The following is a 57671-nucleotide window of genomic DNA, read 5'->3' as shown; positions in this document are numbered from 1 at the left end:
ACGTTTTATTGATTGTACCCATAAGTGCTTTGATCCATCCTATTGCCTATAATTCATCGTTTAATTTTGAGATGTATCTCCTGGCTGGCGCTACTTTATTCTTATTTATCGCTATGTTTAGCGGGAAAGCTAAACGCCTGGATCGGTGGGAAGCTTTGATTTTACTGGTGGGTTTTGTGGTGTATACAGGTTATATGGTCACTAAATAGCAAGGAGAGAGCAAATTTCAGGTTTGAAAGAATAACTAGGTTTGCTTAACTTGTTGGCCAAAATAAAAATTTATGAAATGGACTCTACTCTTTTTACTGCCTTTGTTGTTTTGGAGTTGTAAGGATTCTCCAGCACGTAAAGGAGGCAGTAAATCGCCTTTTGAAAATAAAGTTTTTCCTGAATTTGGTGCTGAAGAAGCGAAAGAATTAGCTGAACTTCCCCTGAAATGTATTACCCAGGAGTTTCCAAACAAATTAGGTCAGGTGTTGGGATCTGAAGACGATTTAGCCAGACCTAAAGCCTTACGCCCGGCTTTTTACGGCTGCTTCGACTGGCATTCAGCCGTTCACAGTCAGTGGTCCTTGGTGAAATTATTAAAAGATTTTCCAGAACTGAAACAGGCAGACAGTATAAGAAGTGCCTTGTCTGAAAGGCTTACTGAAGACAACATTCAAACCGAAATCGAGTTTTTCGAAAATGAACACAATCAAAATTTTGAGCGCACTTATGGCTGGGCCTGGTTGTTTACGCTGGCTAAAGAATTAAAAACCTGGGATGATCCCGACGCTCAAAAATGGCTTACTAACTTAATGCCGTTGGTGGAGGTGTTGGAGGATAAAATGATAGAGTTTTTACCAAAACTGGTCTACCCGATTCGAGTTGGAGAACATCCCAATACAGCTTTTGGGTTGTCGTTAACTTTAGATTACGCTGAAGAATTTAAGAAGGATGAATTAAAATCTCTTATCATTAAAAGATCTAAAGAATTTTACCTTGAGGATAAAAATTGTCCCTTAGAGTGGGAGCCAAGCGGATATGACTTCTTATCGCCGTGTTTGGAAGAGGCAGCTCTGATGGCCAAAATTTTGCCTGAAAATGAATTTCAAACCTGGGCCAAAGACTTTATGCCGGGTTTATTTTCAAAATATTTCTCTCTGGATGTCGCAGAAGTGAGTGATCGGAGCGATGGCAAGTTGGTACATCTCGATGGACTTAATTTTAGCAGAGCCTGGAATCTCTACGAACTGGCCGATACTTATGAAGCTTTTTATCATTTGAAAACCATTGGCGATCAGCATTTTAGTAAAGCCTATCCCAATTTATTTGGGGATACCTATGAAGGCTCGCACTGGCTTGGAACCTTTGCCATTTATGCTTTAGAAAAGCGCCCTGAATGATCAAAAAACTCACCTCTTATTTTGGGCCAGGAACTTTTGTGGCAGCGGCCTTCATTGGACCTGGTACCATTACCATCTGTTCTATTGCCGGCGTCAGGTTTGGAACCGATTTGATTTGGGCCCTGGTCTTATCGATTATCGCCACTATTGTTTTGCAAAACATGTCGGCTAAAGTGGGTCTGGTCACTCAAAAAGACTTAGGAACCGCTATGCGGGACATCGTGAATCAGCCCTTCTTGAAAGCTTTATTGATGTTCCTGGTGGTGGTTGCTATTGTGTTTGGTAATGCAGCCTATGAAGCCGGAAACATCAGTGGAGCGGTGATGGGATTTTCGGTGATTTATGCAAAAACGCAAATTAGTTTAGGTGATTTTCAGTTGGATTATTTGCCACTTATTATTGGGGTGATTTGCTTCTTTATTCTGAATTTGAACAGTTATAAAAAAATAGAAAAGGTGTTGATCGTTTTAGTGGTATTGATGAGTTTGTCGTTTCTGACCACAGCCTTAATCACTCAACCCGATTATTTAGCTTTATTAAAAGGTGTATTCCTTTTTAAAATGCCTTCAGACTCTCTCACGACGGTTTTAGCGATTGTAGGAACCACGATTGTGCCTTATAATTTATTCCTGCATTCCTCCATTGTTCAGGAAAAATGGCAGGGTTTGAAAGGCTTGAAATTAGCTAAATTAGATTCCGCCATAGCTATTGGACTTGGTGGGTTGGTGTCCATTGCTGTTGTGGTTTCTGCGTCCAGACTGCCAAAGGAGGAACTGCTTTCCATATTGGACATGGCTGAAACGCTGGAGCCTTTGTATGGCGTGTATGCTAAGTATTTGCTGGGCTTTGGTTTTTTTGCCGCAGGAATCACCTCGACTTTGACCGCTGCTCTGGCAGCAGCTTATGTCCTGAAAGGTTGTTTGGGCTGGAAGATAGTTAAGTCGCATCCCAAATTCAAATGGACCTGGCGATTGATTTTAGCGCTAGGCGTAGTATTTTCTTCTTTAGGAATTAACCCAATCGAACTGATTCAAATTGCTCAAGTCAGTAATGCGATTTTACTTCCCTTTATAGCCATTATTTTGCTGATTATTGTTTCAAACCAAAATTTGATGGGAAAACATAAGAACACATGGGTCCAAAATGTGATGGGACTTTTGATTGTTTTATTCTGCTTGTTTTTGAGTGTAAAGAGTTTCTTTTTAATGTACGAATAAAGCGATTTTTAAAGAACTATTTAAAAGAAACGGTATCCAGCAATAACTCCAATTGAAGAATAGTTGGCTTTCAAGTTTGAATTGCGACCACTGAACAACCCTCTGAAAGTTTGATATCTAATTTCTAAAGAGAAATCCTTCCTGAACCTATATCCAATTCCAATATAAGGATTAAAAGACTTGTCAAAATTTATGGTTTGACTTCTTTCATCAACTACATGCTCATCACCTATTGCATAATCAAGAACAATTCCCCCATTCCCAAAAAGTTGATGGTTTTCGTTTAGAAATGCATAATATCTTGCACCAATTGGAAATTCAATGGATGAATAATTAACTTCTCTTGTTCTTTCTAAAAAGCGCTGAATCAAATCCACTTTCGTTGTTGAATAATTTTGATAGGTTGGCTCTACAATAACCGACCATTTATTATTGTTAAAAGGTAAGATATACTCAAATTCTAAACCTATTCTAAAGCTTACTTCATCATCAAAATCAATTTTTTCATTTGTTACTGTGTTGTCAATCTTTATTGAAGCCATCTGAACTCCAGGACGAATTGAAATAAAGAAAGACTGTTTTCTTTTTTGCTCATGAAAACTATAAGTTTCATGATCAAAGCAGGCGTTGTATTTAGAAATTATTTTTCTTAAGTCCTTTTCAGTATATTTTAAACTTGCAAACTGAGATTTAGACAATTCATCACATTTCAAATTATTAAGAAGCTGTTGTCTGAAATTATTGTTTTCATCAATTTTATTGTCGTTATTTAAATACTTCTTATATATCAGCATTTTTAGATTACTACCGTTTTTTTCGTAATAATATCGTGTATTATATGTGCTTGAATGTTTGTAAAGACTCGCTTTACCTTCTACAATAACTTTTAAAAACAGATGTTTTTTATCAAAAATGGGTAGCCTCGAATTATTTAACCTAGACATATCGTCTCTTGATATATCCGTATCTATAAAGCTTGAAGTATATTTAACTTTATTATAAATCTCAAAACCAGCGATGTCTTCTGGTCTAAAGTTCTTTTCAGAATTAGATGTTTTACTTTTGAAGGTGACTTTTTCTGGATTATCATTCCAGTCGTAATCTTTAATCAAGCCTTTAATTGTATCTCCTTTAGTTGTGATATAGTGTCCTTCTTTGAATTGAACTTGAGCAAAAGATTGGATGCAAAAAAGAATGATACTAAGCCGAAGGACGAGAGCTTTCATAGGATAAAGATAAGAATGATTTGCTAACAAATATAATAGTTTTGGCATGTTAAAGTGACGAATTCCTATTTTTATGAGTAAATTCTCAAACATTTAATTATTATCAATTAAAAATGTAAATAGGATATAAGTTGAAAGAAAAAACCATAGTCAATTGGAGTGGAGGTAAGGACTCTGCCTTAGCTTTATACAAGCTATTACAGGCGCAAGAACACGAAATTATGTGCTTGCTGACAAATATCAATAAGCATTTTCAACGTATTTCTATGCATGGCGTGAGAGTGGATTTGCTGGAGGCTCAGGCAAAAAGTCTTGACTTGCCTTTGGTGAAACTTCAACTGCCAGAAATGCCAAGTATGGAAGTTTATGACCAAATGATGGCAACAACTCTAAATGATTTAAAAGTTAAGGGAGCAACCGCTTCAGTTTACGGCGATATTTTTTTGGAAGATTTACGAAAATATAAAGAAAGTCAGCTCAATGCTTTTAATCTGAAAGCCATGTTCCCCCTTTGGAAGATTCCTACACACCACATCATCAGAGAATTTCTGGATTTGGGATTCAAGACGATAACGACCTGTGTGAATGAGAAGTACCTCGAAAAGAGTTTTGTGGGCAGAGTCATCGACGATGATTTTTTAAAGGAGTTACCTGCAACTGTAGATCCTTGTGGAGAAAACGGAGAGTTCCATACGTTTGTTTTTGATGGGCCTATTTTTAGACACCCGATTGAATTTGAAGTGGGAGAAATCGTTTATAAGACGTATACACCTGCAAATTCTAAAGGTAAAGCTAAAGACATTGATGATAAAGCCGCGTATGATCCCTATGACACTGGATTTTGGTTTTGTGATTTGATCCCGAAACCGGTAACAGGTTCGTAGCTATTTAAATTTAAAATTGATTAGTTTTAGGCATGTAATATGACAATTCAACAAAAATATAAATATGATATCATCATTTAGACTTTCAGTATTTTCATTTATCACATGCCTGATTACTACAATGCCTCTTTTGGCTCAACCCGACAGAGAAGCTAACGGACTCAATTTCGCCTCCAGATCTGAGGTGATTGGACAACATGGTATGGTGGCCACTAGTCATCCTTTGGCGACTCAGATAGGATTGGATATTTTAAAGCAAGGTGGTAATGCCATTGATGCCGCTATTGCCGCCAATGCGGCAACTGGACTTATGGAACCCACTGGAAATGGAATAGGGGGAGACTTATTTGCAATCATCTTGCATGAGAAAAGTCAGAAGTTATATGCCATTAATGCCAGTGGACGCTCACCGTTAGGTCTATCTTATGATGATTTATTAAATGAACTAGATCAAATTGATAAAAAAAGCATACCGCCTTATCATTTATTATCTGTTTCTGTTCCAGGAGCAGTAGATGGCTGGTTTGAGCTTCATAAAAAATTTGGTTCTTTATCCATGAAAGAGATTCTGAAGTCTCCAATTGATTATGCTGAAAATGGATTTCCAGTGACTGAAGCAATTTCTATGCGATGGAGAAGTAGTGTGCCGTTTTTGAAAGACCAGCCTGGAGCCTTTGAGAGTACGTTTACTTTTGATGGCAGAGGCCCTCAAAAGGGAGAGATTTTTAAAAACCCTGATCTTGGAAATACATTGAGGATATTAGCCAAAAAAGGGAGAGATGCTTTTTATAAAGGTGAGATCGCTAAAAATATTGATAAATGGATGAAAGAAAATGATGGCTATTTACGCTATGAAGATTTAGAGAATCATACGTCGGAGTGGATTGAACCAGTTACGACCAATTACAGAGGTTACGATGTCTATCAGGTAGGAGGTAATGTGCAGGGAACAGCAGTTTTGCAAATGCTGAATATCCTGGAAGGCTACGACTTGTCTTCGATGGGCTACGGAACCGCAGAAACCTTACATGCCTTTATAGAAGCTAAAAAATTGGTCTACGAAGACAGAGCTAAACATTACGCCGATCCAGATTTTCAGAACGTGCCTTATGATATTTTGCTGTCTAAAGATTATGCTGCTGAACGCAGACAACTCATCGGTGAAACCGCCATGAAAGATGCGAGTACTGGTGTAGACGTTATTGAAGACGGCGATACTGTCTACTTAACAACGGCAGATAGTGAAGGTAATATGGTGTCTTTGATACAAAGTAACTTTAGAGGTATGGGTACAGGCTTCGTCGTGCCGGGACTTGGCTTTAGCTTTCAAAATAGAGGAGAATTATTTTCCACCGATCCCAAGCATCCTAATGTTTACGCTCCTGGTAAACGCCCATTTCATACCATCATTCCAGGTTTTGTAATGAAGGACGGTAAACCCTTCTTTAGTTATGGCAATATGGGTGGTGCTTATCAGCCTATTGGTCATGTGAGTATTCTGACCAATATTATTGATTTTGGTATGAATATTCAGGAAGCAGGAGATGCCGCGCGGTGGGATCATTCTGGTTCTTCAACACCTACGGGTAAGGTTACAGACCAATTGGAAACAACTGGTCAGGTGAATTTAGAATCTGGAATTCCTTATGAAGTCGTTCGTCAACTTCGAGCCAAAGGTCATAAGGTGGAAGTAGGGAACAGTTTCTTTGGAAGGTATCAGGGCATTATGAGAGATCACGATAAGGGAATTTACTATGGTGCATCCGAGTCAAGAGTGGACGGGCAGGCGGCTGGTTACTAACATGTATAACTTTTCTATTTCAGGTGAACTAAACTCTTTTAAATAGAATTCATAATTTTCAGTGAACGATAAGACCAAGACGAAACATTAATTTGAATCAAGGTTTGAAGCTAGTGATATCGAAAGATTTTAAAGTTTACTTTTCACAAAATCAAAAGAAAAAATTCACTTTGACTTTAAAATACCTTGTAACCTATCATGAACGCTAGTGTCGTGAGTCTTGCTTTTTGGTTGGAGGTGTTATAAACCTCTCTGTAAAGTAAATCTCTTGGGAAGGTAAATCTTATTTCTGCACTGAATTTTTGTTTGAATTTGTAGCCTAAGCCTATGAACGGACTCAAAAGATGGTTAAGCTTTGTTATAGAAGGGACAAAATCTGCTTTCAATTCGTTATCTCCAACATTAAACCCAAAATTGACACCAGAATTAAGGAAAATTTGATGGTTTTGATTTATATATGAATAGTACCTCAGTCCGATAGGAAGATCGATAGAGGTATAAGTTACCTCACCACTTCGCCGTAAAAAGTCTTGTACAAGAAATTCTTTTTGAGAAGAAAAAGATTGATAGGTGGGTTCCAGGATGAGACGCCATCTATTCTTATCAAAAGGTAAGATGTATTCTAGTTCAATACCAAAAGTAAAACTTGATTCTTGCTCAAAGTCGAATTCTCGACCGGCATTGTTTGCAACCGTAAAATTCCCCAACTGGAAACCTGGCCGAAGTGAGATATTGAAATTCTTTTTTCTTTTCTTCTCCTGTTGACTGAATTCTAATTTTCCGCTGCAGGTATTGTATTTAAAAATCAGGCGTCTGAGGTCTTTTTCCTTATAATTTAAGTTTTTGAAGCTTGATGTCGACAGTTCGTCACAGGCACTCAGATTATTGAGTAATTGTTGTCTAAAGTTATTATTTTCTCTAACTTTTGAGTTTTGATCTAAGTATTTTTTGAAAATCAACATCTCAATGTCTCTGGAATCAGTTTCAAAGTAAAATCGAGTATTGGTTTCTGTTCTGTACTCAAACAGACTGGCTTTTCCCTTTTCTAAAACCTTAAGAAATACACGTTCAACTTTATAATCTGGTAATCGTGTCACACTTAATTTATTGATATCGTCTTCAGATTGATCCAGCTGTACTTCTCTGGAAGAATACATCACCTTGTCTTTAATCCCAAAGCCTAGTATGTCTTTAGGTTTTAGTTTTCGTTCCAAACCCGTTTCATTCTTTTTGAATAGGATTTCTGCTGGATTTTGGTTCCAGTCATAGTCTTTCATTAGCCCTGCGATAGTATCATTGGAGTTGTTAACGTAATAGCCCTCCTTGAAAGAGACCTGAGCTGAGGTACTAAAACAAATGAATAGGGGTAATATAAAAAAAATTAACTTCATAAACATAAAATTATTATATGAATTATAAAAAGTTGTAACCAAATACAAACGCAAAATTAGATTGAAATTTTGAGTTATATCCAAACAACTCATCTAGAAAATCCTGAGAAGTATCTGTTCTAATTTCTATACTAAGTCTCTCTTTAAATCTATAACCTATACCAGCTCCTAAATAACTATGAGGTGAATTTATTTTAACTCTCATTAAATTTACATTTCTAATGTCATTTTCACCAATTGGAGTGTTTGTTGCTAAAAAAGCATTTACAAAAAACTTGTGATTTGAACTGCTAGTATTTATATAATACCTTATTCCAAATGGAACTTGTAAAGTATTTAACGTTATTTCTCTTGGGTCTCCATTATTTACCATGGCAGATGATTGATATGTTGAAAAAGAAGGATCTATGTATATAGACCAACGTTTAAATTTTAAAGATTGTATTGAAAATTCTAATTCAAATCCAAACCTATAGTTTAAACTGCTTCCAAAGTCTGAACTAAACTCATCTCTAACTGTATTAGTTATTTCAAATTTTTGGTTTAAAATACCAAGTCGTAAACCAAGATTAAACGAAAAATATTTTGGTTTTTCGTAAATAAATTGATTTGCATTTTTACAGGTATTGTATTTTTGAACAAGTTTTGATAGTCCTTTCTGGTTGTAATTTGTAAGATTAAAGTCTTTATCTGAAAGAGATTCACAACTGACTCTAAACATTAAGTCTTGTTTGTATTGATTATTTTCGGCTATTTGATTATTTTTAATATAGTAGCGTTTATAAATAAGAGGTATAATACTATCTTCATCAACTTGTAAGAAAAATTTGATTTTATCTTGATCGTTATTCATATATAGATTTGCTTTACCCTCAACGAGTACTTTTAAAAAAACATTTTCTGTTTTTAAATCTGGATTTCTATAGTTAGTCAGTTCATTTGTTTTGTTGGATGACTGCTGTAGACTAACATTTTTTTTTATGAACTTAATTTTCTTATCAATCTCAAAAGCTTTAATTTTTTTAGTTGAGATTTTTTCAACAACGCTTTTTTCATTTTTCTTAAATTCAATATAATCTGGAAGCTTTATGAAATTTTCGTTTAAAATGTACCCTTTTATTTTTTCATTTCGATTATCGATGTAGTAACCTTCAAAAAAATTGTTTTGAGCAAATAAATTAATGAATGAAAAAAATAAAAGTGTAGTGATGAGAAATTTCATGATTTGTATTTTAATTTATATAATAAAAATTTTAGCATTATAAATCCTATGATTATCTATTGTTGATTTATGAGTTTCAAACTGTTTGTTTTAAACACAGTTACAAAACTCTAAATCCTACAACAATGGCTGTGTTGGAATAGTTCACAAAATTTCCTAAGATTCCACGTCTTGAGTATACTCTTGCTTCAAGACTTAGTCTATCAAAAACTCGTGTCCCTACCCCAAAGAAAAGATTGGTCGGGATTTCTGTATTTTTAATTTCACTAAGTAATGAACCGTCTTTTCTTGTAAATGTTACGATATTATCTCTGCTAAAATCAAAAACAAAAGCAGCATTTAAGAAAAGTTGAACTTTCGAGGTTAAGAATATAGTATGCCTAACACCTATGGGTAATTCTATAGATTGATATGTTATCTCAGCATTGAGAGTCTCCCCAATTACATTAGGCTCAAACCTACTGGCAGAGTTAGTGTATGAATGAAAGGTAGGTTCTAAAAAAACACTCCATTTATTATTTTTAAAAGGCAGAAGAAGTTCAGCTTCAAATCCAAACCTAAAATCTGAACCGCTCCCAAAGTCTATATTTCTATCTCCATTAACTGTGTTTGTAACCTTTACATTATTAAAGTTTATACCTGTTTTTAGGATGAGATGTATGCTTTTTTTCTTTTCATTTATTTCCTGGTAACTCAAATTATGATCATTACAGTTATTATAGACAACGAAATAGTCCTTTAAATCTTTTGAAGAATATTGCAGCCTTTCAGCGTCTTTTATGGTCTGATTTTCACAATTCAAAGTATTATAAAGAGTTTGCTTATAAGCGTGATTTTCTGCAATTTTCAATTTTGATTTGTTATTATTTGGCGGACTATCGCTTACACTTACTTTATACTTCTTATAAATCAAGGGTTTTATTTCAGATTCCTCTTTCTGATAAAAAAATCTGGTAAGAGAATTTGTTGAGTAGACATATAAGCTGGCTTTACCAGTTACCAGTATCCTCAGGAAGACTAGTTCTTTTTTGAATTTTGGTTCTTTATTATAATCCAGTCGGTTTGTGACTTCGGTTGACGTGTCAATGTTTACAGTTGCACTTTTAAACTTAAGTTTATTATTTATTCCAAATTCATTAGTATTGTAAACACCTCTCATTAAAACTTCATTATCCTCAGTTAACTTGTATTGAAATTCACGGGGAGAATTTTTCCAGTCTTCATCTTTAATAAGGCATTCAGTTTTCTTTCCATTCGAGATGAAATAACCAGGTTTAAACGAAGTCTGTGCCTTGGTCAATAAAAACGAGAAGAGCAGCAGAGATAAAAGTCTAAATTTCATAATAGAAAACATCTTGTAGATTAGTTAAAAAAATTAACTTTTAAGCAATAATAGTAAAATAAATCATAAAGCTTTTGAATACTTGAATCTTAATATCAATTGCATTTAAAAAAGGAAAGGTAAAAGTTGATTTTATACTTACATTATTTAGGAAATAATTTATTGCCAATTTGTAGATTAAAATATTTTAAACCCTAAAACTGCAGATGCGTTTGAGTAGTATACAAAATTACCAAGTATACCTCTCCTTGTATAAATTCTTGTTTCTAAGCTCAAGCGATTAAATGCTAAAACTCCTGCGCCTAAGAAAAAGTTTACAGGAATATCTATATTTTTGATTTCTCCAGCAGCACTTCCGTCTCGTCTTGTAAAACTTACATTGTTACTTTTACTAAAATCCATAACTATGGCAGTATTAAAAAATAGACGAGTCTGCTTCGATAAATAAATATATCGTCTAACACCAAGAGGGACTTGGAGAGATTTATATTGAATCTCAGCATTTAAGGTTTCACCAACTTGAATACTACTAAAACGTGATGCTTCATTACTATAAGAGTGGTATGTGGGCTCTACAAAAACACTCCATGAATCGTTTTTGAATGGAAGAATGAATTCCGCTTCAACACCATATCTAAAATTGAAACTTTTGCCAAAATCAATATCCCTTCCACCATTGACAGTATTTGTTACCCTAACATCATTGCGATCTAGAGCGCCTTTTAAATAAAAACTAAAAGATTTTCGCTTTTCTTTAGTTTCAAAATACTGTATTTGATTACCATTACAAGAATTAAAGGTTTTGAAATAAATTATAAGATCTTTAGCTTTATATTGAAGCTTTTCAACATCATCAATCTCTAGATCATCACAAAAGACATTATTAAATAACTCTTGTTTATAAGTATTATTTTCAGCCATTTTGACTTTTGTATACCCATCGTTTGTAGCATTAGGCTTAGTCGTTACCCGGTATTTTTTATATACCAGGGGTTGAATCTTTTTGGTATTGACCTGATAAAAAAACCTAGTAAGCGAATTATCTGAATACTTGAAGAGTGTTGCATTTCCCTCAACCAGAATTCTTAGAAAAACTTTTTTCTTTTCAAATTCTGGCTCTTTATTATAATTGACTCTAAAATCAATGTCAGTGGATTGATCAATTTCAACTGTTTCCTTGATAAACTTATTTTTTTTATAAATACCAAAGCTTGAAGTATTATAGAGCTTCCTCACTTCAACTTTACTTGTATCCATCAATTTATATTCAAACTGAACAGGATTTATTCTCCAGTCTTCATCTTTAATAAGGCACTCAGTTTTCTTCCCATTCGAGATGAAATAACCAGGTTTAAACGAAGTTTGTGCTTTTGTAAATAAAAACGAGAAAAGTAATAGTGATAAAAGTCTAAATTTCATAATAGAAGATATGTAAGATGTGATTAGTTAAAAAAATTAACCTTCAAACAATAATAGTAAAATAAATCATAAAGCTTTTGAATACTTGAATCTTAATTAATTTTATTCTTACAAAAATCGATTGTAGCTATGAACAGATAAGTACAGGTTTCTCATTAACTTTTTATATGAATTTATAGTGACCAAAATTTGAATTGAGTTGTAGCTAGAGCAAGAGCAAGAGCAAGAGGTAAGAGTTTACATCCAAGAAAATTAAAAGCTTGGCATAGTAATTGGAAAATATCATTGAATTTAAAAACTAACAAATCATGAGAAAACTATTTACACTTCTGTTATTAACTTTTACAACTCTACTATCAGCTCAGGAGAACGAAGATCTTTTTAAAATTGAAAAAGGGACCTGGGTTGTTGAAGGTAGCTTTTCTTTATTTACAGAAAATATAGAGAGTACAAGTGAAAGTAATTCTACAAACGATAATGTCAATTTTAGTATATCGCCAAGAATTGGATATACTTTGTCGGATAATCTAGTTTTAGGATTGGGTCTAGGTTACAGCTATTTAAAATTCGAAACCTCAAGAGAAGGGAATTTAATCAATTCGGTTCGTGAGACCAATTCTATCAGTTTTACCCCTTACCTTAAAAAATTCTTCCCTCTGAGTGAAAATTTTGCTTTGAATCTACAAGCAGAGACAAGTTACACTAGAGGCAATAGTGAAACTACGAACAGCTCATTCCAAAATGAGTCTGATATAGATTCTTTTTTTATAGGTTTGAGGCCAGGAGTTAACTATAGCATTTCAGATAGCTTCCTGTTGCAGGCTAGTTTTGGTTCTCTGGGCTACACAAATTCAAGAACAGAGACAAATGATGTCAATGTGCAAAAGTCAAATGCTTTCAGGTTTAATCTTGGGACTTCCAGTTTATTCTTTGGAGTTTTGATTTTACTTTAATAAAAAAATAAAAAACGATAGAATCCAGTCACTCATCTGAAAAGGTGAGTGATTTTTTTATCATGGAGTTAAATGTAATTTTATCAATTTATATAGTGACTCAAAAGTCTAAAAAACTAATGAATGAATTTCAAATTTCAGAATTGAAGTTTAGATATTCAGCCAGTAAGTCAGCTTTAAATTGATAGACCTGAACCTTGGCTCCCAGGAATTGGCGAAGTAATTATCATTATAGACTATAAATAAGTCAGATAAGGGAGCAAATCGCCATTGAAGTCTGGAGTTGATTCCAAAATTATCCCTTTGGCTGGCGTATTGAAATACAGTCGACCAAAAGATAGATTTAGTAAATGTGAATCCGATTCGTGGAGCAATTATCCATAAGTCCCCAGTCTCGTAGGGCTCTGGCAATGAGATTCTATCGTAATTTACATTCAAACTTAATCTTGCTATAGGTTGTAGTCTCAAAACAGCTTCACCTCCTATAGAAAAGCGCTCACCGTTAAAAAAATCTCCGTAACTCACTGAGGTTCTATAAGAAAACATATCAGCATCATTGCTTCTGTAGTTGAGTCCTACTTCATTGAAGGTATACCCTTGATTGGCAGGAAGCTCTTCTGCGCCTTCTGTCCCTGTAGGATCAAAAGGGCGATCCAGAAAAATATAATTGTTGGTAGCATTCACCCCAAAACTTGTAAAATCTTTCATGCTTACGTCGTAACCTAGCCTATATTCATGATCTGTTTTTTGGTAATCGAGTTTAGGTCTCCATATCACAGTTGGATTAAATCTAATCCTATGGTTATTTACTTTTCCTTCTTTAGGCCAAAACTGTCTGGTTATATCAGAACTTGACCTAATAATGTCTTTCCTTAAAATAAACCCTAAATCGGACCGGAAGTCATCTTCTATAAAAGCAAGGTCTGAAGATACACTCCATTTTTTACTATTCCTGCCTAATAAAACTCCGGCAGAGTGGCCGTCTCTTTCTTCTGGCTGAAAGGACTTATGAGCATAAAATTTACCAAACCAGACATTATCGCTAGTTGCTAAATTATAATCTATTCCTACCACTCTGTTGTATTCGTCGTTTGGACTGATGAAATCATCAGAATCAAAAGTTTGCCGATTGATCATAAAGATTCCAATATTAGATCTGCTAAATAACTTTTGTTGCAAGGAAAACATCATGTTATTATTGGAAGCTACTTCTTGCTCAGAGCTTTTTGCTGTCTGTAAATTCAGAAAGCCAAGTCTTAAATCTTTACTGATTTTACCACTCAGTCGAACACCGCCAATGATATCGTTTTCTACTCTATTCCCAAATCGGTCTGTGGCAATACCAATGCGGCGAGAGAAAAACGGATTTGCAAGACCTGAATTACCAAAATTGCCAAACAAATCATTATTATCTATAAAGAACTGCCTGCGTTCAGGGAGATTGACTTCAAAGCGCGTTAGGTTGGTAAAGATATCATCCACTTCTACATTGGAAAAGTCAGGGTTTAAGGTGATATCAAGATTCATGCTGTTACCCAGGGAGACTTTAGCATCGGCGCCAAAGGTGATGTTTGAATTTGAGGTATTGTTTTCCTGATCATTTTCAGAAATACCATTAATAAAAGGAATAAAAGCAAACGGGGTTCTGGACCGACCTAAAGGTTTTTCGAAATACATATCACCCATAAAAGCAAGGTTAATAATGCTTTGGTTTTGGGGTACATCGAACCAAACACTGCGTTCATCGGCTTGCATGTCGTACCTATAACTTTGAAAACGCCACTTGGTTTCTCCCTCTCTAAACTTGAAGGAAGTAAGCGGTATGGCCATTTCTGCAGTGTAGTAACCGTCATAAATCTTGCTTTCTCCAATCCATTTCACATCCCAGGATGTCGTAAACGCTCCAGAACTTTGACCTCCTCCAGAGATAAAGACTTCTCGTCTCACTCCGTAAGGATTTATACCAAATAGGAATGCATTATTTCCATCATTAAACGTATCAAACAGCACACTTATATTGTCTGCACCTCCAGATCTCCAGTCGCGTTCCAGTGAAGCAACAGTGTAGTCGTTGCCAGGCGTATAAACTTTTATGCCTACATAAAGTATTTCATCAGATACTAATATTTTGATGTCGGTTTGAAATTTAGCTAAAATACCGTCATCAGGGAAATACTCCTGAAATGGACCTACGCTTTCTGCATATTCCCAAGCTTCTTCCTCTAAAACACCATCAATTACAAATTCCTCTTGGGTGTATTTTACGGTGAAGCTTTTATCTAAATCTTGAGAAAAAGAGTTGAAGTATGTAAAACAAAACACCATTAAAATAGCAGAGAGGTAGGGATGATACATTGACTTTTTAGTTATCTAACTTAATATTTTTTTATTTCAAGTAATAAGACTTTGCTCTCTTTAAGAAGTAAAATCTGTAAACTAAAAAACCCACTTCTATAAAAATAAAAGTGGGTTATTATCGTGGAGTCGGGGAGAACGACCAAAATTTCGATTATCCAGTGTTTACAGGCTATAAGAAAGGCTTAAAATTATTGGTAACCGAATTGGTCTCGCTTTAACATTTATTAACGTTTAATTCAAATTAAATAGATGATTTTGAATCATTTTTATAACTCAATTATGCTTTATAAATCATTAATGAGAATTTTCTATTTGAGTTTAAATTTTGTATTTATAAAATCTTAGAGAATGGTAAATATAAACTTAACTACATTTGGATTATAAAATAAATTTTAATGAATTGTTTGCTTACAGGAAGTACAGGAATTTTGGGAAGTCATATTCTTTTTGAATGGATACAAAAAGCATTAGTTGAAGGCTCTGTAGATCATCTATATGTTGTCATTAGAAGCGACCATAGAACGGCTTACCAGCGTTTACTGGCCGTATTGCAAGATGAGTCAAGACCAGAATTTTTGAATGAATTTAGCCTGGAAGCTTGTCTAACTAAGATAACAGTCATCGATTCAGATTTAATTTCATTACAAGCTAGCAACTTACAGAAGTTCCAATTTGATACCGTGATACACTCTGCTGCTTCCACAAGTTTGGCGCAAACCACCACATCCAAAGACAAAGTTCAAAAACAAAACCTTAGTGTTACCAAATACCTTTTGAAACAATTACCAGCTTGTGTTAAGCGGTTCATCTACATTAGTACGGCCTATTCTTATGGTATACAGCAAGACAAGGTAAAAGAAAACATCGCCGACTATCCAGTCACAAACTTCAGAAACGCCTACGAAAAATCTAAATTTGAAAGTGAATCCTTCGTTAAGCAATTTTGTCTAAAACACAACCTCAAGGTGCAGATTCTCAGACCAAGTATCATCTGTGGCCGATTGATTGATAAGCCTTTTTATGAAACACCAAAATTTGACGTTTTTTATTCCTGGGCTATATTTTTGAATAAATATGCCAAGGACTCTAAAGCTAATTTCAGAATCTGGATCGACAAAGACAGTGGTCTCAATATTGTGCCAGTTGATTTTGTATCCAAGGCAGTTCTGCATGCCTACCTCACTCCTTCTATTGAAGAGCTCAATATTGTCAATCCTAAGCCTATTTTGCATAAAAATTACATAGGTCACGTTTTGAATTATTTCAATATCCGCTCGTTTGAGTTATCAACTCACATGCCCATAAATTTGAATCCGCTGGAATCCCTGTACTACAAAAGTCTGGGTTCTGTATTTGAAAAATACGTTTCAATTCCAGACTTGAAATTCAACTCGGATTCTATTTTGAAATTCATCAACCAACTTCAGCTGGACAGCACTCTGGGAGTTCATGAAAACTTTATCAATTTGATCGATTTTTCAGTCGAAAAAAAATTCAGAAGAAGTTATTAGATTACCACACTGTAAAATGCGTCAGTCCTTAAAAATAAGTTGGACAGAAGTTCCTTTTTCTTGAAGGCTTTGGATTTGAATTCTACCTCCGTGAAGCGTCATGATTTGCTTGGAAAGACTCAGGCCAATTCCACTTCCGTGTTTTTTGGTAGTAAAAAACGGAATAAAGACACGGTCTTTTATTTCTTCTGGAATCCCAGGGCCGTTGTCTATTACGGATATGAGTACCTGGCTATTAAATTTTTTCTCAGCAATAACTTTTACTTTTGGAGAGGTGGTTTGTTGGCAAGCTTCAAAAGCATTGAGTACCAAATTGATTAAAATTTGTTCAAGTAAATAAGCGTCGGCTTCTACTTTAAAATTATCATTGCCCAATTCAAAATCTAATTCCAAATGCACTGCTTTGCTGGGTTTCAAAAGAATTTCCAAATTTTTGAATAAATTGCCCAGATGAACCTGTTCTTTATCAATATCAGTCACTTTACTAAGACTTCGGTAAGTTTTAGCAAACTTTAAAAGGCCTTCACTTCTTTTTTCAATACTTGATAAGCCTGTGTATAAATCGTCAATATCTAAGTTAAGAGGATTTCTATGTTCAGCATAAGTTTCTATTTGTGATTTTAAGGTACCAGCCAAAGAGGTGATGGGAGCAATAGAATTCATAATTTCATGAGTCATCACGCTCAATAATTTCTTCCAGGCTTCAGATTCTGTTTTGTTCAGAGTGTCTTCGATATTATGAAGAACGATCAATTTAAAGGACTCGTCTCCAACTTGAAAGAGTGCGTTTGACACTAATGCTTTAATGCTTTCTTTTTTAACTGGTATTTCCAGAGTCTTGGCTTTCGAATAATAGTTATTAAATAAAAGGTCAAATAGTTTAGAATTACGCTTTTCTACAAAGCTGATGGTTTTGAAATAAGGAAAATCTAGTGAATTTAAAATGGATTCATTCGCCCATAGCACTTTGCCGTTTTTAGTGTTATAAGCAAGGATACCGATGTCTATCAATTCTAGTATTTTTTGGAGATAAAGGTATTGGGTTTCCTTTTCAGTATTGATTTTTCTGATCACAGAATTCACAGTATTGAAGCCCTCATAGAGAGACTGAATGTCTTTAGATTTGTTTTTCTCAAGATAATGTCTTGAAAAATCCCTGTATTTGACGGATTCGAAGAAATCTTCAAGGATTAGAAATCTTTTGCTTAAAAATCTAAAGAACTCATAGGTTAAAAAAAGGAGTATCAAAAAAGCTCCAGCGGCTATATAATAGGAGTCTTTCAAAAAATAATAAGTTGAAAACCCTATTGAAATGATCAACAGTAAAATCCGAATAAAAACTCCCGTATGATAACTTTTAAAGGTCATATTTCTCTAATCTTCTGTACAATGCTGCACGCGTTATCCCTAATTCTTTCGCAGACCTGGAGATGTTTCCTTTATTCTTGTCTATGACCTTTAAGATGGTATTTTTTTCAACCGTTTCCAGTCGAGTGTCTTCCAGGTTTGTCTTTTCTAGTTTTGTTTCTAAAGAAGAGAAAGAAAGGTCTTTTGCAGTAAGTAGCTTGCCTTCAGCCATGATCACTGCGCGTTCAATGACAAATTGAAGTTCTCTTACATTACCAGGAAATGGATGACTTTTTAGTTTTCCAATAAATTCAGGGTCTAGCTTAAACGGCCCTTTCGTATATTTTTCTGAATAAATTTCCAGAAAGTGCTTAGCGAGTAAAGTAATATCGGTTGGCCTGTCTCTAAGTGGAGGCATGACCAAGTCCACCGTATTGATTCTATAAATTAAATCTTTCCTGAATTTAGCTTCATTCGATAATTCTGAAATCTCCAAATTTGTAGCGCAAATCAATCTGATATCTACAGGAATAACTTCGTTTGAGCCTAAAGGGGTGATGTGTCTGTTTTGAAGTACAGTCAGTAATCTTGCTTGTTGAGCTAAACTAATGTTACCGATTTCATCTAAAAATAAAGTTCCGCCTTGAGCGGCTTCAAAACGTCCTTTTCGGTTTTCTCTTGCATCTGTAAAAGCTCCTTTTTTATACCCAAATAATTCACTTTCAAATAGAGAAGAGGTCAAAGCTCCCACGTCCACTTTGACAAAAGGCTTATTCTTTCGATTAGAATTTTCATGAATGGCTTTTGCAGCCAGGTCTTTTCCAGTTCCATTTTCACCAAGTATAAGAATGTTCGCATCTGTTGGTGCTACCTTATGGATTTTATGGAAAACTTCTTTTATATCGTCACTCTCTCCAATGAGTTTTGAGCCATCAACTGAGGCTTTTATCTCTTTTCCTTTGCTTTTTCGATTGAGAATCAGATCCTTTACGGAGTCTATTACCTTTTGATTTTGCCAAGGCTTAACGATAAAGTCTGAAGCTCCTTCTTTAAGAGACCGTATTGCTAGATTAATATCTCCGTAGGCTGTGATCAAGATAACATCAGTAGTAGGGGTGATGTCCTTTATTTTTTTAAGCCAGAAAATACCTTCATTTCCTGTATTGATGAGCCCATTAAAATTCATGTCCAAAATCACTAGATCAAAGTCATTTCTGGATAGTAAGGAAACCAAATTGCTCGGTTGTTTTTCAACAACAATCTCAGCAACAACTGGTTTTAGCAACAAGCGTAATGCCGTGAGTACATCTTGGTCGTCATCAATAATTAAAATGTTGGCCTGTTTAAGTTGCATAGTCACAATATTACAATTAATTCAAACTTCTTCAGAATTATATAGGTATAAAAACGGGTGTTCCTGAAACTGTATCGGAGGCGGACATAAAGTGTTCATTTTCGAACACCTTATTTTTGAACAATTTATTTAATATACTGGAATACAGTGTTTTAAAATTGTGGCACTGAATTATCTATTAGATCTAAAAAAAAGATTAAACCTTATGGATATACCATTAAAAAAGAAACGATTTACTCTCAAGAAAATAGCAATGGCTGTAGGTGTGGTTTTGTTGACTTCTCTTGTACTTTTTGTGATTTATTCCTCAAGTGGCAATTCAAAATTGAACGTTGAAACCGAACGCATCAGCATCAATGAGGTAAAGCGAGGAGGTTTTCAGGAAAATATTCCTGTCAATGGAGCAGTTCTTCCCATTAAAACTATTTATCTGGATGCTATAGAAGGTGGTCGAGTAGAAGAAAAGTTTGTGGAAGATGGAGCCATGATGAAAGAAGGTGAGCCTATCTTGAGGTTATCCAATACTGATCTTGAATTAAGTCTCGTGAATCAAGAAACTTCGGTTTTTGAATTACTCACGCAAATGCAAATCTCTCAAACTGCAGCCCGCCAAAATACCATCAATAGATTAAATCAATTAACCGATGTGGAGAACAGCCTTATTGAAGCTAAACGCGTTTATAATTTAAACAAACGCTTATTGGATAAAGGAGCAATTGGAAGACAGGAATTTATAGAATCTGAAAACAATTTCAACTATCAAAAAAATCGAATGAAGCTGGCGCAAGAAGTGATGCAACAGGATTCTATTGCTACAAAGCAAGAAGCAGCTCAAAGCAAAACTTCTTATCAGCGCACTCAAAAAGCTTTAGAACTCATGCAAAAAAAAGTAGAAGATCTAGTAGTAAGAGCTCCAATTGATGGACAGCTAACGTCTCTGGATGTAGAAATAGGAGAATCCAAAACGAAAGGAGAGCGTTTAGGACAACTAGATGTACTTACTGGATTCAAAATAAGAGCTGAAATTGATGAACATTATATTTCTAGAGTTGTTGCTGGACAAGAGGGAACATTTAAGTATAGAAATAAAGAATTTGGCTTAGAAATCAAGAAAGTATACACCCAAGTCACCAACGGAAGATTTCTGGTAGATATGGAGTTTGGGAGTGATGTCCCAGAAAATTTAAGACGAGGCCAAACTTTTCAAATCAGGTTAGCACTGAGTCAAGAGAAGGAAGCTATTTTAATTCCGAAAGGAGGATTCTTCCAACAGACGGGTGGCAATTGGATTTTTAAAATTGCCGAAGATGGAGAGACAGCTTATAAAACACCAATACAGCTTGGAAGTCAAAATTCAGAATATTATGAAGTTCTAGAGGGTATACTACCTGGAGACAAGGTTATTACCTCGAGTTATTCGAATTTTGGAGACGTTCAGGAACTTGTATTAAATTAAAACTCAATAAAAAGACAAAACTGATTAAAATGATAAAAATCACCAACCTAGAAAAATATTACGAAACCGAAGAGGTACAAACCATAGCGCTCAACAAACTTTCATTTGAAGTCAAAGAAGGCGAGTTTGCAGCCATTATGGGACCTTCTGGCTGTGGAAAATCCACCTTATTAAACATCCTCGGCCTCTTAGACGATCCAGATGGAGGTAGTTATTTATTCAACGGGATAGAAGTTGCTGGCTACAATGAAAGCAAACGTGCACAGTTAAGAAAACACAACATTGGCTTTGTGTTTCAGAGTTTTAACCTCATTGATGAACTGACGGTTTTTGAAAACGTAGAACTACCTCTCATCTACACAGGCGTAAAACCTGCTGAACGAAAAGAGCGAGTCCATGAAGTCCTGGAGAAGATGCAAATCATGCACCGTAGAAAACACTTTCCGCAGCAATTATCTGGGGGTCAACAACAGCGTGTCGCCGTAGCTAGAGCAGTTGTAAATAAACCCAAACTTATTCTGGCAGATGAACCCACAGGAAATCTGGATAGTACCAATGGAAATGAAGTCATGGACTTGCTTACAGAACTCAATGAAGCGGGAACTACGATCATCATGGTTACACATAGCGAACATGACGCCAAGTTTAGCCACAGAATCATTAGGATGCTCGATGGACAAAAGGTCACCGAAAACATATTAGTATAAACGAGTCATTCACTTTTCACTAAGAAATCATGATCAAGAATTATTTTAAAATAGCCTGGAGGAATGTACTCCGAAACAAAGGATACAGCTTACTAAACATATTTGGTCTGGCTATAGGAATAACTTGTGCGAGTCTTATTCTACTATGGGTGGAAGACGAAACGAGTTATGACGAGAGTATTAAAGATAAAAATTTGGTTTTTAAGATTCCAACCAATCAGAAATATGATGGTGAATGGAGGACTTTTTTCATGGCTACACCTGGTCCTTTAGCAGGAGTGTTAAAGGAAGAAATTCCTGAAATCTTAAAAACTACTCGATTGAGGGATCAAGACTTCCTTTTCAGTGTAAACGATAAAAATGTCAAAAGTTTTGGCGCTTATGCCGATCAAGATATCATTGATATTTTCAATCTTGACTTTATCGAAGGCAACGCAAAAGAAGCTTTTAATAGTAAGCATGGTATTGTCATAACACAAAAAGTCGCTTCCATACTTTTTGAAAAAAACAAAAAGGTTATTGGTGAAACGATTGAAGTTGATAGAAAACATAGTTTTAAAGTAACAGGAGTTATAAAGGATTTACCTGATAATTCTACTCATCATTTCTCATGGTTAGTTCCCTTCGAAAATTTCACAGATGGTAAGGAATGGTCAAAAGACTACGGATCAAATTTTACTGACACCTTCGTCAAAATAGCCTCGGGAGTAAATGTGGATGAGGTAGATGAAAAAGTTCGAGCTATTCTTCCTGCTAAGACTGGAGATGAAGAGACTAAAGCGATATTATTTTCTGCAAATGATTGGCATTTACGCGACAATTTTAAAGATGGAAAAATAATCGGGGGTAGAATTGAATATGTTCAATTATTCAGTTTAATAGCACTAATTATTTTAGCTATTGCTTGTGTTAATTTCATGAATTTGGCAACTGCCAGAAGTCAAAAGCGTGCAACAGAAGTGGGCATGCGTAAAGCTTTAGGCTCTGGAAGAAAACAATTAATTTTTCAATTTATAACAGAGTCCCTACTGACTGCAGGATTAGCATCTATTATTAGTGTTATTGGTCTATTACTTCTTCTTCCTGAGTTTAATCTTTTAGTCGATAAAAATTTAAGCTTGGATTATACGTCTCCGTTGCATGTATTCTCACTATTAGCTATTACCTTAATTTCTGGACTTTTGGCAGGCTTGTACCCAGCATTTTATCTTTCAGGATTCAAGCCTATTGATGTTCTAAAAGGGAATCCTAAAAACTCTTGGAATGCCTCTTTGATAAGAAAATGCTTAGTTGTGGGTCAATTTGCAACTTCTATAGTATTGATAATAGGCACTATTATAGTTTATCAACAAGTAGATCATATTAAGAACCGTAATCTTGGATTAGATAAAGACAATTTGATAGAAATACCTGCTGCAGGAGGAGAAATTATTAAAAATTTTAAACTGATAGAGCAAGAGTTAACTTCAACTGGACTTGTTCAGAGTACTGGACTCATGAATTCTCATATATTATCTGAGGGTAATAATACATCAAGTATTCGCTGGGCAGGAAAACCAGAAAACTCAGATATTTTGATTTCATTCAGAACTGTCACTCCTAACTTTTTTGATGCTGCTGGAATGTCAATTAAGGAAGGCAGAGGATTTGGTAAATCTAAAGCTATTGATAGCAGTAGTGTTTTGATTACTGAAACCTTTGCAAAACTTATTAATACCGATGATGTATTGGGGAGTAAGATTTACTGGGGTGATGATGAATTAATTGTTACTGGAGTGGTTGAAGATTATTTGTATGGAGATATGTATGGCAATAGCGATCCAGTTGTATTTTTTCATGAAGATGAAGGTGCAGATTATATGTATATCAAGCCTACTGAAGGGGTGAAAACATCACTAGTTCTAGACAAAATTGAAGAAATATTCAATATTTACAATCCAGGCTTTCCATTCGAGTACAATTTTGTAGATGATAGCTTTAACTCTAAGTTCAAGAGTGAACAAATGATAGGAGATTTATCTAAAATCTTCGCCATCATAGCAATACTCATTTCTTGTATTGGACTTTTTGGACTCTCTGCCTACATGGCCGAACAACGAAAAAAAGAAATAGGAGTAAGAAAAGTCTTAGGATCTAGTGTATTGAAAATAGTCAAGTTGTTATCTAAAGATTTTCTGATTCTCATATTTGTAGCCCTTCTGTTTGCCATTCCTTTAGCTTGGTTCATTATGCATAATTGGCTTCAAGATTATGCTTACAGAATAAATATCTCCTGGTGGATTTTCGCCCTCGCTGGGTTCATGGTAATCTCCATAGCCATGCTTACCGTCAGTTTTCAAGCCATAAAAGCGGCTACAGCCAACCCTATTAAAAGTCTAAGAACCGAATAATTCACTTTTGATAACCATAAATAAATCAGCATTATGCTTAAAAATCATTTTAAAATATCAATTAGGAATCTTTGGAAAAATAAAACACTTTCCCTGCTAAACCTTATTGGTCTTAGTATTGGTATTTCAAGCGTATTAACTTTATTATTTTCTGTGTATGCTTATTACACTGCTGATGAATATATCCCTGAAAAAGATAAAATTGTTTACCTAAAGACCATTTTAAAAGATGGTAACAATTACCGAGAAGTTCCCTACCCTTTATTAGATCAATTGGTTGAAAATTCAACCGAGGTGGTTGCTGGGACACACATGCATGGTTGGGGTAATATTTGGTTAGAATTTGAAGGTAGAGATTTTCAAAAAGAAACTAGTTATGCTAATCCTGAATTTTTTGAGGTATTTGAGCTTCCTTTAAAATATGGTGACGCCAAAACAGCATTGAAAGAAAAGTATTCCGTAGTGCTTACCAACAAAGTCAGTCAACAAATTTTTGGTGATATAAACCCTGTTGGCAAGACCCTTATTGGTGCAGATACCTTGAATTTAAAAGTAACAGGAGTTATTGAACCCATTAGCCCATATTCCTCGTTCCGATTGGGAGTTTTATTGCCTAACACCATTCTTGAAGACAACCCAATTTTTAAAGCACAGACGAATTGGAGCAATAGTTTTTCGCCAATTTTTTTGAAGTTACGAGCTAATGCAGACATTACAAAACTTGAAAACCAAGTGGATCAATTGTTAAAAGCAAATTATGATGATATAGCAACAATTGCAGACATAAAGGTTATGTCTTTTGAAGCGATGAGAACAAATGCCATTCCTGTTGTTGATATCATTATCACGAGTTCTATAGCAGCTGCTTTTTTTATTTTATTTATCATTTTAGTCAATCTTCTCAATCTCAACACCTCAACCATGTTTAGTCGCACCAAGACCATTGCGGTGAGAAAAGTGTTAGGAAGTACTAAAAGAAGCCTTATTATCCAGTATTGTATAGAGAATGGTATCTTGGTTTTTACATCAATACTCCTATCGGGATTTTTATTTCTAAGCATAAATCTACCAAGATTAAATGATACATTTGGCCCCGAGTTTGGTCAAATTTCATTTGATTTTCTGGAGGATTACCCAGTAGTTATTGGTATTATATTGATAGGAATTTTGTCAACCTTATTGGTCTCTGTTTTTCCAAGTCTTCGGTTTGTGAAAATTCCTGTAACCATGGGAATTAAAGGGAAACTGCAACATATAAAGCATAATTTTATATGGCGAAATTCATTTATTATTCTACAATTTAGTATAGCGATTCTTTGCATAAGTATCGCTATAATTTTGAATACACAGATCGGGTATATGAAAAATGCCGACCTTGGTTTTCAACGTGAAAATATCTTGGTAGGTCATATAGATTTGGACTATAAAAATATAGATGTCGCTCAATCAAAATTTAATGCACTTTTGAATACCTTAGAATCTAGTCCTTATGTAAAAAGTGTTTCTACAAGTCAGTCTATACCTTCAGATTATTATTTTAATTATAGCACCTATAGTGATCCTGTTCAAAACACAGACGTTAGGATGCGACGTTCTTATGCGGATGATTCGTATCTAAAAACCTTGGAAGTTCCAATTATAAAAGGCCGTCATTTTGACAGAAATCTTGATAAGGCTGATGATCATCCAGCTATTATTAATGAAGCTGCGCTAAAAGCCTTTGGGTGGGAATCCATTGAGGGAAAAAGAATGAAATTTAAAGGTAATGAAGAATCAGGATATCCAATAGTTGGTGTTGTAAAAGACTTTCATTACCAAGACTTGCAAAATGCAGTAGAACCATTGGTTCACATTTTTAGAGACCGTAAAAGACTAGAAGCACATCGATTTTTAACAGTTCGTGTTCAAGAAGGGCATGAAGCTGCGATCGAGAATATATTAACCTCAACATTTAATAGCATAGATTCTCGAAAAACGTATGTACAATCGAGACTAGCAGATAAAGTTAGTGGGCAATATTTACTCATTGAGGGTATTCTTCAAACCGTTAGTATTACTGCTATTCTGGCAATTTTCATTTCTAGTTTAGGTCTTTTTGGTTTAATTTCTTTTTCGGCAAAACGAAAAGTAAAAGAAATTGGAGTCAGAAAAGTTTTAGGTTCTAGTGTGTCCAATATTGTGATTCTTTTATCTAAAGATTACATCATATTAGTGGGCATTGCAACACTTATAGCCTTTCCTATAGCTTGGTACACCATGAATTTATGGTTAGATAGTTTTGCTTATAGTATTACCATTAAGTGGTGGATGTTTGGATTAGCTGCTTTTATAGCGTTGGCTATTACCTCATTAACATTAGGTCTGCGAGCCATTAGGTCTGCTATGGCAAATCCGGTAGATAGTTTAAAAGCAGAATAAACATTATTTCTACAACAAGTACTGAATAGAGCATAAAAAAATCATTATGATAAGGAACTATTTTAAAATCGCATTCAGAAATATTCTAAAGAATAAAGGAATATACAGCATAAATATTATAGGCTTAAGTTTTGGCTTGGCTACATGTTTACTTATTCTTCTTTTTATACTTGATGAGTCAAGCTACGATAAATTCAATCAAAAGGCTGATGATATTGTTCGGGTGGTTTTTAAGGCAAATGTTGGTGGTGAACAAATAAGTGAAGCTGTAGTCATGCCACCTGTTGCACAAACCTTAGAAAGTGAGTTTCCAGAGGTAATTGATGCTGTTCGACTTCGGAAAATGAACGACCCCAAATTCACTTATAATAATAAACATTTCCGTGATTTTGAGTTTGCTTATATAGATTCAGGATTTCTTGAAGTATTTGATTTTGATATTATAAAAGGGGATAGTGCCAATCCTCTAGAAAATCCAAATTCAATAATTATAAGTCAAGATCAAGCTAATCTCTATTTTGGAACTGAAGATCCAATAGGTAAAAACTTAAGCTTTGAAGAAGGGGATAAGCAATTTACAGTAACAGCCGTATTTCAAGAGATTTCTAAAAAATCCCATTTTGAATTTGATGTATTTGCCTCTATGAATGGGTATGAATATGCAAATAGTACCTCTTGGGTTAATTCTGACTTTCACACCTACTTACTATTGAAAGATGGTAGCAAGTATAAAGAGTTAGAAGCAAAATTACCAACAATAATCAATAAGTATATGGGCCCCCAAATCCGGGAAGCACTAGGGGTATCTTATTCTAAATTTAAAGATGAAAATGAAGTGGGTCTTTTTTTACAACCGTTAACAGCTATTCATCTGAATCCTGGATTTGTGAGCAGCGGTGACTTGAAACCTGGGATGGATGTCAAATATTTATACATCTTCGGGGCAGTAGCGTTATTTATGCTTCTAATTGCTTGTATAAATTTTATGAATTTAGCCACTGCTGCTGCTTCAAAAAGAGCAAAAGAAGTGGGAATTAGAAAAGCCCTTGGTTCCAAACAAAATCAGTTAATAAAACAGTTTTTAATTGAATCATTCATCGCAACTATTATTGCGGTAGTGTTAGCTGGATTATTAGTGTTTCTTTTTCTTCCAACCTTCAATCAACTTGCAGGTAAAGCATTTGAAATAAAAGATTTGCTTCAATTTTCGATTGTTATATTAACTTTAATCTTGATTTTTATCGTAACTGTACTGGCTGGTGGTTACCCAGCATTTTACCTTTCATCCATTCAACCTATTTTAGTTTTAAAAAGCAAGTTTACAACTTCTGGTAAAAGCAATTTAAGAAATGGGCTTGTAATCTTTCAATTTGTCATATCAGCGGGGCTTATTCTGGCTATAATTATCGTATACCAACAATTGGCGTTTATTCAGAATAAAGATCTTGGGTACAACAAAGATCACATTCTAGTAATTAGAGATGCCCAATTAATTGGTGAGCAACGCCAATCATTTATAAATCAAGTTTTAGAAGATCCAAAAGTAAAATCCATTACTAACTCATCTTTTTTACCCGCTGGTGAAACCGATGTGAGTATGTCTGGGGTCTTACTAGGAGATGAATATCAACGTAGGATGTTTATTTATAATGTAGATGAATATTACATTCCTACACTCAAACTTAAACTTTTAGAAGGAAGAAATTTTTCAAAAGAATTTGGCGCTGAACAGGATAAAGTAATTATTAATGAAACTGCATCAAAATCGCTAGGTTTTTATGAAGATCCTATAGGTAAAACGTTTACTCAAGATACAAATGAAGGTGGTCAATTACTCACGGTAATAGGGGTTGTCAAAGACTTCCATTTCAAGTCGCTTCATCGTAAAATTGAACCATTAATCCTAAAACATAATCCTTACGGTGGGGTGATAATAAGAACTAATACAGCAGATGTTTCTTCACTTCTTACGAGTATTGAAAGTAAATGGCAAAAAATTAATATTAAGCAGCCATTTAGTTACACTTTTTTAAATGAATCGTTTGACAACACTTATCTCAAGGAGAAAAAGATGAGAGATATACTCAGTGTTTTTACGGGGTTAACCATTTTGGTTGCTTGCATGGGTTTATTTGGTCTGGTGACTTTTGCAGCAGAAAGAAGAGTGAGAGAAATTGGAATAAGAAAGGTTTTAGGATCTAGTGTTCCAGAGATCATAGGTTTGCTTTCCAAAGATTTTATAAAGCTCATATTGGTATCATTTGTTATAGCATTTCCGCTTGGTTATTTCTTGATGGAACAATGGCTTCAAGATTTTGCATATAGAATAGAAATTAACTGGTGGGTGTTTTTATTTGCAGCATTCATCACCACACTCATTGCATTTGGAACCATTGTTTTAAAAAGCTTTAAAGCAGCTATAGCAAACCCTGTAAAAAGTTTAAGAACCGAATAATTAAACAGACTAAAACTCAAAACTATGATAAGGAACTATTTTAAAATGGGACTAAGAGGTTTAAAAAATCAGCCTTTTTTCACCCTCATCAATACCTTAGGTCTTGCTATAGGAATGGCAGGTGGTTTATTGATCGCACTTTATATTTATGAAGAACTCAATCATGATAAAATGTTTGCCGATTCTGACCGCATTCATAGAATTGATATGGAAATCAAATTTGGCGGTGCAGAGATTAAAGCTGCTGAAACTGCTCCGCCACTTGCAGGTGCTGTAAAACGGGACTTTGCAGAAGTTGAGCAAACAACTCGTTTTAGAATTCAGGGGAGTAATTTGTTCAGAGATGTTCAAAAAACCGATAACATCAAAGAGCTTCATACCACGTATGCTGACTCTACATTTTTTGAGATGTTCGGTTTGGAACTCATTCATGGGAATAAAAAGACTGCACTGGAAAAGCCAAATACCCTAGTCATGACAAGAACGGCTGCTGAAAATCATTTTGGTAGCGTGGATGTTGTAGGTGAAAATCTCTTGCTGAATAACAAAGAAACCTTTCAAGTCACTGGTGTTATAGAAGATTTGCCCGACAATTCTTTTCTTAAAGGTTACACGATATTCATGGCCATGGCCGGAAATGTAGCCTCTCGCGAAGATATCTGGGGTGGTAATAATTACTTTACATTCATCAAGCTATCACCAGAAACCAACATGGATAATTTCCAATTGCAACTGGACGGTTTATTAGAAAAATATGTGCTCCCCTGGGCAACTAGAACCTTTCCAGGGATGACTGCGGATTCTTTCTTGGCTTCGGGAAATTACATACGATATCACAGCATTCCACTAACGGACATTCATCTACATTCAGATAATAAGGTTGAAATGTCTCAGGTAGGAGATATGCAGAATGTTTACATCCTCTCATTCATCGGCCTTTTCTTGATTTTTCTGGCCAGCGTGAATTTTATGAATCTCTCGACAGCTCATTCGCTTAAAAGAGCCAAAGAGGTAGGAATACGCAAAACACTTGGTTCTAACCGGGGACAATTAATCATTCAATTTTTGACAGAGTCCGGGATTGTTGTTTTTGTATCTATGTTACTTGCTGTGCTTGTTTCTTACATAGCACTGCCATTTTTTAATGACTTGGCTGGTCGAGCTATTTCTATTCCTTTCGAAAACCCTATGTTTTATGTGTGGTTGATATTGATCACGATTATTCTTGGATTGATTTCGGGCAGTTATCCAGCATTTGTTATTTCAAAATTTGCTCCCATAGATACCTTAAAAGGCAATAGGTTTCAAAAAAGCAGCAAATGGAATATGCGTAGTTTTTTAGTTGTATTTCAGTTTGGTGTAGCCGTGTTCTTAATAGTAGGAACCTTAGTCGTTTCTCAACAGTTAAAATTTATACAGAATAAAGATCTAGGTTTTGATAAGGAACAGGTGCTTATTATCAACGATACCTATGCAGCAGGGGAACAAATCAATGCACTGCGACAGGAGGTATTGAGTTTAAGTGCGGTTCAAAACGCTACCGTGAGTAGCTTTATGCCAGTGTCCTCTTCACGTTCAAGCACTTCTTTTTTTCAGGAGGGGAAAATGGATCAACAATACGCTATACAGTCCCAAGTATGGAAAGTAGATGAGCATTATTTGAATACACTTGATTTAAAATTGATAAGCGGACGAAACTTCAATGGGCAGTTTGTCTCAGACTCAACATCAGTCATCATTAATGAATCTACACTTAAATTACTAGGTTTAAACGCAGAAGAGGCTTTGGGGGTTAGAATTACCCAGGAAGTTGAATTGGGCGAACCTTTATACTTTAAAATTTTAGGGGTGGTTCAAGATTTCCATTATGAATCGCTTAGAGACGACATAGGCGCATTAGCCCTGTTTATGGATAGTTCTACAGGTTACATGGCGATCAAATTGAAGACTGCAGACCTTACAGGTGTCCTTTCTAGTATAGAGAATATGTGGGCGTCAAAAGCACCAGGACAGCCTTTTGACTATCGTTTTATGGATGATGCTTTTGATAAATCTTACAAAGAAGAAAGTCGTCTTGGTAACATTTTTATGGTGTTTACTTGTCTCTCCATTTTTATTGCCTGTTTAGGTCTTTTTGCTCTGGCAACATATAACGCTCAGACAAGAATCAAAGAAATAGGAGTACGCAAAGTACTGGGCGCCAGTGTGAGCCAGATCACATTAAGATTGACCATCGACTTTTTAAAGCTGGTAGCTATTTCAACCCTTATCGCTCTTCCCTTAGGCTGGTATTTTATGAACATCTGGCTTCAAGACTTTTCATACCGTATTCAAATAGGCTGGAGTATCCTTGTGTTTGCTGCACTGCTGGTTATTTTTATTGCCATCGTAACCGTCAGTTTTCAAGCCATCAAAGCAGCTTTAGCCAATCCTGTTAAAAGTTTAAGAACTGAGTAAAAGTAAGACCTAACAGGTTTTTAAAACCTGTTAGGTCTTTAAAAATAAAACCTTATGATACGTAACTATTTTAAAATTGCTTGGAGGAATATCTGGAAAAACAAATTGTTTTCGGCGATCAATATCGTGAGTTTAGCCATTGGGCTTAGCGCTTCTTTTGTGATTGGTTTGATGATTTATCATGATTTTTCTTTTGATAATTTTCACCCCAATAAAGAGCGCGTCTTTAGATTGATTTCCAACTATGAATCGCCAGAAGGTAAAGATAGTTTTGGTGCTGTAAATTCACCATTGAAAAAGAAAGTAAAAGAAGGACTACCTGGAATTGAAACTGCGTCTTCCCTTTTCACATTCACACCCTACAGACTCGGAGTTAATAATTCTACATATAAAGACCCAGAAGGTTTAGTGTTTACAGACGAACTCTATTTTAAAATTTTTCAGTATGACTGGTTGGTCGGAAATGAGAATGTACTTGAGGAACCCAATAAAGTAGTTTTGACAAAGAAAAAGGCTCAGAAGTATTTCCCAGAACTTTCATTGGATCAAATAGTAGGAAAGACTATCATATATGATGATTCAACCCAAGCTATTATTTCTGGAATTGTAACTGAATTTAAACAAAAAACAGATTTAATTTTCGATGAGTTCATATCGCTTCCTACAGCCGTCCAAAGCGACATGAAAGAAACAGTAACTCAAGAAAACTGGAACAGTACAAATTCTAATTCACAAATGTTTGTTCTTGTAAATGAGCAATCTAAGCTAGATGACATACAAAGCCGACTTGACGAATTAGCCATAGAACACGAAGATATAGAGTCTGTGAAAGATGGTCGTATCACTAGATATGGTCTGCAGCCTTTAGAGGAGTTACATTTTAGTGAATTCGGAATTTTTGACTACGGGAATTTATCTGCAGATAAATCGGTGTTGATTTACTTGTCATTGATTGCTATATTTTTATTACTGCTAGGGTGTGTAAATTTTATTAACCTAAGTACAGCTCAAGCGACACAGAGAGCGAAGGAAATCGGAATTAGAAAAACCTTGGGTAGCTCCAAATCCCAACTCATTTATCAGTTTTTGGGTGAAACGTTTCTTCTCACCTTAATTTCAGGATTTCTGTCTATCTTTTTAGGTTTTGCTTTATTTGAAATTTTTAAAAATTACTTAGCCCCGAGTTTTGATTATGGCCTAATTACCAGACCAGAATCGATCATTGGAATTTTGTTCTTGCTTCTTTCTGTCAGTCTTCTTTCAGGTATCTACCCTGCTTTAATTTTATCTAGATTCAAGCCAGTTTCAGTTTTAAAAAGCCGGATCTTCTTCAATACAGATCAATCTAAATTCAGAAAATTCTTAACTTTTTTCCAATTTGGAATCGCTCAGGTTTTCATTATCGCTACTCTGTTAGTGGGCAAACAAATCAATTATATGATGAATAAAGATTTGGGCTTTAAATCTGATGAGGTAGTTTATTTAAATTTTCCTTATGAAGATGATAGTGTAGATAAGCGATATCTTATGAAAAATGAATTGAAGAATAACCCAAACATAAAAGGTGTAAGTTTAGGCAGTGCTCCACCTGCATCTTTCAGAATGTTTGGCAGCAAACTTACGTTTCCTAAAGAAGAAGGAGAACTCAACATTTATTTTGAGCAGCTGTTTGGAGATACTAACTACTTGGATTTTTATGATATTGCACTGCTTGCAGGAAGAAAACCTTTAAATGATTCAATAAGAGAATATGTGATTAATCAATCTCTTTTGTCTGAACTAGGTTTTAATGATCCTGAAGAAGCTATCGATAAACAGATAAGGGTAAATAATAAATTATATCCTATTGTTGGAGTGATGCGAAACTTCAATCAAAGATCGCTTAAATCTGAAATTGAGCCTATGGCATTCGTGCCAGATATTTATAGACGAAGTTTTTCACAATTCACAACTCTAGGAATGAGCATTAACCCAAATAATAATTTAAAAGCAACCATAGCAGAAATAGAAAAACAATGGAACACTATTTATCCAGAATCTGATTTTAATTTTAAATTCTTAGATGAAACCGTTGCTTCATTTTATGATCAAGAACAAAAAATTTCAAAATTACTGAAATGGGCGACAGGCTTGAGTATTTTAATCAGTGTGTTAGGCTTGTTGGGTTTGGTCATTTATACCACAGAGAGAAAAACTAAGGAAATCGGAATTAGAAAAATTCTCGGAGCTTCTGTTTTGAGAATTAACTTACAACTCTGCAAAGAATTTATGGTACCTATATGTTTTGCAGTTATTATTGCTATTCCGATTGCCTGGTACGGGCTGAACCAATGGTTGCAAGACTTTGCGTATAAAACTAATATTGATTGGTGGGTATTTGTAGTGAGTGCATTGCTTATTATACTCATTGCTGTTTTGGTTATGAGTTTTAAAACCATACAAGCAGCCTCAAGGAACCCTGCCAAAAGTTTAAGAACCGAATAATTATAAAAAAAATCTACTATGCTTTTAGAACTCAATCATATTTACAAATGGGTTAAATCGGGAGGAAGAAGAGTATTTCTCCTCAACGATCTCAGCTTAAAAATTGATGAAGGTGAATTCCTCTCATTGATGGGACCATCGGGCTCTGGGAAATCTACGCTACTCAATGTTATTTCTATGCTAGATGCTTTTGAAGAAGGAGAGTACTATTTTGACAGTGAGGCCGTACATGATCTGTCTTCTAAAAGAAAGACTGGCATTTTCAATGAGAACATTGGATTCATCTTTCAGGCGTATCATCTTTTAGACGATTTGACGGTTTACGAAAATATAGAAACACCTCTGCTGTATAAAAAAATAAAAAGCTCAGAGCGTAAAGCTCTGGTAGCAGACATGCTGGACAGGTTCAATATAGTTGGAAAAAAAGATTTATTTCCACATCAGCTAAGTGGAGGCCAACAGCAACTGGTGGGAATAGCTAGAGCTTTAATTATTAAGCCCAAACTCATTTTGGCAGATGAACCAACAGGCAACCTGAACTCTGCTCAAAGCGATGATATTATGGGGCTTTTTAAAAAATTGAATCAAGAAGGAGTGACGATCATTCAAGCTACACATTCTGAAAGCAATGCAGGGTATGGGACAAGAATTGTGAATCTACTTGATGGAAGTATAAATAAAAACTAGAACTATGTTGAAATACCTTTTTGGCTTTATTTTGCTATTGATTCAGTTCAACGGATTTTCTCAGGATACAACCATAGAATTAAATCTCAATACTGCTTTAGCTATAGCTCTGGAAAACAATCTTGACGTAAAAAGTTCAAATTTAAGAGCTGAAACTTCAGATGTAGAATTTAGGCAGGCCCGAAATTCTAGATTACCCAACCTTAATGGAAATTATAACTTTGGCCTCAATAACGGTAGAAGTATAGATCCTTTTACAAATACATTTATAGAAGAAGAACTCACCTTTTCTAATGCTGGATTAGCTTTGGAAGCCACGATATTTAACGGGTTTCAGATTAAAAATAGAATTCAACGCGATCGCTTCAACCTAAAAGCTGCTGAGGCTGAGGTGGAGCAGGCTAAGCAGGAAATGGTATTAAATGTGACTCTGGCTTACTTTCAAATATTGAATAATAAGGATTTATTGAGACTGGCTAAAGCTAGAAGAACCTCAACTAAGGAACAGCTGGAGCGACTTCAGGACTTAAATGAAGAAGGCCAGGGTAATCCTGCAAATTATACAGATATTCGAGGTCAACTCGCCAATGATAATTCTATTATCGCTGATGCTGAAAACAGTTTGAAAGCTTCCAAACTGGAGCTCATAAGGCTTCTCAATATCGACACAAAAATCAATGTGACTATAAATCAATTTAAAAATGAGCCAGTTGAATATGAATTTTCTGCAGATCAAGTTTTCGATGAATCTCAGGATAATTTAGCAAGCTTTAAGGCGGAAGAATTTAGAATCAAGGCAGCCGAAGAAGATATACAAGTCACCAGAAGTCTTTATGCTTTAGAGATTTCATTCTTTGCGCAATTAAATACTAACTTTTCAAGTCTTGCAACTTTATTTAATGAGACAGGAACACAGGTGGTTGAAACTTCACAATTTGTAAGTATTGGAAATGATAATTTTCCAGTTTTAAGTGAGCAAACCAATTTTATAGAGGAACGTATTCCTTACCAAGATCAATTGATCAATAATTTAAACTCTAATCTTGGCATTTCTCTTAGAATCCCGATTTTTAACGGATTTAGGGCCAAAAACACTGTAGCCCTGCAGAAAATTGTTTTGGATGAGCGTAAAGTGAATTACCAAAGGATTGTAAATGAATTTAAGCAAGCTATCCAAGAAGCGCATAACGACATGCAGACGGCTCACGAAAAGTACATTATTTTTAAGGAGCAGGTGGAGGCTTACTCAGAATCTTTTCGTGTCAATGAAATCCGATTTAATAGCGGTGTCTCCAATATTGTGGAATATATCATCAGCAAAAACAATCTGGATAATGCGAAAATCAACCTAGCTAATGCGCGCTATGAATATATTTTCAGAACAAAGATTTTAGATTATTACAGGGGAATCTCTTAGCATTAGTATTTATTCATTTTTAAATCGTTCTGAAACCCTTTTTTTATTGGTTTCACCGATGGGAAGTTGGTCTTCATTATCTAGACATATGCGATGGCCTTCCATTACTTTCAGATGAGGATTCTTTAAGTCTGTTGGAAAAGTTGAAATTGATTAATCACGATCAGTATCTTGATTACTTAATTGCTGTAAATGCGGATATGCTAACCCATGTTGGCAGTGAGAAAGATTTTGAAGGAGCTGATGAAGCTGCAAAATATTACAAGAGAAATCTAAGGATGTTTTCAAACTTGAATAGAATTGAACTCACCTTAAAAGACAGGATGTTTATTTTAATGGGAGCGAGCCATACTGCATTTTTTAGAGACTTTATCAGTAGGAATTCTAAGTTTAAAATGGTAGATTCTTTTAAATATTTGGATTAAATCAATACATGATTAGTCATCATATTGTGACTTTAATAACATTTAAAAATGCTTTAAAGACTAAAACTTACGGTTTAGAATCCTTTTAAAAATATTTATCTCTAGTCTTAACATTAGTTATTTTATATAGAGTTGATTGTAAAAAAAAATCACCTTCAAAACATGAAGGTGATTTATGGCTATATCTAATTTTAAAATTAGTAAAGGAAGTTTAAAGCGGTAACGTCATTAGAATTAAAATTACCTGATACTCCTGTATTGAAACAAGCAAGCATTAAAGATGTTGGGTCATAACCTTCAGGTGTACCTGGAATGTAATTTGCGCCAACTCCTGCTGTACCTTCATTTGTATTTTGTCCACAACTTTGTCTGCTAAAGAAATCGGTATGACGAAATCCAACCGAATGTCCAATCTCGTGAGTAATCACGTGTTCGATGACACCTAGGCTATATTGATTAAGTCCATAAATTTGTACAAATTTGAATGGATCTCCACCACTAGGAAAACCTGCCTGTCCTCCAACTGAGCTTGGATTATTAACTTCATTATTGTAAACTACCATATCCTTATCTTGGAAGTCAGTTCCAAAAGTAAGGTTGAAATTAATACTCAAATTAAGTTGATTATAATTTTGAACTGCCCTACTTAAAGCTGTTCGCTCTCTGGAAGATAAAGCCTGGCTACCGCCTGTAAAACCAATTATAGTTATCGTTTGAGGACTCACAAGAGCATTTGTTCGATATTGTTTTTCGTGTATATTTTCGTAGCCGTCAAACTGCATTTTTTCCAGTTCCTCAGGAAACATAACAATGTCACCTTCTACGCGTATCACCTCGCGTTTCTCTCCACCTGGAAGTACCATTTCTTCACGTTGAGCTCCAACAGGACTAAGATGGTTTTTTGAAATCAAATCCAAAGTTTTTTGATCAACATTTGATGGAGTTTCTGAAGTATTGACCCCCAAAATTATTTCATCAAACTCATCAACAGTTTGACTTTCTGTTGCTTCATCAAATATTTGTTCATCTTCACAGGATGTAAAAAAGAATAAACCTAAAATTGCTGGTACGATTAATTGTTTTCTAATTGTCATAAATAAATGTTTAGTGTTACAAATACTTGCGCAAGTATTAATTAATATTGCTCTAATTTCATTTTAAATGTTTGGACATGGTTAATTAATTGTAAACTTTTTACTTTTTTTAACAGTTATTTAGAAAATGGATGATTTATTGATAAATTATCGCAAACTTAAATTAACTATTAATGTTCGATTTTAGAGTTGATACAGATGTTTGGTTTCTGTTTAGTGTGTTTTTCATAAGCGGATTAAGTTTATTTATGATTGCTTATGTCGTCTTACCATATTTTGTGAGACGAGCACAGTTGAAAAGGATAAGAGCAAAACAAATATGGAAAAATGAACATTTTGAAGCTATTGAAAAAAAATATGATCAACATGAAGTCAGTCAAATCATACAAATGAACAGGCTTTTAAAAACTGACTTAACTAAAGCATTACTAGAGTCCATTCACTCTAAGGAAAATAACTTGAGCACCTTCTATTCAGAATTTGAAAAAGTTTATCCTACATTTTATTCTTCTCTAATTAGGTTATTTCCTAATATGACAACAAACGAAATTAAACTTTGTTGCTTGATCCGAATGAAACTTACCTCCAAAGAGATCAGTCGAATTTTAAACATAACACCAGATAGTGTAAATAAGGCTCGGTATAGGTTGAGACAGAAAATGAATATAGATTCTAAAACTGATTTAGATCTTTATCTTATGCACTTGAACTAATAAAAAGATCGCTGTCCATTCGTTGTCCATCCATTTTTTGAGCTTTAAAAGAGCTGAAGCCATATGTTTGTCGAAAAACGTATGAGACCATTTGAAGTTATTCTGTTAGTCCTTTTATCCAGCTTACCTTTTATTATATTTCTAGTGAAACTAACTTTCAAAAGAATATTTTGTATAGTAGGTTTTATTTTCTGCATTTTACTGCATTTAATTTTTGAAGGGTATCGCTGGCAGATGATTCCTGCTTATTTCTTAATTCTTTTAATGAGTTTATTGATAAATAGAGAGTTTAAAAAAACCAACAAAACCTCCAAGGTTTTAGTATCTATTTTCTCTATAATTTTAGTATCAATAAGCTGGATTATTCCCCTTGTTTTTCCAGTTTTTAAACTTCCCAACCCGACAGGTCATTTTCATGTAGCTAGTCAGTATATTCAGCTTAAAACTAACCTTCAAGATGTTTTCTCCGATAATGAAGATTCTAAAAGAAGTTTTATGGTTAAGGTTTGGTATCCAGTTGATGAACCTGATGGAGAGACAGAGAAGTATTTGGATAAGGGAAATCGTGTTGGGTTTACATCGAAATACCAACTACCTGAATCTACATTAAATTACCTTGACTATGTTGATACTCATACGTACAATAATAAAAGTGTAGCCAAAGGAAAATTTCCAGTTCTTATTTTTTCTCATGGATTAAATTCTGAAGCTTTTGGATATTATGCTATACTCGAAGAAATTGTAAGTCATGGATTTATTGTGATAAATATTAATCACACTTATGAGAGTAGTGGATCTCAATTTTCTGATCATGAAATTAAACTCTATGATAAATCCTTTGATTTGAAAACCAATGATCAAGAAATGCAAACTATGGCATGGACCGCAAGTCAGGCCTATAATAAGGCTGTAACTGACAGCGAAAAATTTGAAGCGATAGAAGACTTAATTTTAGATTATGTTGCAGCAGATATTTCTGAAAGATGGAGTGATGATATTTCGTTTGTCATTGATTATTTAAACCAAATTGATTCAAACTCATTTTTAAAAAGCCATATGGATTTGTCCAAAATTGGAGCTTTTGGACACTCACAAGGAGGTTCTGCTGTTGGTTTAGCGATGCTAAATGATGATAGAATACAAGCTGGAGTAAATTTGGATGGAGCCCAGTGGGGAAATATGGTAAACAGCACTTTGCAGAAACCCTTTATGCTGTTATCATCAGATTGGGATAAAAACCATATGGATATCAACAAATTTTCTTATCAGAGTTTAGAGAATGCCACCTATAAAAGCCTATTCATCGAAAACTCAGGTCATTCAAATTTTATGGATATTCCACTCATGGTTAATCTCCCTATTGTAAATGAAGCTGGATCAATTGATCCTTTAAAAAGCTACTCAATAATCACCCAGCTTGTTATTAATTTTTTTAATCAACATTTTGAAAACACACATTTAAAAATTGATAATCTAATAGAAGAGTATGATAAAATGAAGCTTAAAAAATAAATGTGATAGTACGAGGATATAAGGTCAAAAGCTATTTGAAAATGACTTTCATCTTATTAAAAATTCACGTTACTCATTCATACGTCAATCCAAACCATCTAATATTTCTCTATGAATAATCCTTCGTATTGGAATCAAGTGAAACGTTTATAATTTCATCATACTTTTATTTAAATCTTAAGTTCTCATTACTTTAAAAGATTCACAAAATCACTGTAAAGGTTGGACGATATTTTTCATTGTTCGTATGTTGTTTAATGAATAATTAAATAAATCAAACAAAAATGAAAAAACTAGGTTTGCTAGCGACGGTAAAAGTTAAAAAGGGAAAAGAAAGTGAAGTCAAAGATTTTCTGGCTAATGCAGTTGAAGCGGCTAGAGAAGAAAAAGAAACGGTAACTTGGTATTCATTCCAAATCGATGAATCTACCTTTGGTATTTTTGATACTTTTGAAAATGAAGATGGTAGAGAGGATCACCTCAATGGTAAAATTGCGAAAGCTTTGATGAAAAATGCTTCAGAATTATTTACAGAAGGGCCTATAATCAAAAAAATAGATATCATAAGTAGTAAATAATTGTTTAATTCTTTTAAGAAGCGGCTCATATAGTTTTAAGTTATATGAGTCGTTTTATTTGGTGGATTTGCTTTTTACAGAAAGCTAACAGTATAACTTATGAGTGCTTCTCATTAAAAGGTGTTACAAACTAACTAAAAAAATGACCTGGTTTTACTAAACTCTACTACCGTAAACACTGTTAGATTTCCATATCAATTTTATCAATATTCTATTTTAGAAGTATCGTTTTGATGCAATTGCTGCCTATTTTCTTCTTCTTTTAACTCTGTTACAAAACCTATAGATCTAGGCACTGAGTCGCAAATGATTGTTATGAAAGACCCTGGTTTTGCTTTTAAAATAGATTTTGTAATGGCTGTTTTTTCATCAGGAATATAACTGACAGGCAAAGAAGAGTTAGCACTCCTAATTCCTTCCATCAGTAAATTGTAAATTTCATTTGGATGACGACCCCTCAAATCTTCGTCCTGTCGAATAACAATTTCATCAAATATACTTCCACTCACTTTACCAAAATCAACAATATCTTTATCCCTTCTATCGCCAGTTGCAGCTATAACTCCAATTTTCGGAAAACCTTTGGTGTTCTTTAAAAAACCACCAATAGCTTTCATTCCAGAAGGGTTGTGGGCATAATCTAGAAGGACTTCAAACGATTTGAATTGAAATATATTCATACGTCCAGGGGTTTGTGACGGACAAGGGGTAAAGGTTCGAAGCGCTAACCGAAGGTCCTCTATTTGCACATTTTGTAGAAAAGCTGTTAGTGCAGATGGTAAAACATTCTGTATCATGAATAAGGCTCTACCTGAAAAAGTAAGCGGTATGTTCTTTACTTTCTCAACTTGTATTTTCTCGATGCCTTTTATAATAGTGATATATCCATTTTCAAATACTGCTGCAATGCCTCCAGATTTACAGTGCTCTATGACAGCACTGTTGTTCTCGTCAAGACTAAACAAAGCAATTTTGGATTGGACTTTGTCTCGCATACTAAGGACATTTGCATCATCCGCATTCAAAATGGAGTATCCTGATGCTGTAACATTTTCAACCACAACTGATTTTACTAATGCTAATTTTTCTAAAGAATCTATACCTTTCAAGCCAAGATGATCAGAAGCAATATTGGTAACAATACCAACATCGCAGTGACTAAAACCAAGTCCCTCTCTTAGAATTCCTCCTCGTGCAGTTTCTAATACTGCAAAATTTACTGTTGGATCATTAAGAACGAATTTGGCGCTTTTTGGTCCTGTACAGTCCCCATCTTGGAGCTTAACATTTTGCACATAAATTCCTTCTGAAGTAGTAAAGCCTACTTGGAACCCAGAAGTTTTCATGATATGAGCGATTAGGCGAGTGGTAGTGGTTTTTCCATTTGTTCCTGTCACAGCCACAATTGGAATTCGCGCTTGCTGACCGGGTGGAAAAAGCATGTCGATAACTGGTTTCGCCACATTCCTTGGTTTGCCTATCGTTGGATCAAGATGTATTCTAAATCCTGGAGCTGCGTTTACTTCTATCACTGCACCATCATTCTCTTTAATTGGTGTTTTGAGATTCGACGACATTACGTCTATACCACAAATATCGAGTCCAATGATTCGGGATATTCGCTCCGCCATGAATATATTTTCCGAATGTACTGTATCCGTAACGTCTTCAGATGTGCCACCCGTGCTAAGATTAGCAGTAGTTTTTAAATATAAAACTTCCTTATTTGGTATAACTGAAGTCAGCTTAACTTTTCTGAAACTTAAAATACACTGAGTCATCTTATCTATTTCAATTTTGGTAAGCATGTTTTCATGTCCAGGTCCTCTTCTTGGATCAGCATTTACCTTATCAATAAGCTCATGGATGGTTGATCGCCCATCTCCTACGACATGAGCTGGGGTGCGTTTTGCTGCAGCTACTAATTTATGATTGATTACTAAAAGTCGATAATCAAAACCATTTATCCAACGTTCAACTATAATACGATCTGAAAATTTTTGTGCTTGCTTGAATGCTAGTATAGCTTCGGTTTCCTTATTGACATTTGTTGTAGCTCCCTTCCCGTGGTTTCCATCAACAGGTTTTATCACACATGGGTAACCTACTCTTTGTAATTCACTTTTCAAACTGTCTTCATCTATACAAATTCCTCCGAAGGGAACAGGAATTCCTGCCTTATGAAGCAGTAGTTTAGTATCTTCTTTATCCCCAGCTATGTCAACTCCAAGATTACTGGTTTGGTTTGTAATTGTAGCTATAATTCGCTTTTGATTTACACCATAACCTAATTGAAACAAAGAACCTTCATTAAGACGCATAAATGGAATTCCTCTTTTATCAGCCTCATTTATAATGGACTGTGTACTAGGACCAAGCTTGTTTTCATCTCTAAGTACTTTCAAATGCTGAATATCTGTTTTAAGACTATAATCTTCTCCAATAATAATTGCCTCTACAATTCGAACTGCTGCTTGAGCAGCATATAAACCTGCACTTTCATAGATATAATTGAAAACAACATGATAAACCCCCTTACGTTCTGCTTCACGAGTTCTACCAAACCCACAATCGATTCCTGCAAGAGTTTGAATTTCTAGAGCCACATGTTCAACAATATGGCCCATCCAAGTCCCTTCTTTTACACGTTCTAAAAAACCACCATCATGACCCTCTGAACAGTGATGTTCATATAAGGAAGGAAGTAATTGTTTAATTCGTTTATAGAATCCTTCAACCATATCAGAGGGGAGAAACTCCATTTTTCCGAGATCGAGTTTCATGACGACAAGTTTATGTCTTCGATTGGACCAGTAATTAGGACCCCTCAACAGTTTAATATCAATTATCTTCATAGGTTTATGTTTTAACCATATTAGTTTTGGATAGTGATTAGTTAGAGCTTTTAAAGCTTACCTTTAGAAATAATTAGTTAATCAATATTTCAAATCAAACTACTGACTTCAACTTTTATAAAAAGTAAATTTCTCTAAGTTAGTCAATTAGGCCTACCTTAAATCACAATTATGAAAAAACCAACGGGTATTTTAATAGCAATAGGAGGAGCAGTAGATAAAGGAACTGGTTCAGACTTAGATAATTCTGAACAGCATAGCAACAAATTTTTGGAAGCTGGCATATTAAAACGGATGCTTGAATTACTCGAAGGCAATACAAACCGTATTGAAATTATTACGACGGCTTCCTTAATACCCAAAGAAACTGGCCAGCACTATGTAGATGCATTTGCGCGGTTAAATAATAAAAATATAGGGGTAATTCACATCAAAAACCGAACAGATACTTTAGATGAATCCTACAAAAAAAGACTTGCCGAAGCTGAAGGTGTACTTTTTACAGGAGGAAATCAATTGAGACTAACCAGTATTTTAGGAGGAACATCAATTTTATCATTGTTGTTATCTAGGTATCAAAATGATAACTTTGTAGTAGCTGGCACAAGTGCTGGTGCCATGGCTATGTCAAAAGTAATGATCTATGCTGGTGGAAGTTCTGAAGCACTTCTAAAAGGTGAAGTAAAACAATCTCAAGGGTTTGGATTTATTGATAATGTAACCTTCGATAGTCATTTTATTAAAAGAGGACGGTTTGGTAGACTTTGCCAAGTCATTGCTAAGAACCCAACTAATGTAGGGATAGGCCTTGGAGAAGATACTGGATTGCTTATAACTGATGGAGATCACATGGAAGCTATTGGATCTGGCTTGGTAACCATTGTGGAAGGGAATAAAATCACTTATACCAATATTGCTGATATTGAAAATGGTCAACCTATTTCCATCGAAAATCTTATTGTTCATATTTTATCAAAAGGTCGAGGTTATTTGCTCTCAAAAAAGCATCTCGATTAGAGCAATTCCTCTAATTAGACTTCTGTCTTATGTTTAAATTGAGGACTATTAATTTTCATGTTTCTGTAAAAACGAAGCCTTCTTAATTATTTAAAAATTTCTGCTCTGGCAGGCTCAATATCTGAAACAATGCCTCGATACATGCCTTCGGTATTAAAAGTCATCTCATAGTTTCCTTTTTTATCGAGAGCAATTACACCTGCTTCTCCATTTTGTCCTTTTAATTTTTTATGGATAACAAAATCTACTGCTTCTTTTAAGGATTTGCCCTTATATTCTATAAGAGCAGAAATATCATAAGCTACAACATTACGCAGGAAGTATTCTCCATGACCAGTTCCTGAAACTGCACAAGTGTTATTTTTGGCGTATGTTCCTGCACCAATTATAGGCGTATCGCCAACTCGCCCATAACGCTTATTTGTCATTCCACCGGTCGATGTAGCTGCAGCCAAATTTCCATGTCTATCCAATGCTACTGCTCCTACAGTACCTAATTTCTTATCATTGTTTTCAATCTCTTTGTCTGTACTTTTATTTTCACCACTGTGATCTAAAATCACCTCATTATTCTCACGAGCTAGCATTAGCTGCTGATAGCGTTCTTCTGAATAGAAATAGCTTGGCTTTTCTAGTCTTAAATTTTCTTTTTTAGCAAATTTTTCGGCTCCTTTACCAATTAGCATAACATGTGGTGAGTTTTCCATTACTTTTCGCGCAGCTGTAATTGGATTTTTGATGCGTTTTACACCAGCCACCGCTCCAGCATTCAAAGTGAGACCGTCCATGATTGAAGCATCCATTTCATTCTCACCCTCATAAGTAAATACTGAACCTCGTCCTGCATTAAAAAGAGGAATATTTTCTAAAACTACGATAGCGGCCTCTACAGCTTCAACCGCTGTTTTTCCATTTTTTAAAATCCTTTCTCCAACACTCAGTGCGCGAATGAGAACATCTCTATAGGCTTTTTCTTTTTCAATAGTCATATTCCTAGGTAATATTGTTCCAACACCACCATGAATTACTAAAACAAACTTTCTCTTTTCCATTTCTTTTAATGTAAATGTAAGTATTCCTATCACCTCCATTTCACAAGTATGAATAGTATTATGATAAAGCAAACATTAAAAGTTGTTTTTGGCTTTAGTTTATTTCGAATACAATTTAAATTTCTTCAATCGGATTTTTTTATCAATCCTTTCTGTAAATTACCTTATTTAGGACTATTGTATGTAAATGATACAGCTTACTGAAATTAGTTCTGAAATCGTTTTTTCTTACTAATGAATGTTTCTATAATTAATATTATTGAAACCTTATATCTAATAAAAGGCTTGAAATTTTAAATAATTCTGTATTAATAAAACAAGAGCCGTTTATGTTTTTTGAACTCGGTTTTGTACTCGTTACTATTAGCCTCCGCAACAATAGCTTTGGTCAGCTGGTCAAGTTCTGTAGCAGCTTCTTTTAGATAGGTAATTGTTTTGATATTAGTATCACTGTCTAAATGCTCAAGATTAAATAAATCGGATAAACCCAAAATATTAGCGACAGGTTTTCTGATTTCATGGGACTGTTTCCATGATATTTGTCTCAAAACCTTATTTTGATTGATGATGGTGTCTTGATGATGCTTTAGATTTGTCAAATCTTCAAGTATAATAATAACATTCAATTTATTATTGGTGTAAAAACTACTAAGGCTTGCTCCAACGACTATTTTTTCTTTTTTCTTACTCAAGCAGTATAAATATTTATTTACTCTAGTTGTAGGGGCTCCCTCTTTTCGATAAGCTTTAAGAAGAGAATTGTAATCCTTATTCAGTGTTTCAGGGAATAAAACTTCTATAGATTGTTTCAAAATATCTCCGTCCGTGTATCCGAAAACCACTTCAAACTCTTTATAGATGTAACTGATAGTATTTGTTTCATCCAATATAAGCATAGGGTGCGGAATGGCTTCCAAGTTTTTAATGAGCTTTATTCTGGATTGCTTTAGTCTAATTACATTCTGTTTAGTTTCAGTTATGTCATGACCGATACATAAGATTCCAATAGGTTGTAGGTCTGAATTTTTCAATATTGAAAATTCCCATTGTGTCCAGTAATAACCATTTTCAAACTTAATTGGTTTTCTCAATTGAATTGGAATTGCTTCATTTGGTTTACTCAATATTAAATAGAAAACTTCTTGAGCGCGATTTAAACCCCCAGGATGAATACTTATAGCGGATGTTTTATTAATAAATTCTTCTCTGCTATAAGATTATCAGTCTTTAAATGTATGCTAACTTTAAACATGATCTCCTTTTAAGTCAGTTGCAATAATATCATAGATTTATGATTTTTAAGTAACTAAGGAATCTAATGAGAGAAAAATCCTGTTTGCAATGAAATTAGTTGATATCTGATTATTTTAATAATAAAGGTGTTTTCAAAATTATGTTTTGCTCTAATAAATTATATGGTTTTTAATGGCTGAAATAATTTTAAGTTTTATTTTTGTTAAATAATATAAAAATGTTAACAAATAAATTTTGATATGTCATGCATAAAATTACTGGTCTTTTAATAATCTTTTTTCTGTCAGTATCATCAGTACTTTCACAAACTTCTGAACCGCCCGATTTCCCTGGTTTTGGAACTGGTCCTTCAATCAACTTAACTACGGGCACAAATACTGTTAGTGGATCACTTGAAACTCCTAGTGATGGTCAAGACCGTTTTCAGGTAGTTGTTCCTTCTGGTTCGCAATTGGATAATGTTTCTTTTAATTATAATACAAATGGAGGAAGTACTGCAAATATGACTTTTAATTCATCGGTATTAGTAACTGATAGTGGTAATGTTTCAGGTACTCCTTATGGAGCAGGGACTTATACAGTTTTAATAAGTAGTGGCTTTGCTGTTGGTAATGCTTGGAATATGTCATTCACGGTTTCAGTTGTTTCAGGTAGTCCGAATACGCCCCCGGTTATAGGTGGTACAGTAGCAAATCAAACCGTTAATGATAATAGTACTATTTCTCCTTTTTCTTCTATTACGACTTCAGATGCGGATGGAGATAACATTTCTGCAACCATTACTTTAGATTCTAACGCTAAAGGTGTTTTGTCAGGTTTTGGTTTTAGTGGTTCAGGGCCTTATACGGTAAGTAGCAGGACGCCTGCTTCTCTACAAAATACACTAAGAAACATGAGTTTTAACCCTACTGATAATAGAAGTGCAACATCAGAAACAACTACGTTTAACCTTGTTATTAATGATGGTACAGATACGGACTCGGATAACTCAACTACAGTGATTTCCAATGCTGTAAGACCTTCTGTTAATAGCATCTCACTTTCTGGAAGTCCTCTAGGATCGGCACCTTCGATTTCTTTCCTAGTTACTTTTACTGAAAATGTAACTGGAGTAGATACAGCTGATTTTTCTTTGGATACAGAAGGGAGTGCTTCTGGTAATATTAGTAATGTAAGTGGCAATGGGAATACTAGGACTTTGACTGTGTCTTCCATCTCAGGCAATGGGACATTAAGTATTGACTTAAATTCCAGTGGTACTGGAATTATTGATGCAGGTGGAGCACCGATTTTAGGTGGTTTTACAGCTTCAGACTCTCATATTGTTGATGTACAACCACCAACAGTAACTTCAGTAGCAGTCCCAGCTAACGCTACATATATAGTTGGAGATGAGCTAGAGTTTACAATTAATTTTAATGAAACTGTAAACACAACTCAGACTCCACAACTCGCTATTGCCATTGGTTCAACTAATCGTCAAGCCCAATATGTAAGCGGTTCTGGATCAAGTGCTTTGATTTTTAGATACACGGTTCAATCTGGCGATTTAGATACTGATGGTATTGAAGTTGGAACCTTATCTACCAATGGAGGTTCTATTCAAGATAATGCAGGAAATGATGCTAATCTTACTTTAAATAGTATTGGAAACACCTCTGGAGTGTTAGTTGAAGCTGTGGTGCCTACAATTACAAATGTTGCTGTTCCTGCTGATGGAAGCTATTCAGAAGGTCAAAATATAGATTTTAATATCACTTTTAGTGAGGCTGTAGATATTTCGACTACAGGAGGGGTTCCTCAATTATCTATAAATATTGGCGGGGTTACAAGACAGGCTTCCTATATTATAGGAAGTGGAAACACAGTTGTAGGATTTAGATATGTGGTGCAAGATGGTGACACTGATACTGACGGCATTGATGTTGGTACACTTGTTACAAATGGAGGTTCTATTCAAGACGCAGTGGGTAATGATGCCAACCTTACTTTAAACAATGTAGGATCAACTTCTTCTGTACTTGTAGATACAACAAATCCGGTTATAACTTCAGTAACTGTTCCTGCAGATGGGACTTACGTTGATGGCCAGGATTTGAATTTCGAAATTAATTTTAATGAAAATGTAATATTAACAGGAGCTCCTCAACTTGACATTACTATTGGATCAACAACACGACAGGCAGTCTATAAGAGTGGGTCAGGTACTAGTTCTTTGGTATTTGGATATACAATTCAACCTGGTGAATCAGATTTAAATGGTATTGAAGTCGAAACATTGAATACTAATTTAGGAGGCATTCAGGATGCTGCTTCAAACAATGCGAATCTTATATTGAATAATATAGAATCTACAGCTAACGTATTGGTGGATTCTCGTATTGAACTTTCTATTACAGGTCTTTCAGGAAATGATAAACCTTACGACAGTACTACAAATGCGACAGTAAACGGAACTCCTACTTTGTCTGGTATTGTCTCTGGAGATGAGGTTAGCTTATCTGGCACCCCAGTTTATACTTTTGCTAACCCTAATGTGGGAATTGGTATAGAAATTACAACAACAGGTTTTAATTTATCTGGTGCTGATTCAGCAAAATATACACTTGTTCAGCCAACACTTTCAGCAGACATCACTGATGTTGAACTTTCAATCACTGGCCTTACTGGAGATGATAAGATCTATGATGGGACTTCCGAGGCTTCAGCTATTGGAACTGCTGTATTGTCGGGTGTAATTTCAGGAGATGAGGTTAACCTTTCTGGTACACCAATCTATACTTTTGTGAGTTCAGATGTCGGTACGAGCATTGAAATAACTTCACTAGGGTTTACGTTGTCAGGTGCAGATGCAGGGAATTACACACTAACACAGCCTATTTTATCAGCTGATATTCTTTCAGCTGAATTAAATATTACTGGTCTTTCTGGAGTTGATAAAACCTACGATGGTACAACCGATGCCACATCTAATGGAACCGCTACTTTATCTGGAACCGTTTTAGGGGATGACGTCAATCTTACAGGAACCCCAGCTTTTACATTTTTAAGCTCTGAAGTTGGAACTGAAATTGATATCATCACTACTGGCTTTAGTTTGGCTGGTACTGATATAGCAAACTATACGTTAGTACAGCCGATACTTTCTGCAGATATTACAGCTCTTGAATTAAGCATCGAGGGGATTAGTGGAAATAATAAATCTTATGATGGAACAACCGAAGCTTCTGTTAATGGAACCGCTACTTTGTTAGGGGTAGTTTCAGGAGATGATGTCACCATTTCAGGAACACCAGTATATACATTTACAAGCCCTAATGTGGGAACTGATATAGAAATAATAACAACAGGCTTTAGTCTATCTGGATCTGATTCAGCAAATTATACTCTTGTTCAGCCCTTACTTTCAGCAGACATCACTAATGTTGAGCTTTCCATCACTGGACTTACTGGTGATGACAAGATTTACGACGGGACTACCGATGCTTCTGCTAGTGGAACTGCGGTATTGTCGGGTGTGATTTCTGGAGATGATGTGAGTCTTACAGGAACGCCGGTATATACCTTTGCAACTTCGGATGTTGATACTGATATAGAGATTTCAACGACAGGCTTTGCTTTATCTGGAACTGATGCTGCCAATTATACCTTAATTCCACCAATGCTTTCAGCAAGTATTAGTCCAGCTGAATTGGTAGTAGTTGTCAATTCTGGTCAGACTAAGATTTTTGGAACAGAGGACCCAATATTTACCTTTACAAGCTCAGGCTTTGTGGTAGGTGAGGATGAAAGTCTTTTCACAGGTGAATTAACACGAGAGGCTGGAGAAGATGTCGGAAATTATGCTATTGAACCAGGAACTTTAGATGCTGGACAAAACTATACGTTGAGTTTTACATCAGCCGATTTCGAAATACTACCTGCTACACAAACGGGATTAGAATTTGCCGATAATACCTTCACTTATGATGGGGCGGTAAAGTCACTTGTTGTTGCAGGAGAGGCAGACGATGCGGTGGTGACTTATGAAAACAATGACCAAACTGAAGCAGGAAGCTATACGGTAGAAGCAACGGTAACTCGACCTAATTTTCTGGATGAAGTTCTTGAGGCAACTTTAACTATAGAAAAGGCAGAGGCGGTTATTACAGCTGATGCTACGCAGACGTTTACTTATGATGGAACATTTAAAAATGTTATAGCAAGTCTTAACCACAGTGAAACGAGCCTATCTTACTTACCACAACAAGGGTATACAGATGCTGGAACTTACTCTATCACTGTTGAAGCTGAAGAAACACCTAATTATTTATCAGCTACTGAATCCATAGAATTAATCATTAACAAAGCCTCTCAAAGCATTACTTTTGACGCCTTGGCTTCGCGTAGCTTAGAAGATGATACAGATTTTCAATTGGAAGCAACAGCATCGTCTGGACTTGAGGTGACTTATACCTATTCATTTACCTCTCAGGACCCAGCCGCTACAGTATCACCAAGTGGTTTTGTAGAATTGCAAACCTCTGGAGAGATTGTTATCACAGCTTCTCAGCTTGGCAATGATAATTATGAGCCAGCTACATCAATCGATCAACCTTTGATCATTACTAGCTCAAATGCTGATATCACAAGTATTACAATTGATGGACAAGTTTATAATAACCCAGGAGATGTAGTGTATTATTTAATAGATTGTAATAATGCCATACCATTTGTAGACGTCAACATTGTTGCAGGTGTAAATGCACAAATTAACACAGGAACAAATTTTAGTATTGATACTCCTGTTCCTGGTATTTATCGTCAGGAGGTTGTAGTGACTTCTCAAGATGAGACTCAAACCAGAACATATACAATTGAAATAGAAAAGGCTTTTGATTTTGATGCTATTGTAGTTCAGAAGTATAACAATACATTGGTGGTCAATAATAATACTGAGACTAATGGAGGGTATTCTTTCGTAAGTTATAAATGGTATAAAAACGGTGAGTTAGTCTCTGAAAGCCAAACGTTTTCAGAAGGGAATCTCTCTAGTGATCAATTAGATCCAAATGCTAACTATCAAGCAGTAATGGTTACTACCTCTGGTGATGAACTACGTACTTGTAATTCTCTGGTACAACTTTCAGAAAATCAAGGTTTGAGTCTTCATCAAAACCCTGTTAGACAAGGAGACCTACTTAAAGCTACAGCTCAATATTCAGAAGAGGAATTGGAAAATGCCACCTTCAAGATTTATGACTTAAACGGTAGAATGTTGTTATCCGTTCCTGCTACTGGAGTAGAGAATACCATACAGTTACCAAGTAATCTAGCTTCGGGACTTTACAAACTTATCCTTAGCACCGATCAGCGCCGTGAGTCAATCAGCTTTATTTGCCAATAAACTAAAAACCAATCCAAATATTTAAGATGTATACACTCCATAGTATGACAAATAGTACAACAAGAATTTATCAAAGTATAATAATCGTAGCTTTATTGTTTTTAGGAAGCATAACCACACAAGCACAGTCTGACAATAAACAGTCTGATGTACGCCTCTCTGTAGGTCCTCAATTGAATTTCGCAAAACTCAATCTGGAGTCTTCACAATTTAATTCTTCTTTTAAACAAGGAGGGGGCTTTACGGCTGGAATTTCAATGGCTCTCAATGAAAACTGGAGCCTTCATTCTGGAGCAGGGCTTAACTTTTATAAAGGTGAAAGTTCCATTAATACCTATTCAGGTATTGAACCTGCTACGGATATCTCTGGTGAAGACTTTGAGTTCCGATATACTGCTAACGGCTATGTAGAAGAACAGAGTTTTACCGCATTAAGTGTTCCTCTGGCAATACAATATGAAACTAAAGGCGTGTTAGGCTTCTACGCTAAGCTTGGACTGGAGGCTAATCTATTTTTTAGTGAAGAATCTCAATCTAGTGCTAACAGTTTAACGACTACTGGTTTTTTTCCGAGGTTTAATGCGGTATTGGATTCTCCTCGTTTTGCAGGGTTTGGTACTTATGATAATCAGAATTTCAACACTTCAGATCTTGATTTGAAAACGAGCTACAATGCTACAACTGAAATTGGCATCAAGCAAATGTATACCTCCGGCAATGCATTTTATGTCGGTGTGTATTATAAGTATGGAATCAATGACATCTCTGGTGATAGTAATTCTAATGGACCTGTATCCTTTGATTCTCAGAATCCGACTGATTTTCGGTCTACATCTGTTATAAATGCTGTGGACACTACTCAAAGTAACTCGGAAAGATTGACAAGTGAAGCTAGGCTGCATGTCTTTGGTGTGGCACTAAGGTTTGAGTTTAGTCTTTAGTAAATAGTGGTTTTAAGTTATAAGCGAACTCATAGCGTAGTTCGCTTTTTTATTTTCAGCAGTTGTAGATTCATTAAGAAAATTAATATTCAAATTAGTATATCTCACTTAACTTTATTTCGGTAAAGTGATTCAATTAAGAAGTTTTTGACCAAGCTTTCTAGTGTTAATTTCTATTCGATTTTTATATTAAAGAAATAACTAACCAATTAAATTAGTTTACACATTTAAACTTAACCGATACTGATTTTTCTATCTCATTATCTCATTTTTATCTTAAGCTCAACACTTTTCCTTGAATTCCAGCAAGACTCCGTGTTAGGAGAAGAGTTTTACTATTGCTCTTTGAACTATCCATTGTTTTAATTTTTACATGTCGCTAAACCCAACCGTCCCAAATCTTTTTAATCTTCCTTCCTTAAAATCGGATTATTCATCAAAAAGAATTTGTAAGTAGAAAGCATATTAGATTAAGTAAAGGGGGGAGGAGTGGACATCTACTTTTTTAATTAATTAGTTTAGACTTTCCCGTAGCGTGTTTTTTTTAAAACCGAATTATATCTATTAAGATAATTATAAGATTTGTTTTATTATTCATTATTTTATTCTAATATTGCATTTAATTGCTATTCTGGTAAAAGCCTTTGCATTCTTGAATTTGGATCAGATCTTCTATTATCGAAAAATAAGGGTCTTTTAAAAATCATTTACATTAAAAAACAAACAGATTATATGGAAAAGAATTTTCTCTTGGCGTTAATGATGTTATTGGGTTCTACAGTTTGTAATGCGCAGGTCGGGATCGGTACTGAAAGTCCACATTCTTCTTCACTATTGGACATTGAGTCAATAAATAAAGGAATACTCATACCTCGAATGACTACTGTAGAGAGAGATGCTATAGAAACTCCTGCTGAAGGTTTACAAATCTATAATATAACTAATAATTCCACAGATGTATTTAGTAGTGGTTCATGGAAATCCTACTTATTTTCTAGAGAATCTAATATCGTCTACGTGAATTCTCTTTCAGACTTACCAGCACCAAATGGAAGTACTATTACATTAGACGAAACCAAAATGTATGTCTTTTCTGGCTTTGTTGATATAAGTCCTAATCAACTTTTAATTAATGGCGCAGGACTTAGAGGAACAGATCCCCAAAAAGATATCATCGCTTCTAACATCTCTGGAGCTGTCTTAAAAAGTGAAAATAAAGATGTATACATCAAAGAGCTAGCTGTTGCTCCAACAAGTAGCTCTACTCAGGCTTACGATTTTACAGGGGAGTCTTCCAATTTTTGCAATATTTTCTCTGGATGTTCAGTTGTTGAAATCATGGGGCCTTCATTGGGGGTTGGAAATATTTCTGGTTTTAAAGCCATAACGATTATTCAAAATTACTGGAAAGTTACGGATGGAGTAAAAATAGGAGGGACTGTCGGAAAATTTACATCAGACCTCAATAACATTGTGGGCATATCTGCTGGGTCTGGCATAGAATTTTTATCTAATGCGATCATTGATGACGTAGATATATCTAATAACTATTTTGTATATCCTGGACAAACTGGGATTAAGGTAAATACAAATGCTTCAATTGATAGAGGAAGATTATCGACTAATCTGTTTAGAGGTGTCACCAACCCTTTAGATGGTATAGACTCGTACTCATTCGGCTGGAGCATGAGACAAAACACTAATATACCCGACTCCAGGGCTTTTAGCTATATTTTTTTTAACACCAACACACAAACTACAGCTATTCCATCTCAGGATACTTTTGTAAAAATAGCTGGAACGACAGAAGTTATAAAGCAGCAAAGGTTTACTTCGACAGTAAACAACAGGATGACTTATCATGGAGAAGAATTAATCACAGCCAAGGTGTTTGTAGTGATTAGTGCGATTGCACCCAAAAACAATTCTAATTATTCTATTACCATTTCCAAAAATGGACTTACTCCACCTGCTACAGCACCAATTGCATCAGCAACAGGCTTGTCTAATAATCAATCCTTTCAAATTACTTTAAATACTGAAATTGATATGGAGTCTGGAGACTATATCGAAGTTTTCATCAGGTCCAACGACGGCTCAGATGATATCACTGTCAATGAAATGCAGTTTAGTGCAACTGATTAAAGTTAACGGTCTGCTAATAATTGTTTCTTCCTACTAAACTTCTCAGTCTATGACAGCAAGTTTCATTCTGAGCTAGCAAGTATTTCGAAAGCTGCTTTAGGAGTTTTACTTTTAAAAATGAACGCTTAACTATCAGCTACTATACACTCTGTGAGTCTTGTTCTTTTTCACCCTTATGAGGACTCTAATGCGAATAGCATTTTAGAAATAAGAGAGGTTGTTGAATTAGAGGTGGAGTTGAATGCAAATTCAGTGTTTTTAAACAAAATGACGTTGTAAAATCATACCATAAATATTGCTTCAGTTGAGCCTAGTTTTATAAATCCAAGGATTGATACCTGCTATTAAGTAAGTTGATATAAGCCGTTTTCATATTGTCTGAAAGAAAAGATTGCTGAATCCACTCCATGGCCTTTGGTTTATTTCTTTTCATTCGATTGAAGCTCGCTTTGATTTGTTTGGGTGTCAGTTCCATACCTTTGGCTAGTTTTTCAAAATGGTCCCGCTTTAATTTCTTTTTCTTCCCCGTTATGGTTAAGGCAAGTTCTTCAGTATCGTCTGGTAGTACTATGGAAACATTCAAAAGATCATAAGCTGGAGATAACTTCCAACCCGTCTGACTTTCAATCATGGAGAAATTCTTTAAATGCATGTCATTATTTCCCGTAAGAAAGGAGAAAAGGGCTAAATCGAAATAAAAAGTCTTGTCCAGCAAAGTGTTACTGGAATACTTGTCCAGGGCATTTCCGATTTTTTCCATAGACCCTTTGTACTTATCAAATGCTTCTGTGATTTGAAACATATCGATCATATGTATCTTTTCACCATTTTCAGTGCGGTCTATTCGTTTTGTGATGTAAGACAATTCTCCTGACGATAGCCTTATAAGCGATGAGGGAACAACCCTGATTCCCAATGCTTCTGCTATACGCATGGTGACATGTTCGTTTTCTGGCATTTCAGGAAATCGCTCAGAAGGTGGTTTGAAGATATATTGACCACCAAGGGCGCCAACAACGGTTAAGCGTGTATTGGAATCTTCTTTAGGCTCATCAACTAATGACAAAGATAGTTTGGGTTGAACTCCTGGAACCGCAATGCTTCGTTCTAAAACATTTTTGGCAAGCTCATCCATTTGGTTAAGAGAATACTCTATGTCAGGTGGTGTTTTGGAACCAAAAAACTGAAGTGAGCAATCCTCATGATAGTCATGTCCTTCTTCAATAGCTTTATAACAATACAAACACTTATTTTTCATCTTCTTCTGTAATGGGTTCTACACTAACGGCACCGATGCAGTTTTGACAGCAAGCCAATAACAATCCCATTCTGTCATTTTTATTGATTTTCCAGTTTGTTGAAGCAATATCCAGTAACCAGCCTTCTGGAATTAAGCCTTCAAAAAAAGGAAAGAGACGTTTTTCTGTATAAGCTACATGTTGAACAGGCATAGTGAAGGTGATAAACGCCTTAGGATGATTTTTTACATAATTACCGTCATATTGAAACACATAGTCCCCATCATTGGTTTCTATAATGATTCCAGCAAAATGGGTTTTGTAAAATACTTTTCCTTGTCTCATTGATGCATTACTTTACTATTAACTGGTGCTAATTCATGTCCGAACATTCTAAGAACCAGATTGACCTTTTCCATATTGAGATTGGTTTTACCCTGTTCAATTTTGCGAACAACCGTCAATGCAACTCCTGCACGATCGGCAAATTCTTCCTGTGTAAGATTAACTTGCTTTCTTCGCTCTTTTACAAAATCAGCTAATTGATTCATTATATGCTTTTAAATATAATTATGATCAAATATATGAAATTATATGTAAATAGATATAAAATATGGATTATGCTTTTAAATGTATGCTAAAGCATATAATTAAGTTTTCTAGATGATGCAAGTGTACGGCTTAATCTTACATTAATTAACTCTGAACTTCTTTTAAAAGAGATTTCATACTTTCTTTTTTTAATTTATTACAGTGCATTCAAGTTAGCTTAAACAAAAGCTTTTAAGATATGCAAACTGAAAATGAAACTTAGATAGGCTTAAGACGAAGGCTCTAAGCAGATCACTCAAATTTTTATTGATCATCGGAAACAAGCTAATGACTCAAATCTGATGATGTGTTTTCAAAACAGATTCAAAAAAGGGACTTACTATCAACATGTAAGTTAAATCTTTGTATAATGAACTTAAGTTGTTGTAATTTACAAAATGAAGCTTTCCTGTTTTTAGTTCGGTCAATTTAGCCAGCAATGTTTCAATTTTTATATAGCAAAAAAATAAAAATTAATTCAAAAGTCTTTTAGAAATAATTTACATATGTTTATGATATTCTAATAGGCATAAATTTCTACGCCTTCGTGTTTAAGGCTATATCAGACACAACTAAACAAGACGATGATGAAATTTGATTTAAAAATCATAAGCCAATTAAAAGTATATGAAAGAGACTATGTCTAAAAAGCTGACTTACAAGGACGAGAAAAGCTTAAGGCCTAATTTTCCTATTATAGCTATAGGCTCTTCTGCTGGAGGTCTAGAGGCTATGACGGAGTTATTAACTAACCTGTCTCCTGACACAGGGATGGCTTTTATTTATGTCCAACATCTCAGTGCTGATCACAAAAGTAATTTGACTGAAATCTTGTCTAAGAAGACAAAAATGAAAGTCAAGGAAATTCAGGATTTGGATGAGATTTATCCTAACCAGGTCTTCATTATTCCTTCAGATAAAGGCATTGAAGTTAGCGATGAGCATATAAATCTGACCCCACGTTCCAAAAATAACAGTGCCGTCTC

The 57671-nt window shown here is 34.9% G+C and carries 40 protein-coding genes (2 of these 40 cut by a window edge); 25 read left to right on the top strand and 15 right to left on the bottom strand.

Features of this window, described 5'->3' with window-relative positions:
• The 3 genes from LB454_RS02930 to LB454_RS02920 all read left to right on the top strand — a co-directional run.
• Positions 1-209, top strand: partial view of a calcium/sodium antiporter gene (locus tag LB454_RS02930; RefSeq protein ID WP_224462958.1) — the 3' end only. It extends 742 nt beyond the left edge of the window; only the last 209 of its 951 coding nucleotides appear in the window; its start codon lies beyond the left edge, outside the window; it ends in the stop codon at positions 207-209.
• Between the two features lie 72 nt (positions 210-281).
• Positions 282-1388, top strand: coding sequence for a DUF2891 domain-containing protein (locus LB454_RS02925; protein ID WP_224462957.1), 1107 nt, complete (start codon positions 282-284; stop codon positions 1386-1388).
• The gene (locus LB454_RS02920; protein ID WP_224462956.1) at positions 1385-2605 is read left to right on the top strand and encodes an Nramp family divalent metal transporter; all 1221 of its coding nucleotides are present in this window, start codon (positions 1385-1387) and stop codon (positions 2603-2605) included. Before LB454_RS02925 ends, LB454_RS02920 begins: the two co-directional genes overlap by 4 nt.
• A gap of 20 nt (positions 2606-2625) precedes the next feature.
• Here LB454_RS02920 and LB454_RS02915 read toward each other — a convergent pair whose 3' ends face one another.
• Positions 2626-3831 carry a porin family protein gene (locus LB454_RS02915; protein WP_224462955.1) on the bottom strand — a complete coding sequence of 402 codons (1206 nt, stop codon included), beginning with the start codon at positions 3829-3831 and terminating at the stop codon, positions 2626-2628.
• A 131-nt stretch (positions 3832-3962) separates the two neighbouring features.
• Between LB454_RS02915 and LB454_RS02910 the strand changes: the two genes are divergently transcribed.
• A complete protein-coding gene (locus LB454_RS02910) occupies positions 3963-4715 on the top strand; it encodes a Dph6-related ATP pyrophosphatase (RefSeq protein WP_224462954.1) in 753 nt (250 codons plus the stop codon).
• Between the two features lie 64 nt (positions 4716-4779).
• Positions 4780-6516, top strand: a complete 1737-nt coding sequence (gene ggt, locus LB454_RS02905) for a gamma-glutamyltransferase (protein ID WP_224462953.1) — start codon at positions 4780-4782, stop codon at positions 6514-6516.
• A 176-nt stretch (positions 6517-6692) separates the two neighbouring features.
• On the opposite strand, the gene LB454_RS02900 is transcribed toward ggt, so the two are convergent.
• From LB454_RS02900 to LB454_RS02885, 4 genes are all read right to left on the bottom strand, one after another.
• On the bottom strand, positions 6693-7907 hold the full coding sequence (locus LB454_RS02900) for an outer membrane beta-barrel protein (protein ID WP_224462952.1): 1215 nt from the start codon (positions 7905-7907) through the stop codon (positions 6693-6695).
• A 22-nt stretch (positions 7908-7929) separates the two neighbouring features.
• Positions 7930-9129, bottom strand: a complete 1200-nt coding sequence (locus LB454_RS02895) for a PorT family protein (RefSeq protein ID WP_224462949.1) — start codon at positions 9127-9129, stop codon at positions 7930-7932.
• A 100-nt stretch (positions 9130-9229) separates the two neighbouring features.
• The gene (locus LB454_RS02890; RefSeq protein ID WP_224462947.1) at positions 9230-10471 is read right to left on the bottom strand and encodes an outer membrane beta-barrel protein; all 1242 of its coding nucleotides are present in this window, start codon (positions 10469-10471) and stop codon (positions 9230-9232) included.
• A 177-nt stretch (positions 10472-10648) separates the two neighbouring features.
• A complete protein-coding gene (locus LB454_RS02885) occupies positions 10649-11890 on the bottom strand; it encodes a hypothetical protein (protein ID WP_224462944.1) in 1242 nt (413 codons plus the stop codon).
• Positions 11891-12198: 308 nt separating this feature from the next.
• On the opposite strand from LB454_RS02885, the gene LB454_RS02880 reads away from it, so the two are divergent.
• The gene (locus tag LB454_RS02880; RefSeq protein WP_224462942.1) at positions 12199-12843 is read left to right on the top strand and encodes a porin family protein; all 645 of its coding nucleotides are present in this window, start codon (positions 12199-12201) and stop codon (positions 12841-12843) included.
• 150 nt (positions 12844-12993) lie between these two features.
• Here LB454_RS02880 and LB454_RS02875 read toward each other — a convergent pair whose 3' ends face one another.
• Positions 12994-15198, bottom strand: a complete 2205-nt coding sequence (locus LB454_RS02875) for a DUF5916 domain-containing protein (protein ID WP_224462940.1) — start codon at positions 15196-15198, stop codon at positions 12994-12996.
• A 398-nt stretch (positions 15199-15596) separates the two neighbouring features.
• Between LB454_RS02875 and LB454_RS02870 the strand changes: the two genes are divergently transcribed.
• Positions 15597-16712 carry an SDR family oxidoreductase gene (locus tag LB454_RS02870; RefSeq protein ID WP_224462938.1) on the top strand — a complete coding sequence of 372 codons (1116 nt, stop codon included), beginning with the start codon at positions 15597-15599 and terminating at the stop codon, positions 16710-16712.
• Between the two features lie 21 nt (positions 16713-16733).
• On the opposite strand, the gene LB454_RS02865 is transcribed toward LB454_RS02870, so the two are convergent.
• Positions 16734-18080 (bottom strand): sensor histidine kinase, encoded by a 1347-nt coding sequence (locus LB454_RS02865; RefSeq protein WP_224462935.1) that lies wholly within the window; start codon positions 18078-18080, stop codon positions 16734-16736.
• Positions 18070-19413, bottom strand: a complete 1344-nt coding sequence (locus LB454_RS02860; RefSeq protein ID WP_224462933.1) for a sigma-54-dependent transcriptional regulator — start codon at positions 19411-19413, stop codon at positions 18070-18072. Before LB454_RS02860 ends, LB454_RS02865 begins: the two co-directional genes overlap by 11 nt.
• A gap of 205 nt (positions 19414-19618) precedes the next feature.
• On the opposite strand from LB454_RS02860, the gene LB454_RS02855 reads away from it, so the two are divergent.
• Genes LB454_RS02855 through LB454_RS02810 form a run of 10 tightly spaced genes read left to right on the top strand, consistent with a single transcriptional unit; the run spans position 19619 to position 36309 of the window.
• Entirely contained in the window at positions 19619-20869 is a 1251-nt protein-coding gene (locus tag LB454_RS02855; RefSeq protein ID WP_224462930.1) for an efflux RND transporter periplasmic adaptor subunit, read from the top strand.
• Positions 20870-20898: 29 nt separating this feature from the next.
• Positions 20899-21576 carry an ABC transporter ATP-binding protein gene (locus tag LB454_RS02850; RefSeq protein WP_224462928.1) on the top strand — a complete coding sequence of 226 codons (678 nt, stop codon included), beginning with the start codon at positions 20899-20901 and terminating at the stop codon, positions 21574-21576.
• A 29-nt stretch (positions 21577-21605) separates the two neighbouring features.
• Positions 21606-23966, top strand: coding sequence for an ABC transporter permease (locus LB454_RS02845; RefSeq protein ID WP_224462926.1), 2361 nt, complete (start codon positions 21606-21608; stop codon positions 23964-23966).
• Between the two features lie 33 nt (positions 23967-23999).
• Entirely contained in the window at positions 24000-26384 is a 2385-nt protein-coding gene (locus tag LB454_RS02840; RefSeq protein ID WP_224462924.1) for an ABC transporter permease, read from the top strand.
• 46 nt (positions 26385-26430) lie between these two features.
• Complete coding sequence (locus LB454_RS02835; RefSeq protein WP_224462923.1) at positions 26431-28839, top strand: ABC transporter permease; 2409 nt, start codon at positions 26431-26433, stop codon at positions 28837-28839.
• A 24-nt stretch (positions 28840-28863) separates the two neighbouring features.
• Positions 28864-31296: an ABC transporter permease gene (locus tag LB454_RS02830; protein ID WP_224462922.1), complete on the top strand. Its 2433-nt coding sequence runs from the start codon at positions 28864-28866 to the stop codon at positions 31294-31296.
• 54 nt (positions 31297-31350) lie between these two features.
• The gene (locus LB454_RS02825) at positions 31351-33780 is read left to right on the top strand and encodes an ABC transporter permease (RefSeq protein ID WP_224462921.1); all 2430 of its coding nucleotides are present in this window, start codon (positions 31351-31353) and stop codon (positions 33778-33780) included.
• An 18-nt stretch (positions 33781-33798) separates the two neighbouring features.
• Positions 33799-34467, top strand: coding sequence for an ABC transporter ATP-binding protein (locus tag LB454_RS02820; RefSeq protein ID WP_224462920.1), 669 nt, complete (start codon positions 33799-33801; stop codon positions 34465-34467).
• A gap of 4 nt (positions 34468-34471) precedes the next feature.
• On the top strand, positions 34472-35884 hold the full coding sequence (locus LB454_RS02815; protein ID WP_224462919.1) for a TolC family protein: 1413 nt from the start codon (positions 34472-34474) through the stop codon (positions 35882-35884).
• A gap of 23 nt (positions 35885-35907) precedes the next feature.
• On the top strand, positions 35908-36309 hold the full coding sequence (locus LB454_RS02810) for a DUF5694 domain-containing protein (RefSeq protein ID WP_322962839.1): 402 nt from the start codon (positions 35908-35910) through the stop codon (positions 36307-36309).
• A gap of 197 nt (positions 36310-36506) precedes the next feature.
• On the opposite strand, the gene LB454_RS02805 is transcribed toward LB454_RS02810, so the two are convergent.
• The gene (locus tag LB454_RS02805; protein ID WP_224462917.1) at positions 36507-37403 is read right to left on the bottom strand and encodes a zinc-dependent metalloprotease; all 897 of its coding nucleotides are present in this window, start codon (positions 37401-37403) and stop codon (positions 36507-36509) included.
• A 173-nt stretch (positions 37404-37576) separates the two neighbouring features.
• On the opposite strand from LB454_RS02805, the gene LB454_RS02800 reads away from it, so the two are divergent.
• The 3 genes from LB454_RS02800 to LB454_RS02790 all read left to right on the top strand — a co-directional run bounded on the left by LB454_RS02800 (position 37577) and on the right by LB454_RS02790 (position 40206).
• Positions 37577-38116 (top strand): helix-turn-helix transcriptional regulator, encoded by a 540-nt coding sequence (locus LB454_RS02800; RefSeq protein WP_224462916.1) that lies wholly within the window; start codon positions 37577-37579, stop codon positions 38114-38116.
• Between the two features lie 81 nt (positions 38117-38197).
• Positions 38198-39628, top strand: a complete 1431-nt coding sequence (locus LB454_RS02795; RefSeq protein ID WP_224462914.1) for an alpha/beta hydrolase family protein — start codon at positions 38198-38200, stop codon at positions 39626-39628.
• 284 nt (positions 39629-39912) lie between these two features.
• Entirely contained in the window at positions 39913-40206 is a 294-nt protein-coding gene (locus tag LB454_RS02790) for a putative quinol monooxygenase (RefSeq protein ID WP_224462912.1), read from the top strand.
• 203 nt (positions 40207-40409) lie between these two features.
• Here the strand turns inward: LB454_RS02790 and cphA are convergent, their stop codons facing one another.
• Entirely contained in the window at positions 40410-43061 is a 2652-nt protein-coding gene (cphA, locus tag LB454_RS02785; RefSeq protein ID WP_224462910.1) for a cyanophycin synthetase, read from the bottom strand.
• Positions 43062-43232: 171 nt separating this feature from the next.
• Here cphA and LB454_RS02780 point away from each other — a divergent pair, with 171 nt between their 5' ends.
• Positions 43233-44078: a cyanophycinase gene (locus tag LB454_RS02780; RefSeq protein WP_224462908.1), complete on the top strand. Its 846-nt coding sequence runs from the start codon at positions 43233-43235 to the stop codon at positions 44076-44078.
• Positions 44079-44164: 86 nt separating this feature from the next.
• Here the strand turns inward: LB454_RS02780 and LB454_RS02775 are convergent, their stop codons facing one another.
• Positions 44165-45169, bottom strand: coding sequence for an isoaspartyl peptidase/L-asparaginase family protein (locus LB454_RS02775; RefSeq protein WP_224462905.1), 1005 nt, complete (start codon positions 45167-45169; stop codon positions 44165-44167).
• Positions 45170-45438: 269 nt separating this feature from the next.
• Positions 45439-46254, bottom strand: a complete 816-nt coding sequence (locus LB454_RS02770) for a PAS domain S-box protein (RefSeq protein ID WP_224462903.1) — start codon at positions 46252-46254, stop codon at positions 45439-45441.
• 374 nt (positions 46255-46628) lie between these two features.
• Here LB454_RS02770 and LB454_RS02765 point away from each other — a divergent pair, with 374 nt between their 5' ends.
• From LB454_RS02765 to LB454_RS02755, 3 genes are all read left to right on the top strand, one after another.
• Entirely contained in the window at positions 46629-51770 is a 5142-nt protein-coding gene (locus LB454_RS02765) for a beta strand repeat-containing protein (protein WP_224462901.1), read from the top strand.
• 26 nt (positions 51771-51796) lie between these two features.
• A complete protein-coding gene (locus LB454_RS02760) occupies positions 51797-52711 on the top strand; it encodes an outer membrane beta-barrel protein (RefSeq protein WP_224462899.1) in 915 nt (304 codons plus the stop codon).
• 732 nt (positions 52712-53443) lie between these two features.
• Positions 53444-54856 carry a hypothetical protein gene (locus LB454_RS02755; RefSeq protein ID WP_224462897.1) on the top strand — a complete coding sequence of 471 codons (1413 nt, stop codon included), beginning with the start codon at positions 53444-53446 and terminating at the stop codon, positions 54854-54856.
• 316 nt (positions 54857-55172) lie between these two features.
• Here the strand turns inward: LB454_RS02755 and LB454_RS02750 are convergent, their stop codons facing one another.
• The 3 genes from LB454_RS02750 to LB454_RS02740 are packed head-to-tail and all read right to left on the bottom strand — an operon-like array spanning position 55173 to position 56645.
• Positions 55173-56114, bottom strand: coding sequence for a HipA domain-containing protein (locus LB454_RS02750; RefSeq protein ID WP_224462895.1), 942 nt, complete (start codon positions 56112-56114; stop codon positions 55173-55175).
• Positions 56104-56439, bottom strand: a complete 336-nt coding sequence (locus tag LB454_RS02745) for a HipA N-terminal domain-containing protein (protein ID WP_224462893.1) — start codon at positions 56437-56439, stop codon at positions 56104-56106. Before LB454_RS02745 ends, LB454_RS02750 begins: the two co-directional genes overlap by 11 nt.
• Complete coding sequence (locus LB454_RS02740; protein ID WP_224462891.1) at positions 56436-56645, bottom strand: type II toxin-antitoxin system Y4mF family antitoxin; 210 nt, start codon at positions 56643-56645, stop codon at positions 56436-56438. Before LB454_RS02740 ends, LB454_RS02745 begins: the two co-directional genes overlap by 4 nt.
• 667 nt (positions 56646-57312) lie before the next feature.
• On the opposite strand from LB454_RS02740, the gene LB454_RS02735 reads away from it, so the two are divergent.
• Positions 57313-57671: the 5' portion of a CheR family methyltransferase gene (locus tag LB454_RS02735; RefSeq protein ID WP_224462889.1), read on the top strand. Its footprint extends 3097 nt past the window's final position; the window shows 359 of its 3456 coding nt (coding positions 1-359); the start codon lies at positions 57313-57315; its stop codon lies off the right edge, out of view.

The sequence above is a fragment of the Psychroflexus montanilacus genome (genome assembly GCF_020164535.1).
Classification (GTDB): domain Bacteria; phylum Bacteroidota; class Bacteroidia; order Flavobacteriales; family Flavobacteriaceae; genus Psychroflexus; species Psychroflexus montanilacus.
The sequence above is the reverse complement of the archived record's forward strand: the minus strand, read 5'-3'. Positions and strand labels throughout refer to the sequence as shown.

Coding starts and splice junctions, on each gene's coding strand:
- LB454_RS02775 (WP_224462905.1), bottom strand. CDS start 45,169: ATGGAGGTGATAGGAATACTTACATTTACATTAAAAGAAATGGAAAAG.
- LB454_RS02755 (WP_224462897.1), top strand. CDS start 53,444: ATGGAAAAGAATTTTCTCTTGGCGTTAATGATGTTATTGGGTTCTACA.
- LB454_RS02800 (WP_224462916.1), top strand. CDS start 37,577: ATGTTCGATTTTAGAGTTGATACAGATGTTTGGTTTCTGTTTAGTGTG.
- LB454_RS02815 (WP_224462919.1), top strand. CDS start 34,472: ATGTTGAAATACCTTTTTGGCTTTATTTTGCTATTGATTCAGTTCAAC.
- ggt (WP_224462953.1), top strand. CDS start 4,780: ATGATATCATCATTTAGACTTTCAGTATTTTCATTTATCACATGCCTG.
- LB454_RS02790 (WP_224462912.1), top strand. CDS start 39,913: ATGAAAAAACTAGGTTTGCTAGCGACGGTAAAAGTTAAAAAGGGAAAA.
- LB454_RS02765 (WP_224462901.1), top strand. CDS start 46,629: ATGCATAAAATTACTGGTCTTTTAATAATCTTTTTTCTGTCAGTATCA.
- LB454_RS02860 (WP_224462933.1), bottom strand. CDS start 19,413: ATGCAACTTAAACAGGCCAACATTTTAATTATTGATGACGACCAAGAT.
- LB454_RS02850 (WP_224462928.1), top strand. CDS start 20,899: ATGATAAAAATCACCAACCTAGAAAAATATTACGAAACCGAAGAGGTA.
- LB454_RS02820 (WP_224462920.1), top strand. CDS start 33,799: ATGCTTTTAGAACTCAATCATATTTACAAATGGGTTAAATCGGGAGGA.
- LB454_RS02840 (WP_224462924.1), top strand. CDS start 24,000: ATGCTTAAAAATCATTTTAAAATATCAATTAGGAATCTTTGGAAAAAT.
- LB454_RS02870 (WP_224462938.1), top strand. CDS start 15,597: ATGAATTGTTTGCTTACAGGAAGTACAGGAATTTTGGGAAGTCATATT.
- LB454_RS02885 (WP_224462944.1), bottom strand. CDS start 11,890: ATGAAATTTAGACTTTTATCACTATTACTTTTCTCGTTTTTATTTACA.
- LB454_RS02795 (WP_224462914.1), top strand. CDS start 38,198: ATGAGACCATTTGAAGTTATTCTGTTAGTCCTTTTATCCAGCTTACCT.
- LB454_RS02835 (WP_224462923.1), top strand. CDS start 26,431: ATGATAAGGAACTATTTTAAAATCGCATTCAGAAATATTCTAAAGAAT.
- LB454_RS02805 (WP_224462917.1), bottom strand. CDS start 37,403: ATGACAATTAGAAAACAATTAATCGTACCAGCAATTTTAGGTTTATTC.
- LB454_RS02830 (WP_224462922.1), top strand. CDS start 28,864: ATGATAAGGAACTATTTTAAAATGGGACTAAGAGGTTTAAAAAATCAG.
- LB454_RS02865 (WP_224462935.1), bottom strand. CDS start 18,080: ATGACCTTTAAAAGTTATCATACGGGAGTTTTTATTCGGATTTTACTG.
- LB454_RS02925 (WP_224462957.1), top strand. CDS start 282: ATGAAATGGACTCTACTCTTTTTACTGCCTTTGTTGTTTTGGAGTTGT.
- LB454_RS02915 (WP_224462955.1), bottom strand. CDS start 3,831: ATGAAAGCTCTCGTCCTTCGGCTTAGTATCATTCTTTTTTGCATCCAA.
- LB454_RS02760 (WP_224462899.1), top strand. CDS start 51,797: ATGTATACACTCCATAGTATGACAAATAGTACAACAAGAATTTATCAA.
- LB454_RS02740 (WP_224462891.1), bottom strand. CDS start 56,645: ATGAATCAATTAGCTGATTTTGTAAAAGAGCGAAGAAAGCAAGTTAAT.
- LB454_RS02855 (WP_224462930.1), top strand. CDS start 19,619: ATGGATATACCATTAAAAAAGAAACGATTTACTCTCAAGAAAATAGCA.
- LB454_RS02825 (WP_224462921.1), top strand. CDS start 31,351: ATGATACGTAACTATTTTAAAATTGCTTGGAGGAATATCTGGAAAAAC.
- LB454_RS02875 (WP_224462940.1), bottom strand. CDS start 15,198: ATGTATCATCCCTACCTCTCTGCTATTTTAATGGTGTTTTGTTTTACA.
- LB454_RS02880 (WP_224462942.1), top strand. CDS start 12,199: ATGAGAAAACTATTTACACTTCTGTTATTAACTTTTACAACTCTACTA.
- LB454_RS02745 (WP_224462893.1), bottom strand. CDS start 56,439: ATGAGACAAGGAAAAGTATTTTACAAAACCCATTTTGCTGGAATCATT.
- LB454_RS02895 (WP_224462949.1), bottom strand. CDS start 9,129: ATGAAATTTCTCATCACTACACTTTTATTTTTTTCATTCATTAATTTA.
- LB454_RS02780 (WP_224462908.1), top strand. CDS start 43,233: ATGAAAAAACCAACGGGTATTTTAATAGCAATAGGAGGAGCAGTAGAT.
- LB454_RS02900 (WP_224462952.1), bottom strand. CDS start 7,907: ATGAAGTTAATTTTTTTTATATTACCCCTATTCATTTGTTTTAGTACC.
- LB454_RS02920 (WP_224462956.1), top strand. CDS start 1,385: ATGATCAAAAAACTCACCTCTTATTTTGGGCCAGGAACTTTTGTGGCA.
- LB454_RS02890 (WP_224462947.1), bottom strand. CDS start 10,471: ATGAAATTTAGACTTTTATCTCTGCTGCTCTTCTCGTTTTTATTGACC.
- LB454_RS02750 (WP_224462895.1), bottom strand. CDS start 56,114: ATGAAAAATAAGTGTTTGTATTGTTATAAAGCTATTGAAGAAGGACAT.
- LB454_RS02845 (WP_224462926.1), top strand. CDS start 21,606: ATGATCAAGAATTATTTTAAAATAGCCTGGAGGAATGTACTCCGAAAC.
- cphA (WP_224462910.1), bottom strand. CDS start 43,061: ATGAAGATAATTGATATTAAACTGTTGAGGGGTCCTAATTACTGGTCC.